General features: G+C 74.6%; 52 protein-coding genes, 1 other RNA gene, 1 pseudogene and 1 riboswitch (1 of these 55 only partly in view). Of the genes and pseudogenes, 24 read left to right on the forward strand and 30 right to left on the reverse strand.

What is annotated here, in order from left to right:
* Window positions 1-175 precede the first annotated feature (175 nt).
* The 6 genes from ACGFXC_RS32455 to ACGFXC_RS32480 all read right to left on the reverse strand — a co-directional run bounded on the left by ACGFXC_RS32455 (window position 176) and on the right by ACGFXC_RS32480 (window position 7462).
* On the reverse strand, window positions 176-1030 hold the full coding sequence (locus ACGFXC_RS32455; RefSeq protein WP_393718468.1) for an ECF transporter S component: 855 nt from the start codon (window positions 1028-1030) through the stop codon (window positions 176-178).
* On the reverse strand, window positions 1027-2955 hold the full coding sequence (locus ACGFXC_RS32460; RefSeq protein ID WP_393718469.1) for an ABC transporter ATP-binding protein: 1929 nt from the start codon (window positions 2953-2955) through the stop codon (window positions 1027-1029). The genes ACGFXC_RS32455 and ACGFXC_RS32460 overlap by 4 nt, the downstream gene beginning before the upstream one ends.
* A complete protein-coding gene (locus tag ACGFXC_RS32465; RefSeq protein WP_393718470.1) occupies window positions 2952-4142 on the reverse strand; it encodes an energy-coupling factor transporter transmembrane protein EcfT in 1191 nt (396 codons plus the stop codon). The genes ACGFXC_RS32460 and ACGFXC_RS32465 overlap by 4 nt, the downstream gene beginning before the upstream one ends.
* Window positions 4139-4828: an SCO2322 family protein gene (locus ACGFXC_RS32470; RefSeq protein WP_393718471.1), complete on the reverse strand. Its 690-nt coding sequence runs from the start codon at window positions 4826-4828 to the stop codon at window positions 4139-4141. The genes ACGFXC_RS32465 and ACGFXC_RS32470 overlap by 4 nt, the downstream gene beginning before the upstream one ends.
* Complete coding sequence (locus tag ACGFXC_RS32475; protein WP_393718472.1) at window positions 4825-6072, reverse strand: prenyltransferase/squalene oxidase repeat-containing protein; 1248 nt, start codon at window positions 6070-6072, stop codon at window positions 4825-4827. The genes ACGFXC_RS32470 and ACGFXC_RS32475 overlap by 4 nt, the downstream gene beginning before the upstream one ends.
* Before the next feature lie 131 nt (window positions 6073-6203).
* Window positions 6204-6283: riboswitch (cobalamin riboswitch) on the reverse strand.
* Window positions 6284-6397: 114 nt separating this feature from the next.
* The gene (locus ACGFXC_RS32480; RefSeq protein ID WP_393718473.1) at window positions 6398-7462 is read right to left on the reverse strand and encodes an MBL fold metallo-hydrolase; all 1065 of its coding nucleotides are present in this window, start codon (window positions 7460-7462) and stop codon (window positions 6398-6400) included.
* A gap of 198 nt (window positions 7463-7660) precedes the next feature.
* Here ACGFXC_RS32480 and ACGFXC_RS32485 point away from each other — a divergent pair, with 198 nt between their 5' ends.
* Entirely contained in the window at window positions 7661-9112 is a 1452-nt protein-coding gene (locus ACGFXC_RS32485) for an aldehyde dehydrogenase (protein WP_393718474.1), read from the forward strand.
* Window positions 9112-9345, forward strand: coding sequence for a ferredoxin (locus tag ACGFXC_RS32490; RefSeq protein ID WP_393718475.1), 234 nt, complete (start codon window positions 9112-9114; stop codon window positions 9343-9345). The genes ACGFXC_RS32485 and ACGFXC_RS32490 overlap by 1 nt, the downstream gene beginning before the upstream one ends.
* Before the next feature lie 64 nt (window positions 9346-9409).
* Here ACGFXC_RS32490 and ACGFXC_RS32495 read toward each other — a convergent pair whose 3' ends face one another.
* Window positions 9410-10057, reverse strand: coding sequence for a TetR family transcriptional regulator (locus ACGFXC_RS32495; protein ID WP_393718476.1), 648 nt, complete (start codon window positions 10055-10057; stop codon window positions 9410-9412).
* A gap of 227 nt (window positions 10058-10284) precedes the next feature.
* Here ACGFXC_RS32495 and ACGFXC_RS32500 point away from each other — a divergent pair, with 227 nt between their 5' ends.
* From ACGFXC_RS32500 to ACGFXC_RS32510, 3 genes are all read left to right on the forward strand, one after another.
* Entirely contained in the window at window positions 10285-11607 is a 1323-nt protein-coding gene (locus ACGFXC_RS32500) for a glycosyltransferase family 4 protein (RefSeq protein ID WP_393718477.1), read from the forward strand.
* Between the two features lie 91 nt (window positions 11608-11698).
* Window positions 11699-12433 (forward strand): class I SAM-dependent methyltransferase, encoded by a 735-nt coding sequence (locus ACGFXC_RS32505; RefSeq protein ID WP_267725400.1) that lies wholly within the window; start codon window positions 11699-11701, stop codon window positions 12431-12433.
* The gene (locus ACGFXC_RS32510; protein WP_393718478.1) at window positions 12430-13527 is read left to right on the forward strand and encodes a prenyltransferase; all 1098 of its coding nucleotides are present in this window, start codon (window positions 12430-12432) and stop codon (window positions 13525-13527) included. The genes ACGFXC_RS32505 and ACGFXC_RS32510 overlap by 4 nt, the downstream gene beginning before the upstream one ends.
* 76 nt (window positions 13528-13603) lie before the next feature.
* On the opposite strand, the gene ACGFXC_RS32515 is transcribed toward ACGFXC_RS32510, so the two are convergent.
* The gene (locus ACGFXC_RS32515) at window positions 13604-13918 is read right to left on the reverse strand and encodes a hypothetical protein (protein ID WP_393718479.1); all 315 of its coding nucleotides are present in this window, start codon (window positions 13916-13918) and stop codon (window positions 13604-13606) included.
* A gap of 112 nt (window positions 13919-14030) precedes the next feature.
* On the opposite strand from ACGFXC_RS32515, the gene ACGFXC_RS32520 reads away from it, so the two are divergent.
* Window positions 14031-14675 (forward strand): hypothetical protein, encoded by a 645-nt coding sequence (locus ACGFXC_RS32520; protein ID WP_393718480.1) that lies wholly within the window; start codon window positions 14031-14033, stop codon window positions 14673-14675.
* Window positions 14676-14758: 83 nt separating this feature from the next.
* A complete protein-coding gene (locus ACGFXC_RS32525; protein WP_393718481.1) occupies window positions 14759-15151 on the forward strand; it encodes a hypothetical protein in 393 nt (130 codons plus the stop codon).
* Here the strand turns inward: ACGFXC_RS32525 and ACGFXC_RS32530 are convergent.
* The 5 genes from ACGFXC_RS32530 to ACGFXC_RS32550 form a co-directional block, all read right to left on the reverse strand.
* Window positions 15148-16158 (reverse strand): LLM class F420-dependent oxidoreductase, encoded by a 1011-nt coding sequence (locus ACGFXC_RS32530; protein WP_393718482.1) that lies wholly within the window; start codon window positions 16156-16158, stop codon window positions 15148-15150. The genes ACGFXC_RS32525 and ACGFXC_RS32530 overlap by 4 nt on opposite strands.
* A 193-nt stretch (window positions 16159-16351) precedes the next feature.
* Entirely contained in the window at window positions 16352-17185 is an 834-nt protein-coding gene (locus tag ACGFXC_RS32535; RefSeq protein ID WP_393718483.1) for a hypothetical protein, read from the reverse strand.
* Window positions 17186-17329: 144 nt separating this feature from the next.
* A complete protein-coding gene (locus tag ACGFXC_RS32540; protein WP_393718484.1) occupies window positions 17330-18322 on the reverse strand; it encodes an N-acetylmuramoyl-L-alanine amidase in 993 nt (330 codons plus the stop codon).
* A 109-nt stretch (window positions 18323-18431) separates the two neighbouring features.
* Entirely contained in the window at window positions 18432-19073 is a 642-nt protein-coding gene (locus tag ACGFXC_RS32545) for a class I SAM-dependent methyltransferase (protein ID WP_393718485.1), read from the reverse strand.
* A 95-nt stretch (window positions 19074-19168) separates the two neighbouring features.
* Window positions 19169-19579 (reverse strand): ATP-binding protein, encoded by a 411-nt coding sequence (locus ACGFXC_RS32550; protein WP_393718486.1) that lies wholly within the window; start codon window positions 19577-19579, stop codon window positions 19169-19171.
* A 39-nt stretch (window positions 19580-19618) separates the two neighbouring features.
* Between ACGFXC_RS32550 and ACGFXC_RS32555 the strand changes: the two genes are divergently transcribed.
* From ACGFXC_RS32555 to ACGFXC_RS32565, 3 genes are read left to right on the forward strand one after another with little or no spacing between them, the layout of a single operon-like run.
* Window positions 19619-20509, forward strand: coding sequence for a Scr1 family TA system antitoxin-like transcriptional regulator (locus tag ACGFXC_RS32555; RefSeq protein ID WP_393718487.1), 891 nt, complete (start codon window positions 19619-19621; stop codon window positions 20507-20509).
* Window positions 20469-20657 carry a DUF397 domain-containing protein gene (locus ACGFXC_RS32560; protein WP_393718488.1) on the forward strand — a complete coding sequence of 63 codons (189 nt, stop codon included), beginning with the start codon at window positions 20469-20471 and terminating at the stop codon, window positions 20655-20657. The genes ACGFXC_RS32555 and ACGFXC_RS32560 overlap by 41 nt, the downstream gene beginning before the upstream one ends.
* Window positions 20658-20706: 49 nt before the next feature.
* Window positions 20707-21255, forward strand: coding sequence for a GNAT family N-acetyltransferase (locus ACGFXC_RS32565; RefSeq protein WP_393718489.1), 549 nt, complete (start codon window positions 20707-20709; stop codon window positions 21253-21255).
* A gap of 17 nt (window positions 21256-21272) precedes the next feature.
* Here the strand turns inward: ACGFXC_RS32565 and ACGFXC_RS32570 are convergent, their stop codons facing one another.
* Window positions 21273-21482 carry a hypothetical protein gene (locus ACGFXC_RS32570; RefSeq protein ID WP_393718490.1) on the reverse strand — a complete coding sequence of 70 codons (210 nt, stop codon included), beginning with the start codon at window positions 21480-21482 and terminating at the stop codon, window positions 21273-21275.
* A gap of 193 nt (window positions 21483-21675) precedes the next feature.
* Between ACGFXC_RS32570 and ACGFXC_RS32575 the strand changes: the two genes are divergently transcribed.
* From ACGFXC_RS32575 to ACGFXC_RS32585, 3 genes are all read left to right on the forward strand, one after another.
* Window positions 21676-23682, forward strand: a complete 2007-nt coding sequence (locus ACGFXC_RS32575) for a serine/threonine-protein kinase (RefSeq protein ID WP_393718491.1) — start codon at window positions 21676-21678, stop codon at window positions 23680-23682.
* A gap of 93 nt (window positions 23683-23775) precedes the next feature.
* Entirely contained in the window at window positions 23776-25908 is a 2133-nt protein-coding gene (locus ACGFXC_RS32580) for an acyl-CoA dehydrogenase (RefSeq protein ID WP_393718492.1), read from the forward strand.
* 14 nt (window positions 25909-25922) lie between these two features.
* Window positions 25923-27107 (forward strand): lipid-transfer protein, encoded by a 1185-nt coding sequence (locus ACGFXC_RS32585; RefSeq protein ID WP_393718493.1) that lies wholly within the window; start codon window positions 25923-25925, stop codon window positions 27105-27107.
* Window positions 27108-27158: 51 nt separating this feature from the next.
* Here ACGFXC_RS32585 and ACGFXC_RS32590 read toward each other — a convergent pair whose 3' ends face one another.
* A complete protein-coding gene (locus tag ACGFXC_RS32590; RefSeq protein ID WP_393718494.1) occupies window positions 27159-28217 on the reverse strand; it encodes an amidohydrolase family protein in 1059 nt (352 codons plus the stop codon).
* A 224-nt stretch (window positions 28218-28441) separates the two neighbouring features.
* Here ACGFXC_RS32590 and ACGFXC_RS32595 point away from each other — a divergent pair, with 224 nt between their 5' ends.
* Complete coding sequence (locus ACGFXC_RS32595; RefSeq protein WP_393718495.1) at window positions 28442-29755, forward strand: cytochrome P450; 1314 nt, start codon at window positions 28442-28444, stop codon at window positions 29753-29755.
* Between the two features lie 69 nt (window positions 29756-29824).
* On the opposite strand, the gene ACGFXC_RS32600 is transcribed toward ACGFXC_RS32595, so the two are convergent.
* Entirely contained in the window at window positions 29825-30184 is a 360-nt protein-coding gene (locus ACGFXC_RS32600) for a DNA-binding response regulator (RefSeq protein WP_393718560.1), read from the reverse strand.
* A gap of 267 nt (window positions 30185-30451) precedes the next feature.
* Between ACGFXC_RS32600 and ACGFXC_RS32605 the strand changes: the two genes are divergently transcribed.
* Genes ACGFXC_RS32605 through ACGFXC_RS32615 form a run of 3 tightly spaced genes read left to right on the forward strand, consistent with a single transcriptional unit; the run spans window position 30452 to window position 33410 of the window.
* The gene (locus ACGFXC_RS32605) at window positions 30452-31306 is read left to right on the forward strand and encodes a MaoC/PaaZ C-terminal domain-containing protein (protein WP_393718496.1); all 855 of its coding nucleotides are present in this window, start codon (window positions 30452-30454) and stop codon (window positions 31304-31306) included.
* 57 nt (window positions 31307-31363) lie between these two features.
* Window positions 31364-32440, forward strand: coding sequence for a Zn-dependent alcohol dehydrogenase (locus ACGFXC_RS32610; protein ID WP_393718497.1), 1077 nt, complete (start codon window positions 31364-31366; stop codon window positions 32438-32440).
* 28 nt (window positions 32441-32468) lie between these two features.
* Window positions 32469-33410 (forward strand): 3-oxoacyl-ACP reductase, encoded by a 942-nt coding sequence (locus tag ACGFXC_RS32615; protein WP_393718498.1) that lies wholly within the window; start codon window positions 32469-32471, stop codon window positions 33408-33410.
* A 71-nt stretch (window positions 33411-33481) separates the two neighbouring features.
* On the opposite strand, the gene ACGFXC_RS32620 is transcribed toward ACGFXC_RS32615, so the two are convergent.
* Both ACGFXC_RS32620 and ACGFXC_RS32625 read right to left on the reverse strand, forming a co-directional pair.
* Complete coding sequence (locus tag ACGFXC_RS32620) at window positions 33482-34123, reverse strand: HAD family hydrolase (RefSeq protein ID WP_393718499.1); 642 nt, start codon at window positions 34121-34123, stop codon at window positions 33482-33484.
* Window positions 34124-34153: 30 nt separating this feature from the next.
* Entirely contained in the window at window positions 34154-35290 is a 1137-nt protein-coding gene (locus ACGFXC_RS32625; RefSeq protein ID WP_393718500.1) for a hypothetical protein, read from the reverse strand.
* A 750-nt stretch (window positions 35291-36040) separates the two neighbouring features.
* Here ACGFXC_RS32625 and ACGFXC_RS32630 point away from each other — a divergent pair.
* Genes ACGFXC_RS32630 through ACGFXC_RS32640 form a run of 3 tightly spaced genes read left to right on the forward strand, consistent with a single transcriptional unit; the run spans window position 36041 to window position 38945 of the window.
* Entirely contained in the window at window positions 36041-36898 is an 858-nt protein-coding gene (locus ACGFXC_RS32630) for a Nif3-like dinuclear metal center hexameric protein (RefSeq protein ID WP_393718501.1), read from the forward strand.
* A complete protein-coding gene (locus ACGFXC_RS32635) occupies window positions 36895-37638 on the forward strand; it encodes a zinc ribbon domain-containing protein (RefSeq protein WP_393718561.1) in 744 nt (247 codons plus the stop codon). The genes ACGFXC_RS32630 and ACGFXC_RS32635 overlap by 4 nt, the downstream gene beginning before the upstream one ends.
* Window positions 37638-38945, forward strand: coding sequence for a bifunctional RNase H/acid phosphatase (locus tag ACGFXC_RS32640; RefSeq protein WP_393718502.1), 1308 nt, complete (start codon window positions 37638-37640; stop codon window positions 38943-38945). The genes ACGFXC_RS32635 and ACGFXC_RS32640 overlap by 1 nt, the downstream gene beginning before the upstream one ends.
* Before the next feature lie 75 nt (window positions 38946-39020).
* Here ACGFXC_RS32640 and rnpB read toward each other — a convergent pair.
* The 3 genes from rnpB to ACGFXC_RS32655 form a co-directional block, all read right to left on the reverse strand.
* Window positions 39021-39423: RNase P RNA component class A (rnpB, locus tag ACGFXC_RS32645), an RNA gene on the reverse strand.
* A 206-nt stretch (window positions 39424-39629) separates the two neighbouring features.
* Window positions 39630-40559, reverse strand: a complete 930-nt coding sequence (locus ACGFXC_RS32650) for a helix-turn-helix domain-containing protein (protein ID WP_393718503.1) — start codon at window positions 40557-40559, stop codon at window positions 39630-39632.
* Between the two features lie 74 nt (window positions 40560-40633).
* Window positions 40634-42079 carry an RNB domain-containing ribonuclease gene (locus tag ACGFXC_RS32655; protein ID WP_393718504.1) on the reverse strand — a complete coding sequence of 482 codons (1446 nt, stop codon included), beginning with the start codon at window positions 42077-42079 and terminating at the stop codon, window positions 40634-40636.
* Between the two features lie 102 nt (window positions 42080-42181).
* On the opposite strand from ACGFXC_RS32655, the gene yaaA reads away from it, so the two are divergent.
* Window positions 42182-42982: a peroxide stress protein YaaA gene (yaaA, locus tag ACGFXC_RS32660; protein WP_393718505.1), complete on the forward strand. Its 801-nt coding sequence runs from the start codon at window positions 42182-42184 to the stop codon at window positions 42980-42982.
* 60 nt (window positions 42983-43042) lie between these two features.
* Here yaaA and ACGFXC_RS32665 read toward each other — a convergent pair whose 3' ends face one another.
* Together ACGFXC_RS32665 and ACGFXC_RS32670 are read right to left on the reverse strand one after the other, a co-directional pair.
* Window positions 43043-43792 (reverse strand): bifunctional DNA primase/polymerase, encoded by a 750-nt coding sequence (locus ACGFXC_RS32665; protein ID WP_393718506.1) that lies wholly within the window; start codon window positions 43790-43792, stop codon window positions 43043-43045.
* Window positions 43793-43894: 102 nt separating this feature from the next.
* A complete protein-coding gene (locus ACGFXC_RS32670) occupies window positions 43895-44584 on the reverse strand; it encodes a TetR/AcrR family transcriptional regulator (RefSeq protein WP_393718507.1) in 690 nt (229 codons plus the stop codon).
* 98 nt (window positions 44585-44682) lie between these two features.
* Here ACGFXC_RS32670 and ddaH point away from each other — a divergent pair.
* Window positions 44683-45522, forward strand: a pseudogene (gene ddaH / locus ACGFXC_RS32675) (dimethylargininase); the annotation flags it as partial.
* A 19-nt stretch (window positions 45523-45541) separates the two neighbouring features.
* Here the strand turns inward: ddaH and ACGFXC_RS32680 are convergent.
* The gene (locus tag ACGFXC_RS32680) at window positions 45542-46546 is read right to left on the reverse strand and encodes a small ribosomal subunit Rsm22 family protein (protein ID WP_393718508.1); all 1005 of its coding nucleotides are present in this window, start codon (window positions 46544-46546) and stop codon (window positions 45542-45544) included.
* Window positions 46547-46641: 95 nt separating this feature from the next.
* The gene (locus tag ACGFXC_RS32685) at window positions 46642-47970 is read right to left on the reverse strand and encodes a Bcr/CflA family multidrug efflux MFS transporter (protein WP_393718509.1); all 1329 of its coding nucleotides are present in this window, start codon (window positions 47968-47970) and stop codon (window positions 46642-46644) included.
* Window positions 47971-48077: 107 nt separating this feature from the next.
* Here ACGFXC_RS32685 and ACGFXC_RS32690 point away from each other — a divergent pair, with 107 nt between their 5' ends.
* A complete protein-coding gene (locus tag ACGFXC_RS32690) occupies window positions 48078-48839 on the forward strand; it encodes an SDR family oxidoreductase (RefSeq protein ID WP_393718510.1) in 762 nt (253 codons plus the stop codon).
* A gap of 77 nt (window positions 48840-48916) precedes the next feature.
* Entirely contained in the window at window positions 48917-49789 is an 873-nt protein-coding gene (locus ACGFXC_RS32695) for a PhzF family phenazine biosynthesis protein (RefSeq protein ID WP_393718511.1), read from the forward strand.
* Window positions 49790-49890: 101 nt separating this feature from the next.
* Here the strand turns inward: ACGFXC_RS32695 and efeU are convergent, their stop codons facing one another.
* From efeU to ACGFXC_RS32720, 5 genes are all read right to left on the reverse strand, one after another.
* Complete coding sequence (gene efeU / locus ACGFXC_RS32700) at window positions 49891-50754, reverse strand: iron uptake transporter permease EfeU (protein ID WP_393718512.1); 864 nt, start codon at window positions 50752-50754, stop codon at window positions 49891-49893.
* Between the two features lie 22 nt (window positions 50755-50776).
* The gene (gene efeB / locus ACGFXC_RS32705; RefSeq protein ID WP_393718513.1) at window positions 50777-52057 is read right to left on the reverse strand and encodes an iron uptake transporter deferrochelatase/peroxidase subunit; all 1281 of its coding nucleotides are present in this window, start codon (window positions 52055-52057) and stop codon (window positions 50777-50779) included.
* A 28-nt stretch (window positions 52058-52085) separates the two neighbouring features.
* The gene (efeO, locus tag ACGFXC_RS32710) at window positions 52086-53225 is read right to left on the reverse strand and encodes an iron uptake system protein EfeO (protein ID WP_393718514.1); all 1140 of its coding nucleotides are present in this window, start codon (window positions 53223-53225) and stop codon (window positions 52086-52088) included.
* 167 nt (window positions 53226-53392) lie between these two features.
* Complete coding sequence (locus ACGFXC_RS32715) at window positions 53393-54346, reverse strand: heme ABC transporter ATP-binding protein (protein ID WP_393718515.1); 954 nt, start codon at window positions 54344-54346, stop codon at window positions 53393-53395.
* Window positions 54343-55416, reverse strand: partial view of a FecCD family ABC transporter permease gene (locus tag ACGFXC_RS32720; protein WP_393718516.1) — the 3' portion only. The gene runs 93 nt beyond the window's last position; 1074 of the gene's 1167 nt are visible here — the last part of the coding sequence; its start codon lies off the right edge, out of view; it ends in the stop codon at window positions 54343-54345. Before ACGFXC_RS32720 ends, ACGFXC_RS32715 begins: the two co-directional genes overlap by 4 nt.

The raw sequence follows: 55416 nt of genomic DNA on the forward strand, positions 1-55416 counted from the left end.
ACGGCCCGCCGCCCTGGCAACGAGCCCGGATACTAACCACCCTCGCAGCACCCCACCCACCACCCGGCCGCCGAGCCCGCCCCCGGCGGGCCGGATGACGGGTGAGCGGTCTACGGTCCCGGTTCGTATGTGACGTGGGTCCTGTGGGCCGCCTCACCGGGAACGCCCCCGGATCTCACCCGCAGTGAGCGGGCGAACGCTCCTCGGGGCTGCCGAAGGAGACGGGTGCCTCGAAGGCGGCCCGGCGCGTGGCCCGGCGCAGGGCCTTCAGCAGGGTGGAGCCCAGGGTGAGGGTCAGGGCCACGGTCAGCACCGCCCGCCCCAGGTCCCAGCCCAGCGAGGTGGCCAGGCAGTAAGCCACGAAGCGAGCGAGGTTCTGGGGCACCGGGTCCCCGGGATGGAAGGAAATGCCCTGGCCCATGCCCTGGAGGAGCACCCAGCCCTGAAGGTTCATGATCGTTCCGTACGCGAACGAGCCCAGGAACCCGTACGCGCCGAGCAGTGCCAGCTCGGCCCGGCCCCGGATCCGCTCCGGCCCGGGCAGCAGCCCGGCGCCCAGTGAGAACCAGCCCAGGGCCAGCATCTGGAACGGCATCCACGGCCCGACCCCGCCTGTGAGCAGGGCCGACGCGAACATGGTCACCGACCCGAGGACGAAGCCGAAGCCGGGACCGAGGACGCGGCCGCTCAGCACCATCAGGAAGAACATGGGCTCCAGCCCGGCCGTACCCGCCCCCAGGGGTCTGAGCGCGGCCCCCACGGCGGCGAGCACGCCCAGCATCGCCACCGCCTTGGCGTCCATGCCCTGGTCGGCGATGGTCGCGACGACGACGGCCACCAGCAGCGGGAGCAGCGCGGCGAAGAGCCAGGGGGCGTCGCGGGAGTGGGCGAGGCCGGACCCGGCGTCGGCGAGCAGGGGCCAGCCGAAGGCGGCGATGCCGATGAGGGTGACGAGGACCAGGGCCGCGGCGGCGCGGGGGCCGATGCGGACGGCGCGGACGGGGCGGGCGGCACGGTCGGGGCGGGTCATGGTGTGGGCGCCTCCGCCCGGGCGAGGGCGGCGGCCACCTGGGACACCGTGAGCCAGTGGCCCGGGGCCAGCACCTTGGCCACCTGCGGGGCGAAGGCGGGGGAGGAGACCACCACCTCGGCCGTCGGGCCGTCCGCGACGATCTCGCCGCCCGCCAGGATCACCACCCGGTGCGCCAGCTCGGCGGCCAGCTCCACGTCGTGGGTGGCGAGCACGATGGCGTGGCCGTCGGCGGCGAGGTCCCGCAGGATCCCGATCAGCCGGGCCTTGGCGGCGTAGTCCAGCCCGCGGGTGGGCTCGTCGAGGAGCAGCAGGGCGGGGCGGCCGGTCAGCACCAGGGCCAGCGCCAGGGTCAGCCGCTGGCCCTCGGACAGGTCCCGGGGGTGGGTGTCGTCGGGTACGCCGGGCAGCAGGGCCGAGACCAGTCCGTGGCAGGTGCCGGGGGCGGCGCCCGCGTCGGCGTCGGCCGCGGCGCACTCGGCGGCGACGGTGTCGGCGTAGAGGAGGTCGCGGGGTTCCTGGGGGACCAGGCCGACGCGGCGCACCATGTCCGCGGGCGGGGTGCGGTGGGGGGCGCGGCCGGCGACGGTCACCTCGCCGGTGGCGGGGGCGAGGGTGCCGACCAGGGTGGCGAGGAGGGTGGACTTGCCGGCGCCGTTGCGGCCCATGAGGGCGATGGTTTCGCCGGGGGACACGGTGAGGGTGATGCCGCGGAGGACTTCGGTACGGGCGCGGCGCACGCCGAGGTTCCGCACGGTGGCGGCCGGGGCGGGGGGCTCCGCCGGTGTGGCCGGGCCGGACCCGGACCCGGACCCGGACCCGGGGCCGGGGTCGGGGTCGGGGCGGCGGCCGCGCAGCCGCGCGAGCAGCCCGGGGCCGCTGCGCGGGGCACCACCCCCACCCCGCCCCTTTCCGAAACCGGGGCTCCGCCCCGGCCCCCGCGCCTCACCGGCGGCGCGCCCGCGCCCCGCGCCCGGCGGCTGCGCCGGGTCCTGCGCCGCGGCGGCGGGGTGGGTGGAGGCCGGCGCCGCGGCCGCCGGGTCCTGCGGAGCTGCGGCCGTCGGCGTGCCCGCGCCGACGGTCGGGGCCTGCGCCGCCCCCGGCGGGGTGGTGGTGAGGCGGGTGCGGAGGGGGGCGGCGAGCTGGCGGGCGTCGCGGATGGACAGGGGGAGGGGGGACCAGCCCGCGAGGCGGCCCAGGGCGACGACCGGGGGGTGGACGGGGGAGACGGCCATGATCTCCGCCGGGGTGCCGAGGACCGGGGGCGCGCCGGGCGAGGGCAGGAGCAGGACGCGGTCGGCGTACTGGACCACCCGTTCCAGGCGGTGTTCCGCCATCAGGACCGTCGTGCCCAGGTCGTGCACCAGCCGTTGCAGCACCGCGAGGACCTCCTCCGCCGCCGCCGGGTCCAGCGCGGACGTCGGCTCGTCCAGCACCAGGACCTTCGGGTGCGGGGTCAGCACCGAGCCGATCGCGACCCGCTGCTGCTGGCCCCCCGACAGCGTGGCGATCGGGCGGTCGCGCAGCTCGCCCAGGCCCAGCAGGTCCAAGGTCTCCTCCACCCGGCGCCGCATCACCGGGGGCGCCAGGCCGAGCGACTCCATCCCGTAGGCCAGCTCGTCCTCCACCACGTCCGTCACGAAGTGCGCGGGCGGATCCTGCCCCACCGTGCCGACCACGTCCGCCAGCTCCCGCGGCCGGTGCGTGCGGGTGTCGCGGCCCGCGACCGTCACCCGGCCCCGCAGCACCCCGCCCGTGAAGTGCGGGACCAGCCCGGACACGGCCCCGAGCAGGGTGGACTTGCCGACCCCGGACGGTCCGACGAGGAGCGTCAGCTCCCCCTCCGGGAGGGTGAAGTCGGCGTCCTGGAGGCAGGGCCGACCGGCGCCGGTGTACGTCACCGACACCTGCTCGAAGCGGATCACTGCGCGGACTCCTGGGTAGGTACGGGTGCCACGAAGGCGGGGAGCAGGCCGATCAGGACCGCCGCCGCGGGCCACAGCGGCAGCGTCGGCGCGATCAGCGGGACCACGCCCGGCAGCAGCGCCTCCGGATCCGCCGACGCCGCGCGGATCAGCAGGGCCGCGACCGCCGCCCCCGACCCGGCGACCAGCCACGCCCGCGCCCCCCACCGGTCGGGCCGGTAGCGGGTGCGGACGCTGCGCCGGCCGCCGAGGCGCAGCCCGGCCAGCGCCAGTACGAGGCCGATGCCGAGCACGGGCAGCCCGTACGCGGCGCCCTCGGCGGCGAGCAGGCCGTAGGTGCCCGCGCACATGCCGAGCAGTCCGCCCAGGGTGAGCACGTTGGTGGTGTGCCGGACGGCCGCCGGGACCCGCGCGGTGCGCCCGTACCCGCGGGCGTCCATCGAGGCGGCGACGGCCACCGACCGCTCCAGCGCCCCCTCCAGGACCGGCAGGCCGATCTGGAGGACGGCCTTCACCCCGCCGGTGGGCCGTCCGCGCAGCCGTCGCGCGGTGCGCAGCCGGGCCACGTCCGCGACCATGTTCGGCGCGAAGGTCATGGCGACGACGACGGCGACCCCGGCCTCGTACAGGGCGGCGGGCAGGGACTTCAGCAGCCGCGCCGGGTTCGCGAGGGCGTTCGCGGCGCCCACGCACACCAGCAGCGTCGCCAGCTTGGCCCCGTCGTAGAAGGCGAAGACGAGCTGTTCGGCGCTGACCCGGCCGCCGAGGCGGATGCCCTGCGCCCAGCCGGGGAGCGGCACCTCGGGCAGGGCGAACAGCACGTGCGCGCCGGGCACGGGCGAGCCGAGCAGCACGGAGAACAGCAGCCGCAGCCCGATGACGAAGAGGCCGAGGGTGAGGAAGGCGCGGTAGGAGCGGGCCCAGGGCGCGTCGGTGCGGCGGGCGGCGACCACGTACCCGGCGACGCCGACGATCAGTCCGAGCAGCAGCGGGTTGGTGGTCCGGGAGGCGGCGCTGGCGAGCCCGAGGGCCCACAGCCACCAGGCCCCCGCGTGCAGGGCGTTGCTGCGCCGGGCCTCGGGCGCCCGCCAGGTCCTGCCGTACGTCGTCCCGCGCGTCCCCCGACCGGCCCGGCCGGGGCCGCGCCGGGCCGGGGGTGCGTCCGCACCTGCCGCGCCGTGCGTCATCGCCGGCGGCGGCGGGACTGCCAGACGCCGGCCGCGCCGAGCACGGCCACCGCGGCGAGGCCCGCGACGAGGCCCGCCGAGGGCCCGGAGCCGCCGTCGCCGGAGGCCTGCCCGGCGGCCGTCCCGGACGCGGACGCCGACGGAGCGGGCTGCCCGGAGCCGGAGTCCTCGATCGGCTCGCCGCAGCCCGTCTTCGGGTAGCCGGAGATCCCGCACAGCAGGGCCGCGCCGTTGTAGCGCAGCGGCTTGGCCACCGAGGCCAGGGCTTCGGCGGCGGTGGCGTCGGGGGCGACCCGGGCGCAGGCGGTGCGCGGGGCTTCCTGCGGCGGGGTCTCGCCGGAGGGGGCGTCGCCGGGGACGCCGGAGTCGATGACGAGGGCCACGCGCTTCGTGCCGTCGGCCGGGGCGGTGCCCGCGCAGACGGCCTCGAAGTCGGCGGCCGTACGCGGCTTGGCCGCCTCGGCGGCGGCGTCCTTGCTCACCGAGAAGCGGAAGCCGAGGACCGCGCCGTCCGCGGGGCGGGACGTCGACGGGCCCTGGGTGGCGTACGCCCACTGCCCGCCGGCGCCGTCCCAGAACGACCAGTAGCGGTAGCCCGCCGCGAGGGCCGGGGAGGCGGCGAGCAGGGTCAGCAGGAGGCCCAGGAGCACGGCGGCGGCCGGTGCGTGCGGACGGCGGCGGATCACAGCTGGTTCTTCTTCCGGCGGCCGCTCATCAGGAAGCCGATGCCCAGGCCGGCGGCGGCGCCCGCGGCGACGATCCACCACACGTTCTGGCCGCCGGAGCCGCCGTCGTCCTTGCTCTCGACCTTCTCCGCCTCGGCGTTCGCCGCCTGCGGGGCGGGGCCGGTGGCGTTCAGGGCGCCGACCAGGTCGGTGGCGCCGAAGGCCTTGGGGTCGGTGCCGGTGGCGTGCGCGACGAGGACCAGGGTGCCCAGCGCCGCCGGGTTGCCCTTCGACCAGTCGGCGGAGTTCTTCTTCAGCCACTCCAGCGCGGCCGCGGCGGACTGCCGGTGTCCGGCCGCGACCAGGGCGAGCACGGCGTCGGCGGTGTTGCCGGTGTCGGCGGTGGGCTGGTCCGCGCCGGGGGTGACGGCCGCCAGGTGGCCGTCCTTCTTCAGGGCCTCGGCCAGGTAGCCGGCCGCGCCCTGGGCGGCGCCCGCGGGGTCGGCGGCGCCCGCCGGGCAGGGCAGCGCGGCGGCGGGGGCGTCGGCGCCGCCGGGGTCGACGACCGCACCCTTGCCGAGCGCGGCGAGGACGGCGGCGGCGGTGGCGTCGGCGTTGGCGGGGAGCTTGCCGTCGGCGGCCTGGTAGCCGAAGGCGCCCCGGTCGGCGGCCGGCTCCGTGGAGCAGCCCAGCTGGAAGGCCAGCAGGCCGTCGTACGCGGACTTGCCCGCCTTGGACCTGACCTCGGCGGGCTTCTCGCCGGCCACGGCGAGGGCGCTGATCACGATCGAGGTGGAGCTGCCCTCGCTGGGGGAGCCGGGGACGTACGCCCAGCCGCCGTCCTCGTTCTGGACGGACTTCAGCCAGTCCACGCCCTTCTTGACGGCGGCGTCCTTGCCGCCGAGCTCCTTGAGGGCCTGGACGGCGATGGCGGTGGCGTTGGTGTCGAACACGGTCGTCGCGTCGCAGGCCTTGCCGGTGTCCGCGCGGAAGGAGGCGAAGCCGCCGCTCGCGCACTGCTGGCCGGTGAGCCAGTCCACGGCCTGGACGGCGGACTTCTCGCCCGCGGTCCGCTGGGCGAGCAGCGCCACCGACTGGCGCCACACGCCGTCGTAGGTGGGGTCGGCCTTGCCGAAGAGGCCCGACGGGACGACGGGGGGCGCGGAGGGGGAGGGCGGCGCGGTGTCGGCGAGGGCTGCGGGGGCGGCGCCCGCGCAGAGCACGGCGGAGGCGGCGAGCGCGGCGGCGCTGCGGCGGACGTTCATGGGGGGCGGGTGCCTCTCGTGCTGGGGGAACGGGAGGCAGGCACGCGCAGGCACCGGGCTCCGGCTCCGTTTACCTCGACGGTGCCGGCCGCCGGAGGCTCCGGCGGCACGAGCCGCGCACCTTCGGTACGGGGCATTCCGGCTTGCCGTTCCGCGGGGTGCGGGCCGGCTCACGGTTGCGGGTCAGCGCCGGATTCGCACCGGCTTCCCCCCGTACGGAGGTGTGGACGACGGGCCCACTCTACCGGCCCGTAGCCCCCGGACCGGGGGGCGGCGGCCCCCGGCGCCCCTTACCGCCGCCGTCCCGCCGCGGCGCGCGGCCCCGTCACAGCGCCCGGTACGTCACCGGGTCCGTGCCCGGTACGGCTTCCGCCCGGCCCTGTTTCACCAGCCGCCGCAGGTGCGCCTCCGCTTCGGAGACGGCGATGTTGCGGGAGCCGTACGGGATCTGCGCCCAGGGCCGGTTCCACTCCATCCGCTCCGCGAGCGCCCAGGGGGTCAGCGGCTCGGCCAGCAGCCGCCACAGGCCGGTCAGCCGTTCCTCGTGGTGCTCCAGGAGCTCCCGGACCCGGGCGGGGGCGTCGGTGAAGGCGTGCTGGTGGGCCGGGAGCACCTCGGCGGGTTCCAGCCGGCCGATGCGTTCGAGGGAGTCGAGGTAGTCGCCGAGGGGGTCGGTGACGCGGGTGACCCCGTTCTCGTCGGGGGCCTCGTACAGGCCGATGTGCGGGGAGATGCCGGGCAGCAGGTGGTCGCCGGAGAAGAGGCGGCCGTTGCCGGGCAGCCGCGCCGGGTGCCGTTCCTCCAGGTGCAGGCAGACGTGGCCGGGGGTGTGGCCGGGGGTCCAGATCGCGCGGAGCCGGCGTCCGGCGAGGTCCAGCAGCTCGCCGGGGACGATCTCCCGGTCGGGGACGGCGGCCCGCAGCCCGGGCAGGGTCCGCAGCCGGCCGCTCTCGCGGGCCGCCCGCAGCGGGGCGAGGTGTTCTTCGGGGGCTCCGGCGGCGGCCAGCTTCTCGCCCATGTAGTCGTACCAGACCTCCGGCTCGGCGGAGCGGGTCCGCACGACGACCTCGGTGTCGGCGGCGTGCATGGCGATCCATGCCCCGGAGGCCTCCCGGACCTGCCCGGACAGGCCGTGGTGGTCGGGGTGGTGGTGGGTGATGACGACCCCGTGCACGTCGGCGACGGCGGTGCCGAGCGCGCCGAGCCCGGCGGCGAGGGCGTCCCAGGAGGCGGGGTCGTCCCAGCCGGTGTCGATCAGGACGGGGCCGCGGTCGGTGTCGAGGACGTGGACGAGGGTGTGCCCGAGCGGGTTGTCGGGGATGGGGACCTTGATGCCCCACACGCCGCCGCCGTGATCGGTGACCTGGGCCGTCTCGGGTGTGAGGGCCATGAGAACTCCCTGGAAAGAGAACCTGTTTCAGTAGTCGCCCAAGTCGACCATCTCCCCGGGTTTCTGGCTAGTCGTCGGATCTTCCCCGCCGCCGCGTGGATCTTCCCCGCGGTTCCGTCCTGGCCGTGGACTCCTAGAACTAGAACTGGTATCAGTTCTGGAACGCCAAGCAGCAGGTAGCGCCGGGAGGCATCAGCGATGACCGAGCTCGTGGAACACGGACAACTGTTCATCGGCGGCGAATGGACGGACCCGCTGGGCGCCGACACCATCAGCGTCGTCTCCCCCCACACCGAGCAGGTCATCGGCAGCGTCCCGCACGCCTCCCGGGCCGATGTGGACCGGGCCGTGGCCGTCGCGCGCAAGGCCTTCGACGAGGGCCCCTGGCCCCGGCTCTCCCTGGCGGAGCGGACCGCGATCGTCGGCCGGATCAAGGACGCCATCGCCGTCCGGCACGAGGAGATCGCCCGCTCCATCAGCTCCCAGAACGGCTCCCCGTACTCCTGGAGCATCCTCGCCCAGGCCCTCGGCGCGATGATGGTCTACGACTCCGCGATCAAGGTCGCCGCCGACTACCCCTACGAGGAACGCCGCCAGGGCGCCCTCGGCCCGATCCTCGTGCGCCGCGAGCCGGTCGGCGTCGTCGCCGCCGTCATCCCCTGGAACGTCCCGCAGTTCGTGGCCGCCGCGAAGCTCGCCCCGGCGCTGCTCAGCGGCTGCGCCGTGATCCTCAAGCCCTCGCCCGAGGCGCCCCTGGACTCCTTCATCCTGGCGGACATCGCCCGCGAGGCCGGGCTGCCGGAGGGCGTGCTGTCGGTGCTGCCCGCCGACCGGGAGGTCAGCGAGTACCTGGTGGGCCACCCCGGCGTCGACAAGGTCTCCTTCACCGGCTCCGTCGCCGCCGGGAAGCGGGTCATGGAGGTCGCCGCCCGCAACCTGACCCGGGTCACCCTCGAACTCGGCGGCAAGTCCGCCGCCGTGATCCTGCCCGACGCCGACCCGGTCGCCACCGTCGCCGGGATCGTGCCCGCCGCCTGGATGAACAACGGCCAGGCCTGCGTCGCGCAGACCCGCATCCTCGCCCCGCGCAGCCGCTACGAGGAGTACGCCGACGCCTTCGCGGCGGCCGCCGGGGCCCTGGTCGTCGGCGACCCGCTGGACCCGGCCACCCAGCTCGGGCCGCTCGTCGCGCAGCGCCAGCAGCAGCGCTCGCTCGACTACATCCGCATCGGCCAGGAGGAGGGCGCCAAGGTCCTCACCGGCGGCGGCCGCCCGGCCGGCCTGGAGCGCGGCTGGTACGTGGAGCCCACCCTCTTCGGAGACGTCGACAACGGGATGCGGATCGCCCGCGAGGAGATCTTCGGCCCGGTCGTCTGCCTGATCCCCTACGGGGACGAGGAGGAGGCGCTGCGGATCGCCAACGACTCGGAGTTCGGGCTCAGCGGCAGCGTCTGGACCGGGGACGTGGAACACGGCGTCGGCTTCGCGCGCCGGGTGCGCACCGGCACCTTCAACGTGAACACCTTCAGCCTGGACATGCTGGGCCCCTTCGGCGGCTACAAGAACAGCGGCCTGGGACGGGAGTTCGGGCCGGAGGGGCTGAGCGAGTACCTGGAGCACAAGATGATCCACCTGCCGGCGGGTGCGTGATGGGGGACCGCTGGCAGATCGAGGTGGACCGGGCGGTGTGCATCGGCTCGGGCATGTGCGTCAACCACGCCCCCGAGGCCTTCGCCCTGGACGCGGCCCGCCAGTCGCACCCCCGCACGGCGCAGACCGACGCCAACGAACCCGCCCTGGCGGCGGCCGAGGGCTGCCCGGTGGAAGCCATCATGATCACCCTGTCCCCGACGGGCGAACCGGTCTTTCCCCCCGAGGAGTAGCCCGTGGACCCGCCGCCGCGAAGGAGCGCCCCGCGGCGGCGGGCCGGGTCGCCGGACGGCGCTATCAGGCCTTTTCCGGGGCCGTCAGGTCGATGAGCCGGCAGACCGTCTCGATGTCGATTTTCACCTGTGCGATCGAGGCGCGGCCCGAGAGCCAGGTGATCAGCGCCGAGTGCCAGGTGTGCTCGATGACGCGGACCGCCGAGAGCTGCTCCGCCGTCGGCGGGGCCTCCAGCCCCATCGCGTCCAGGATGATGGCCGTGGTCAGGCGGGAGACCGTGTCGACCTCGGGGCTGACGCTGCGGTCGGCGAAGGTCAGGGCCCGCACCATGGCGTCGGCCAGGTGCGGTTCGCGCTGGAGCGCGCGGAAGGCGCGCATCAGGGTCTCCGCGACCCGCGCCGCCGGCTCCTCGCCCGCCGGGGGGCGCTTGCGCAGCGTCGTGTGCATGTGCTGGAGCTGGTCCTGCATGGTGGCCACCAGCAGGTGCACCTTGGAGGGGAAGTACCGGTACAGGGTGCCCAGCGCGACGCCGGCCGCCTCCGCGACCTCCCGCATCTGGACCGCGTCGAAGCCGCCCCGGCTCGCCAGCTGTGCGCTGGCGTGCAGGATCCGGCGCCGCCGGGCCTCCTGGCGCTCCGTCAGGGCAGGGGACGCCGGCGTGGCCGCCGGTGTGGCCGCCGGCTTCGCGACCGCCTTCGCTTCCGCTGTCATGTGTCCCGTTCCTGGCGTTCCGTGTCGTTGCGGGGGAGCTGATCCGGGCCGGCCGGCAGCCGGCGTCGCAGGCGTCCGAGCCGTGGCGCGAATCACCTGCTCCGCCTCTTACGGTGTGGTTTCCGGCCGGTAGATTCAATGGTCTTCAACGGATCAAGTCTGAAACTTGTTCTACATTATCCGAGCGGTTACGCTCCGGCGAAAGTGCAGGGAGAAGGGGGCCGAGAGTGACCGCAGAGGCCATGGTGACGAGCCCTTTCGCGGGTTCCGCCACCGACGGCGACCGCCCGTTGCGCATCGCACTCCTCACCTATAAGGGGAACCCGTTCTGCGGCGGTCAGGGCGTCTACGTCCGCCACCTCTCGCGCGAGCTCGTGAAGCTCGGCCACCGCGTCGAGGTCATCGGCGCGCAGCCCTATCCGGTCCTCGACACCGGCGCCGTGCTCACCGAGCTGGCGAGCCTGGACCTGTACCGCAGCCCGGACCCCTTCCGCACCCCGGGGCGCGACGAGTACCGGGACTGGATCGACGCCCTGGAAGTCGCCACCATGTGGACCGGCGGCTTCCCCGAGCCGCTGACCTTCTCGCTGCGCGCCCGCCGTCACCTGCGCGCGCGGACCGGTGAGTTCGACGTCATCCACGACAACCAGACCCTCGGCTACGGACTGCTGGGCGGACTCGGCGCACCCCTGGTGACGACGATCCACCACCCCATCACCGTCGACCGGGCGCTCGACCTCGCCGCCGCCAAGGACCGCAAGAAGCGCCTCTCGGTGCGGCGTTGGTACGGCTTCACGCGCATGCAGGGCCGGGTGGCCCGCCGGCTGCCCTCCGTCCTGACCGTGTCGGGCTCCTCCCGGCAGGAGATCGCCGAGCACCTGGGCGTGCGCGACGAGCGCATCCACGTCGTGCACATCGGCGCCGACACCGACCTGTGGTCGCCCGACGCCTCCGTCGCCGAGGTGCCCGGACGGATCGTCACCACCTCCAGCGCCGACGTCCCCCTCAAGGGCCTCGTCCACCTCGTCGAGGCGCTCGCCAAGCTCCGCACCGAGCGGCCCGACGCGCACGTCGTCGTCGTCGGCAAGCGCGCCGAGAGCGGGCCGGTCGCCCGGGCGATCGAGAAGTACGACCTCCGCGACGCCGTGCGCTTCGTCAAGGGGATCACCGACGCCGAGCTCGTCGACCTCGTGCGCAGCGCCGAGGTCGCCTGCGTGCCCTCCCTCTACGAAGGCTTCTCCCTCCCGGCCGCCGAGGCGATGGCCACCGGCACCCCGCTCGTGGCCACCACCGGCGGGGCCATCCCCGAGGTGGCCGGCCCCGACGGGGAGACCTGCCTGGCCGTACCGCCCGGCGACGCGGGGGCGCTGGCCGCCGCGCTGGGCCGGCTGCTCGGCGACGCCCCCCTGCGCGCCCGCCTCGGGGCTGCCGGACGCGAGCGGGTCCTGGCCCGGTTCACCTGGGCCAAGGCCGCCGAGGGCACCGTCCGGCACTACAGAGCCGCCATCGAGCAGGCCGGGGCCGCCAGCGGCCGCCGCGCCGCGCGGTGACCTGGCGGACCCAGCGCGCCTCCCCGCTCCCCGGGCTTGCCCGTCCCATGCGCAACACCCTTCACCCCCGCGACCGCGAAGGCAGGACCCCGTGCTGACCGTCGATTTCTCCCGGTTCCCGCTCGCCGCCGGCGACCGCGTACTCGACCTGGGCTGCGGCGCAGGCCGGCACGCCTTCGAGTGCTACCGGCGCGGCGCCCAGGTGGTCGCCGTCGACCGCAACGGCGAGGAGATCCGCGAGGTCGCCAAGTGGTTCGCCGCCATGAAGGAGGCCGGTGAGGCCCCCGCGGGCGCCACCGCCACCGCGATGGAGGGCGACGCCCTCGCCCTGCCCTTCCCCGACGACTCCTTCGACGTCGTCATCATCTCCGAGGTGATGGAGCACATCCCCGACGACAAGGGCGTCCTCGCCGAGATGGTCCGCGTCCTGAAGCCCGGTGGCCGCATCGCCATCACCGTGCCCCGCTACGGCCCGGAGAAGATCTGCTGGACGCTCTCCGACGCCTACCACGAGGTCGAGGGCGGGCACATCCGCATCTACAAGGCGGACGAACTCCTCGGCAAGATGGAGGCCGCGGGCCTCAAGCCGTACGGCACCCACCACGCGCACGGGCTGCACTCCCCGTACTGGTGGCTCAAGTGCGCCTTCGGCGTCGACAACGACCAGGCGCTGCCGGTGAAGGCGTACCACAAGCTGCTGGTCTGGGACATCATGAAGAAGCCGCTGGCGACCCGGCTCGCCGAGCAGGCCCTGAACCCGGTCATCGGCAAGAGCTTCGTGGCGTACGCGACGAAGCCGCACCTCCCCGTCGGCGCGGCCCAGTGACCTCCCCCGGGCGCACGGTGCCCGAGGTGCCCGGCCACCTCGTCCTCGACGGCGTCCTGACCGCCGGGGAGGCCGCTGCCACCGTCGCCGGGATCCTCGCCGCGCAGCGCGCCGACGGCGCCATACCCTGGTTCCGCGGCCACCACCTCGACCCGTGGGACCACACCGAGGCCGCGATGGCCCTGGACGCGGCGGGCGAGCACGAGGCCGCGGAACGCGCGTACGACTGGCTGGTCCGCCACCAGAACGACGACGGCTCCTGGTACGCCGCCTACGCGGACCGGCCCGGGGGCGTGGACACCGCCGCACCGCAGGACGCGGGCCGGGAGTCCAACTTCGTCGCCTACATAGCCGTCGGCGTCTGGCACCACTACCTCGCCACCGGCGACGACCCCTTCCTCGACCGGATGTGGCCCGCGGTCCACGCGGCCGTCGAGTTCGTCCTCGGCCTCCAGCAGCCGGGCGGCGAGATCGGCTGGAAGCGGGAGCCCGACGGCACCGCCGTCACCGACGCCCTGCTCACCGGCTCCTCCTCCATCCACCAGGCCCTGCGCTGCGCCCTGGCCATCGCCGACCACCGGGGGGACCCGCAGCCCGACTGGGAGCTGGCGACGGGCTCGCTCGCGCACGCCGTCCGCCACCACCCGGAGCGCTTCCTCGACAAGTCCCGCTACTCGATGGACTGGTACTACCCCGTCCTCGGCGGCGCCCTGTCCGGGCCGGAGGCGAAGAAGCGCGTCGAGGAGCGCTGGGAGGAGTTCGTCGTCCCGGACCTCGGGGTGCGCTGCGTCCTGCCGAACCCGTGGGTGACCGGCGGGGAGTCCTGCGAACTGGCCATCGCGCTCTGGGTGATGGGCGAATCGGACCGGGCGCTGGAGATCCTGCGCTCGATCGGGCACCTGCGCGCCGAGAACGGCATGTACTGGACGGGCTACGTCTTCCAGGACCGTGCGGTGTGGCCGGTCGAGCAGACGACCTGGACGGCCGGCTCCCTGCTGCTCGCGGTGGCGGCGCTGGGCGGGGACGAGGCCACGGGCGAGGTGTTCGGCGGACTCGCGCTGCCGCGCGGCCTGGAGCCGGACTGCTGCCGCTGAACCGCGGCCGGACCGCCGCCGGACGTCGTGCCGCCGGCCCCCGGACCGCGGTGCGCGGTCCGGGGGCCGGTCGGGTTCAGCGCCGGGCGAGGCGCCCGGCCACGGCGTGGCCGACGAGCAGGTAGACGACGGCGGCCAGGCCGTAGCCGATGACCACCTGCATCCAGTCGTGGTCGAAGGTGAACAGGTCGTACGACCAGCCGGCGAGCCAGTCGGCGGCGTCGTGCACGAAGGCGACCAGGGAGTTGCCCTGGTTGGCGTCCAGCAGCCACAGTGCGATCCACAGGACGATCAGGAAGGCGGCGACGTCCGCCACCAGGGCGATGGCCCTGGCCACCGGATTGCCGCCACCGGTGTGTGCGCGGGAGTGTGCTCGGGTGTAGGGGGACATGTCACGCGTGTTGCCGCGCCGGGCCCGGCCAAACCCGAACGGGTCCCCCAAGTGGCGCAGCTGCCGGGCCGGGGCGAGGCTGCGGAGGACACCTCAGTCCCCGGAGGCAACCGTGTCCCTACCCACGACCGTCCGATTCCGCCGCGCCCTGACGGCGGTGGCCCTGTCCACCGCGCTGCTGGCGGGCGCCACCGCCTGTGGTGGCGCGAGCGGCGACCAGGGCCGGCAGGAGGAGATCTCCTCGACCGCCGTGGCCGAGCTGGCCGCCCTCGCCGCCGCCGAACCGGTGGCGGCCGAGGCGGACGACCTGGCCGCCGCGACGCCCTCGCCCAGCACCGAGGCCGAGAAGCAGAAGTTCGCCAAGACCCGCTTCGTGGCCAACGCCGGTCTCGCGGCCGGCGCCACCTACCAGTGGATCATCAAGCCGTACCAGGCGGGCAAGTTCAAGAAGGGCGCCAAGGGCCGCACCTTCGCCCTCGTCAAGGCGGGCCTCGCGGGCGCCTTCGCGTACAACCGGCTGAAGGCCGCGTCCGTCAACGCCAAGGGCGATCCGCTGCTGTCCAAGGCGATGGGTCCGCTGACGGCGGGCATCGAGTCCCTCAAGGGCCTGGGGTCCAAGCTCCGCAAGGGCCAGGCGGGCGACGCCGACATCAGCTCCTTCCAGGACGTCATCAACGGCGTGAAGGAAGCGGGCAAGAGCGCGGGCGCCACGGTGACCGACAAGGTTCCGAGCGCCTCTCAGCTCAGCGGCGGCTGACCCCCTCCGCAGGGCTGCCCGGCACCCGTCCACCGGCTTCCCGGTGGGCGGGTTCCGGCCTTCCCGGCCTGTTTAATGGGTGGGTGATCGAGCTCCTGCTGTTCGTCCCCGTGGCCGCCGTCGCCGGCTGGCTCCTGCGCCGCGAGCACCGCCGGCGGCTGGCGGCCGGGCCCCCGGCGGGGATCCCGTCGATGGCCCGCCGCCCGGCCGGCGCCGGCCGCTGGCGCGTCGGGCGGGTGTACGGGGACGGGGACGCCCCCCGCTGGCAGCCGGCCCGGGGCGCGGCCGTCCCGCTGGCCGGGGCCCGGCCCGGCACCGTCCGGCCCCCCTCCGTACGGGAGGGCGTCTCCATCAACCCGGGCTCGCGCATCGTGACCTGCGCCGCCGCGGACGGCGGCCCGGACATCGAGGTCGCGGTGATGGCCCTGGACCTGCGCGAGTTCCTGGACGCCGTTCCCGCGGCCGCCCAGTCCTAGGAGTTCAGCTCCGCCAGGATGCGCAGGGTCTGCGGGTCGGGGGCGGTGACCAGGAGGTCCGTGACGGGCCCCTTGCGCCAGAGGTCCAGGCGCTCGGCGATCCGCTCGCGGGGGCCGACCAGGGAGATCTCGTCGGCGAACGCGTCCGGGACGGCGAGCACCGCCTCCTCCTTGCGTCCGGCCAGGAAGAGGTCCTGGATGCGCCGGGCCTCCTCCTCGTAGCCCATGCGCCCCATGAGGTCGGCGTGGAAGTTGCGGGCCGCGTGGCCCATGCCGCCGATGTAGAAGCCCAGCATCGCCTTGACGGGGAGCAGCCCCTCGGCGACGTCCTCGCAGACGTGGGCCCGGGCCATCGGGGCGATCATGAACCCCTCGGGGAGGTCGGCCAGCGAGGCGCGGTAGGCGTCGGTGCGGGTCGGCGACCAGTAGAGGGGGAGCCAGCCGTCCGCGATCCGGGTGGTCTGGGCGATGTTCTTCGGGCCCTCCGCACCGAGCAGGACGGGCAGGTCCGGGCGCAGGGGGTGGGTGATGGGCTTCAGGGGCTTGCCGAGGCCGGTGCCGTCCTCGCCGCGGTACGGGTGGCGGTGGAAGCGGCCGTCGAGGGCGACGGGGGCTTCGCGGCGCAGCACCTGCCGGATGACGTCGACGTACTCGCGGGTGGCGGTGAGCGGGCTCGCGGGGAAGGGGCGCCCGTACCAGCCCTCCACCACCTGGGGCCCGGACAGGCCGAGGCCGAGCATCATGCGGCCGCCGGAGAGGTGGTCCAGGGTGAGGGCGTGCATGGCGGTGGCGGTGGGGGTGCGGGCGGCCATCTGGGCGATGGCGGTGCCGAGCCGGATGCGCGAGGTGTGGGCGGCGATCCAGGTGAGCGGGGTGAAGGCGTCGGAACCCCAGGCCTCGGCGGTCCACACCGAGTCGTAGCCCAGGCGCTCGGCCTCGGTGGCGAGGTCGAGGTGGGCGGGGCTGGGCCCGCGGCCCCAGTAGCCGAGTGCGAGTCCGAGGCGCATGGGTTCCCCTCCGAGAGGCCGGCGCGACCGTCCCCGTATCTGACGGTCCGTCAGGTGACGTCAGGTGACTCTAGGGCACCCGCGCCGCGCCGGGAAGGGAGGCGGCGCCGGCATCCGGCCCCGCCCGGCGCCCGGACGGCGAAGGCCCCCCGCCGGGAGGGGCGGGGGGCCTTCGCGGGGTCCGGGCGGCGGGTCAGCCGCGCTGGATGCCCGAGGTGTCGTTCAGCACGCCGCGGCGGCCGTCCTGGGTCTGGGCGATCAGCGAGGACGGGCCGCGCTGGTCGACGGCCAGGTACCAGGTCCCGGGCGCGAGCTCCGCGATCGGGGTGGTGGAGCCGTCCTCGCCGAACAGCGGGCGGGCCACCGGCACCGCGAACCAGAACGGCGTGAAATCGGCGGCCGGCTGGGGCTGCTGCGGGGACTGCTGCGCCCCAGGCTCCTGGGATCCGCCCGCGGCCGGGCCGCCGCCGTACGGCGGGACCGGCTGCGGGGTGTTCCCGTACGGGCTCTGCTGCTGCTGCGGGCCGCCCGGGTAGCCGTACCCGGCGCCCGGCTGCTGCGGCTGGTGGCCGCCGTAGGGCGCGGGCGCCACCGGCCGGGGCTCCGGCACGAGCGGCCCGGCCAGCGCGGGGATCTTCGTACCGGCGACCGCGACCCCGGCCAGCGCCAGCGTGGCGAGGAAGGCGAGGATGCAGCCGGCGCCCAGGTCGAGCCGGCTCGGGGTGGTGATGAGCGACCACAGCGCGCTCCAGGCGGCCGCGACGGCCAGCACCGTGCCCCAGCCGGTCAGCGGCAGCCCGGCGAGCTTGCGGCCCTCGGGCTGGAACCGAGCGGCGATCAGCAGACCGGCGGCGATGAAGCCGGTCAGGAAGATGGAGGGCAGCGCCAGCCCGTAGGCGTCCGTCTCCCACGCGCTGGGCATGTCCAGGTTGGTGGCGGAGTAGAAGTCGAGGAACGAGGCGATGAACAGCAGCGCCGCTGCTCCGATCACCACGCCGTCGCCTCGAGTGAGGGAGCGGATGTTCACGTCTCTGGTGTCCTTCTCGGTCTCGGTCGTCTCGTGGCGCCGCGGTCGCGCGGAGGCGGACCGGGGCTGGAGCGGGGTGGCGGCACCATGGTACGGAGTTTCCCGAGGCCGAGAGGATCGGGGCGGCGGCCCGCCCCCGGGGGCCTAGCCCCCGAGGAATCCGACGATGCCGTCCGCGATGCCCTGCGCTGCCTTCTGGCGCCACTCCGCACTCATCAGCTGCGCCGCGTCCTTGCCGTCACGCATGTTGCCGCATTCGATGAAGACCTTGGGCCGAGTCGAGAGATTGAGTCCGCCCAGATCGTCGCGGACGACGAGTCCGGTGCCGGATCCGAGGTAGTTGGCGGGGGCCGAGCCGGTGGCGCGGGAGAAGTTGCTGCCGATGCGTTCGCCCAGCTGACGGGAGGGGCCGACGATCGCGGCCGTGTCGGCGCCGCCCGCCTTGACCCGGGCGGGGAGGATGACGTGGTACCCGCGGTTGCCCGCCGAGACGCCGTCCGCGTGGACGGAGACGACGGCGTCGGCGCGGGCCTCGTTGCCGATCCGGGCCCGCTCGTCGATGCAGGGGCCCCAGGGCCGGGCGGTGCCCGCCTCGTGGGTCAGCACGACCTTCACCCCGCGCTCCTCCAGGACCGCGCGCAGCCGGCGCGACACGTCCATGGTGAACTCGGCCTCCATGTAACCGGAGTTGGTGGTGGTGCCGGTGGTGTCGCACTCCTTGCGGTTGGTGCCGATGTCCACCTGGCGGTCGATCTCGTCGGTGTGCTTGAAGTTGCCCGTGTTGTGCCCGGGGTCGATCACCACGGTCTTTCCCGCGAGCGGACCCCTGGCGGGGGCGGCCGGCGCGGAGGTGGAGGCGGAGGCCTGCGGACTCACGCTCGCGGAGGGGGACGGGGACGCGCTGGACTTCGCGTCGCCCGCCGCCGTGTGCGAGGCGGGGAGGGGGGAGAGGGCGGCGGGCCGTTTGGCGTCCGTGCCGGTCCCCGTCACCACCTGGGTCAGGACCCAGCCCGCGAGGAGGGTCGGGGCCAGCACCGCGACCGCCACGGCCAGGGTGGAGCGGCGCGTGTACCAGGGCCGGTCGGGGTCGATGGAGTCGCGGGACTCGGGGGCCGGGGAGCTGTCGTCGTAGCGCACCCCGCGATGCTAGAACGCGCGACCGGGGCCCGTACGGACCCTGCTCCATCCGGGGGCGTGGTGCGATGACCGGTTTGTATGCCCGGACGGGTGCCCGCCGCCCCCGGGCTCAGACGCCGCTGCCGACGCGGCGCAGGACGCGCAGGGAGTCCGTCACGGACACCTCCTCGAAGGCCCCCGACTCCAGCGCCCGCAGGTAGATTCGGTACGGGGCCTGCCCGCCGTCGGCCGGGTCGGGGAACACGTCGTGGATCACCAGGGTCCCGCCCGGGGCCAGGTGCGGGGCCCAGCCCTCGTAGTCGCCGGTCGCGTGCTCGTCGGTGTGGCCCCCGTCGATGAAGACCAGCCCGAGCGGCCCGCCCCAGGCCGCCGCCACCTGCGGGGAGCGGCCCACCAGGGCGATGACGTGCTCTTCCAGCCCCGCCGCGTGCAGGGTCCGCCGGAACGTCGGCAGGGTGTCCATCAGCCCGACCTCCGGGTCCACCACCGTCGGGTCGTGGTACTCCCAGCCCGGCTGCTGCTCCTCGCTGCCCCGGTGGTGGTCCACGGTCAGCGCGGGCACCCCCGCCTCCCGGGCGGCGTCGGCCAGCAGGAGGGTGGAGCGCCCGCAGTACGTGCCGACCTCCAGCAGCGGCAGCCCGAGCGCCGCCGCCGCGACGGCCGCCTCGTACAGCGCGAGGCCCTCGCCCACGGGCATGAACCCCTTGGCGGCCTCGAAGGCGGCCAGGGTCTCCGGCTTGGGCGTGGCCATGTGGTTCCTCCTGCTGAGCTGCGGGTGAGTGCCGGGCCATGCTGCCCTACCGCCGGGTAGGGCGCCATGCCCGGGTCCGTCTCCGGAGGGCGCGGTCACCCGTCGCACTCGAACCACACCGTCTTGCCGACCGGCCGGCCCCGTACGCCCCAGCGGTCGGTGACGGCCTGCACCAGCAGCAGCCCCCGGCCGCCCTCGCACAGGGGGTCGCAGCCAGGGGCGAGGCGCGGGAGCACCGGGCAGCCGTCCGACACCTCCACCCGCAGCCCGTGGGGCTTGCGCTGGATCAGCACCGAGCAGGCCCGCCCGGGCACGTGCCGCACGACGTTGGCGACCAGCTCGGTCAGCGCCAGCTCCGCCGCGTCGGCCACGTCCGTGAGCCCCCAGCGGACGAGGAACCACCGCAGGATCCGCCGCATGTGCCCGGCCGAATGCTCACCGACGGTGAAGCCCATCCGGTAGGTGGCGCCGATTTCCGTGCTGGGGTGCCCAGTTGTGTGATTCATGCCATCAGGTTGGAGTCGCGTGCTTACGCTCGGCTACGGATGGAACGCAACATCGCACCCGTACGGTTGGGAGTACCGCCCGTGGCCAACATCCGTGAGCTCGACCCCAGCGCCTCGCCGCTGGACTACTACGGCTCCGAACTCCGCCGCTTTCGGGAGGTCGCGAATCTGACACAGGAGCAGTTGGGGAACATCGTGTTCTGCACGGGCTCCCTGATCGGGCAGATCGAGAACGGGAGGCGGGTTCCCGCGCGGGACTTCTCGGAACGGGTCGACGCGGCCCTGGGAACGGGCGGGGTGTTCTCGCGACTGGTGGGGCTGGTCCTGCGGAGCCAGCTTCCGGCGTGGTTCCAGGCGTACGCGGAGATGGAAGCGAAGGCGGCTTACGTCTCGACCTTCCAGGCTCAACTGATCTACGGGTTGGTCCAGACGGAAGAGTACGCGCGGGCCGTGCTCGGGGTCCGGGGTGAGGGAGGGGTCGAGGCGCAGGTGGCGGCCCGCATGGAGCGGCAGCGGATCCTCGATCGGGAGAATCCGCCACCGATGTGGGTGGTGATGGGTGAAGCCGTGCTGCATCAGGAGATCGGCGGCCGGGAAGTGATGCGGAAGCAACTCGCCCACTTGCTGTCCCTGCGGAAGCGGGAGTGGGTGCGGGTGCAGATCCTCCCCTTCGAGGCGGGTCCCCACCTCGGGCTGGACGGAACGTTCACCATCCTGCGTTTCGAGGAGGGCCCGGACATTGTCTATACCGAGGACTTCGTGCAGGGCCGTTTGACGGCCAATCCGCAGGAACTCCGGGAAGGGTGCCTCCGCTACGATCACTTGCAGGCCGCCGCGCTCTCCGTGGAGGACTCGGCGGCGAGGATCGCCCGCGTGATGGAGGAGCGTTATGGACAGCATCCAGCCCCTGGCGGGGGTGCGTTGGTGTAAGTCCTCGTACAGCGGAACCACCGGGGGCGAGTGCGTCGAGGTCGCCTCCCAGTCGCCTCTCGTCGCCGTGCGGGACTCCAAGAACCCCGGCGGGCCCGTGTTCACCGTGGGGCGGGACGCGTTCGCGGAGTTCGTGCGGGGACTCTGACCGGCCAATCCGGTTGCCGCCGACGGGGTCGGGTCGGTAGGAAGCTCGCATGCTTACTGGTGCCAAGGTCGGGCTCAGGGCCCGGCACGAGGACGACATCCCGGTGCTGCGGGCCGAGCTCTACAACGACGTGGTCAACGCCTCGCGCGCCGAGAGCGGGCCGTGGCGGCCCGTCCCGGCCGGGACGAAGGACCCCCGGCTCGTCGTCGACGAAGCGGACCAGCGGAGCGTCGGCTTCTCCGTGGTGGAGCTGACCGGCGGCACGTTGATCGGCTCCGCGACCCTGTGGGGCATCGACACCCACAGCCGGTCCGCGCACATCGGGCTGGGGCTGCTGCCGTCCGCGCGCGGCAAGGGCTACGGGACCGACGTGGTCGCGGTGCTCTGTCACTACGGCTTCGTCGTGCGCGGCCTGCACCGGATCCAGATCGAGACGCTCGCGGACAACCGGGCCATGCTGCGCGCGGCCGAACTCAACGGCTTCGTCCGCGAGGGCGTGCTGCGCTCTTCGGCCTGGGTGATGGGGGAGTTCCTGGACGAGGTGCTCCTCGGGCAGCTCGCCGAGGACTGGAAGCCGGGGGTGCGGGCGCAGGCGTGAGCGGAGGCGCGCGGGTCCTAGTCGCCGCCACCGCTGTTGCCGTTGCCGCCGCCGAGGATGCCGCCGCGGCGGCGGCGTTTGCGGGAGCGGCGCATGAGTTCGCCCGCGCCGAGGGTGACCGCGGCGACGGCGCGCACCCAGCGCGGTCCGCCCCGCTGGGCCCACACCACGCACACGCAGCCGCCCGCGGCGAGTGCCAGTGCGACGAGCAGCACCACCTTGATCATGTCCGCCACCTCCACGTTTCGTCCCCGTCCCGGGATTCTGTCAGGCCGGGGACGGCGCGGAATGCCGTCACGCCCCCGCACACCGCATGCCCTTGCCTTCATCCTGCAATCAACTGCCTTTATCCTGTGGCGGGTTCGACCGGCCGGACGGCCGTGTCGGGCGACCACAGGGGATCACCGGGGGGCGGTCGGGATGAGCAGTGCGTTAGGTGACGACGACAACGTCGACGGGGGGATCAAGCCGCTCGCGGCCGGGGACCCCAGCCGGATCGGGCCGTACCTGCTGCTCGGGCGGCTCGGTGCCGGGGGCATGGGGCGGGTCTACCTGGCGCGGTCCGGCAGTGGGCGCACGGTCGCGGTGAAGGTGGTGCACGAGGAGCACGTCTCGAACGCGCAGTTCCGCGAGCGCTTCCGCCGCGAGATCGACGCCGCCCGGCGGGTCGGCGAGCGGTACACGGCGCCCGTCCTGGAGGCGGACCCGGACGCCGAGCGGCCCTGGGTGGCGACGGGGTACGTCCCCGGGCTCTCGCTGGAGCAGATCGTGCGGCGGTACGGGCCCCTGCCCGTGGACGCCGTACACGCCCTCGCCGACGGGCTGCTGCGGGCGCTGGAGGACATCCACACGGCCGGGATCGTGCACCGCGACCTGAAGCCCTCGAACGTGATGCTGACCGTCGAGGGCACCCGGGTGATCGACTTCGGCATCTCGCGCGCCCTGGAGACCTCCGTCGAGTCGCTGCTCACCAGCACGGGCATGGTCGTCGGCTCGCCGGGGTTCATGTCGCCCGAGCAGGTCCGGGGGCAGCGCGCCGGGGCCAAGAGCGACGTGTTCACCCTCGGCTGCGTCCTGATGTACGCGGCCACGGGCGAGCTGCCGTTCGGCCACGGGGCCAGCAACCAGCACGCCGTGATGTTCCAGATCGTGGAGGGCGAACCGGATCTGGAGAAGGTCGGGGACGAGGCCCTGCGGGGGCTCATCCGGCGCTGCCTGACCAAGGACGTCGACGAGCGGCCCGGCGTCCAGGAGCTGCTGGCGGATCCCGGGCGGGTCCGTCCGGCGCGGCGCGGCGGGGCGTGGCTGCCGCCCAAGGTGGTGGCGCGCCTCGCCCGGCAGGCGGCGGCGCTGCTCGACGCGGAGGCGGCGCCCGGGGCGCAGGACGCGGTGCGGGACGCTGCGGAGGGCGGGTCCGGGCCGGCCGCCGCCGACCGGGCGACGCTGGACCTGCGCAAGGGGGCCGGGGCCCCCGGCGGGCCGGTGGCCGGGGGCGGCACCTCCGGGGGCGGGCGGCGGGAGCGGCGCCGCTGGAAGGTCGCGGTGCCGGTCGTCCTCGTGTGCGCGGTCGGCGGCGGCACGGTGGCGCTGATCCAGCCGTTCGGCGCCGGCGGGGACGCCGCGCAGGCCTCGCCCCCGGCGGCGAGCGGGCCCCTCACCCCCGGCGGTCCGAGCGCCGCCCCCTCCGGGACGGCCGGCGGCGCGCAGCCGCCGGGGGCGTCCGGACCGCCGCCGAGTCCCGCCGGTGCGGAGCAGCAGGGCCAGGCCGGCGGGGCGGCGCAGGCCGGGGGCGCGCAGGGCGGCGGTGCCCAGGGCGGCGCCGCGCAGGGCGGTGTCCAGGGCGGTGGCGTCCCGGGCGGCGCCGCGGCCGGTGGTGCGGCCGTGGGCGGTGGCGGGGCGCCCGGCGGGGGCTCCGGCAGTCCGGGCGGCGGCTCCGGCAGCCCCGGCGGGGCGGGCGGTACGGGCACGGGCCCGACCAAGGGCTCCGGCGCGGCGGCGGGCGGGGGCGCCGCCGGGGGCGCCCACGGCGGCGCCTCCGGCACGCCCTCGGGGGGTTCCGGCACGCCGACGGGCGGCGGTTCGACGGGTGGCGGGGACGCGGTGCCCGCGTACTTCGTGGGCGCCTGGAACTACACGGCCCCCTTCAACATCGACCAGCCGGTGACGGTGACCATCGCCCGCTCCGGGGCCGTGCGGCTGATCAGCGACTCCAACATGGGCCACTGCGAGAACACCGCCAAGGTGACCTCGGTGGGCTCCGGCGGATCCCGGATCGACGTCGGTGCGGCGACGGTGGACAAGGGCAAGTCCAACAGCATGTTCTGCGGGCCCCTGGACGCGTCGTTCTTCACGCGGAGCGACCCGTCGGGGCTCCAGCACAACGTGGGGCCCGCGCACGGCGACGGGTACTACTACGCCCGCTCCTGAGCCTCCCTCCCCCCGCCCCGTCCGGCGGGCCGGGCGAGAACACGTTCCATTCTGACCTTCCGTCAGAATGGAACGTGTTCTAGTCTGCCGCGCATGGGCATCGGAATCACGCAAGAGCAGCGGGAGTTGGCCGACGCCGTGCGCGGCTGGGTGGGGCGGGCCGTGCCGCCCGAGGAGGTGCGCAAGCTGCTCGACAGCCCGCCCCGGACCGGGGTGCGGCCCGCCTACTGGGACGGCCTCGCGGCGGCCGGACTGCTGGCGCCCCACCTGGAGGGCGGGACGCTGCTGGACCTGGCCGTCGTGGTGGAGGAGGCCGCCCGGGCGGCGCTGCCCGGGCCCTTCCTGCCGAGCGCGCTGGCCTCCGTACTCCTGGACCGGGCCGGGGCCGAACCCCTCGACGGCCGGATCGGGGCGGTCGCCCTGGGCCCCGGCAGCCTCACCGCCGTCGCCGTCGAAGGCGGCGGACACATGCTGGACGGGCTCGCGCCGCCCGTGCTCGGCGCCGGCGAGGCCGACCTCGTCCTGCTCGCCGCCGAAGCCGCGCACGGCACCCGCTGGTTCGCCGTGGACGCCGCCGCGCTGGACGTCCGTACCCACGAGGGCGCCGACCCGACCCGCCCCACCGCCGAGGTGCGCGCCCGGGGCGCCGTCGTGCCGGCCGGCCGGCTGCTGGAGCTGGACGCCGCGCTGGTGCGGGACCTGGCCTGCGTCCTGTTCGCCGCCGACGCCTGCGGCACCGCCGCCTGGGCCGTGCACACCGCCGCCGAGCACGCCAAGGTGCGCGAGCAGTTCGGGCGGCCCATCGGCCGCTTCCAGGGCGTCAAGCACCTGTGCGCCGACATGCTGGTCCGGCTGGAGGCGGCCCGGGCCCTCGCCTGGGACGCCGCGAACAGCGCCGGCGAGGAGCCGCGGGTCCGCTCCCTGGTCGCCGCGCTCGCCGCCGGTACCGCCCTCGACGCCGCCCACTCCTGCGCCAAGGACTGCATCCAGATCCTCGGCGGCATCGGCTTCACCTGGGAACACGACGCCCACATCCACCTGCGCCGGGCCCTCGTCGCCCGCCAGCTCCTCGGCCCCGGCGACGGGCACCGCATCCGCGCCGCGCGCCTCGCGGCGGACGGCGCCCGCCGCGAACTGCGCCTGGAGCTGCCGCCGAGCGCCGAGGCCCACCGGCCCGCCGCCCGCGCCGCGGCCCTGGACGCGCGGGGCCTCGACCCGGCGGCCGCCCGCCGGGTGCTGGCCCCGACCGGCTACGCGGCCCCGTACCTGCCCCGCCCCTACGGGCTCGGGGCCGGACCCGCCGAACAGCTGGTGGTGCAGCAGGAACTGAAGGAAGCCGGGGTCGTCCTCGCCGACCTCGGCATCGCCACCTGGGTCGTGCCCTCGCTGCTCGCCTACGGCAGCGACGCGCAGCGCGCGGCGTACGTCCTGCCGACGCTGCGCGGGGACACGACCTGGTGCCAGCTCTTCTCCGAGCCGGACGCGGGCTCCGACCTGGCCGCCCTGCGGACGCGGGCCGAACGGCTGCCGGACGGTTCGTGGCGGGTCAACGGGCAGAAGGTGTGGACGAGTTCCGCGCACACGGCCGACTTCGGGATCCTGCTCGCCCGCACCGACCCGGAGGCCCCCAAGCACAAGGGCCTCGGCTACTTCGTCGTCGACATGAAGAACACCCCGGGCATCGACGTCCGCCCCCTCAAGGAGATCACCGGCGAGGCCCTCTTCAACGAGGTCTACTTCGACGACGTCGTCCTGCCCGCCGACGCCCTCGTCGGGGCGGCCGACGGGGGCTGGAAGGTCGCCCGCAACACCCTCGGCAACGAACGCGTCCACATGGCCGACCAGATGACCTTCGACACCGGTCTCGAAGCGCTCATCGGCCGCTGCGCCGACCTCGACGGCTCCTACCGGGCCCGCATCGGCGCCCTGGCCGCCGAGGCCCACGCCCTGGCCTGCATCGGCCTGCGCACCACGCTCCAGCAGGTGTCCGGTCTGGAGCCGGGCGCGGGCGCCTCCGTACGCAAGCTCGTGCAGACCCCCCACCAGCAGCGGACCGCCGAGCTCGCGCTCGAACTGCTGGGCCCGGCGGGCGCGGTGCGGGAGGGGGCGGGGGAGCGGGCCGTCCACGGGATGCTCATGTCCCGCTGCCTGACCATCGCCGGGGGCACCACACAGGTCCAGCTCAACGTCGTCGCCGAGCGCATCCTCGGCCTCCCGCGGGACTGAAGGGGAATCCAGCCATGAAGGCCTACATCGTCGGCGTCGGCATGACGAAGTTCGAGAAGCCGCAATCGCGCGACTGGCAGTACTGGGACATGGTGCGGGAAGCGGGCACGGCGGCCCTGGCCGACGCGGGGGTGGACTACGGGCTGGTCGAGCAGGTGCCCGTCGGCTACTGCTTCCAGGCCTCCACCGCGGGCCAGCGGGCCGCGTACGAACTGGGGCTCACCGGCGTCCCCGTCTACAACGTCAACAACAACTGCGCCACCGGCTCCACAGCCCTGATGATGGCCCGCCAGTTCGTGGAGGGCGGGATCAACGACTGCGTCCTCGCGCTCGGCTTCGAGAAGATGAAGCGCGGCGCCCTGGGCGGCGGCGCCGACGGCGGCGACTTCCAGACCTCGCCGGTCGCCCGGCACTACGGGATCATGGCGGCCGCGCACGGCTTCGAGATGTCCCCGCCCACCGCGCAGATCTTCGGCAACGCCGCCCGCGAGCACATGGAGCGCTACGGGACCACCCCCGCCCAGCTGGCGGCGGTGGGCGCCAAGAACCACCGGCACTCCGCGGACAATCCGAACGCGCAGTTCCAGGACGTGTACACGGTGGAGGAGGTGCTCGCCGCCAAGACCATCCACGACCCGCTGACCAAGCTCCAGTGCTCGCCCACCTCGGACGGCGCGGCGGCCGCCCTCGTGGTCTCCGAACGCTTCGTCGTCCGTCACGGGCTGCACGACAAGGCCGTGGAGATCGCCGCCCAGGCCATGACCACCGACACCGGCGACAGCTTCGCCGGCTCCTGCATCGACGTCGTCGGCAAGCCGATGACGGCCGCCGCCGCCCGCCGGGTGTACGAGGCCTCCGGGCTCGGCATCGAGGACGTCGACGTCATCGAGCTGCACGACTGCTTCTCCGTCAACGAACTGCTGACCTACGAGGCGCTCGGCATGTGCGCCGACGGGGCCTCCGGCGCGCTCGTCGAGAGCGGCGCCACCACCTACGGCGGGCGCTGGGTGGTCAACCCCTCGGGCGGGCTCATCTCCAAGGGCCACCCCCTCGGCGCCACGGGCCTGGCCCAGGCCGCCGAACTGGTCTGGCAGCTGCGCGGCGAGGCCGGAGCCCGCCAGGTCCCCGGCGCCGGGGTCGGCCTCGCGCACAACATCGGACTCGGCGGCGCGGCGGTGGTCACCCTGCTGCGCCGCTGACGGCGGCGCCCCGGGACCCGGCCCGCGGCGGGGCCCCGGGGCGGGCGCGGCTCAGACGGGCGCCAGGCGCGGCATCAGGCGCAGCGCGTTCTCCCGGTTCACGGCCCGGCGCAGCTGCGGCGTGAAGGCCGGGTCGGCGGCCAGGGCGGGCACGGCGACGTCCGTGACCATCGGGGCGGGACAGGCCGGCCAGTCGCTGCCGAAGAGGATCCGGTCCGGGGCCGCCACCGCCAGCAGGGTGCCCGCCGGGGAGAGCGGGCCGGCGGTGTCGTAGTAGAAGCGCCGCAGGTGGTCCCGTACGGCCGCGGGCTCCAGCGGCGGGTCGAAGGCGTGCGCGAAGGCCTCCAGCCGGGTCGCGATGTGCGGGAGGAAGCCGCCGCCGTGCGGCAGGATCACCGAGAGGCGGGGGAAGCGGTCCAGCGTCCGGTTGCGGATCATGTTCGCGGCGGCCCGGGTGGTGTCGAGGAGGAAGTCGCACAGGAAGTTCGGCAGCCCCGGCACGGTCGCCGCGCCCGGCCCGACGCCGGGCGGGCCGCCGGGGAGGTTGTGCGGATGCGTGTCGACGACCGCCGACCGCTCGTCCAGCTCGGCGAAGACCCCGTCGTAGGACGGGTCGCCGAGGTAGACGCCCCCGTAGTTCGCCGTCAGGTTCACCCCGACCGCGCCCAGCTCGTCCAGGCCCCGGCGCAGCGTCCACGAGGACACCTCCGGGTCGTCCAGGAACAGCGGGGCGTGGAAGAAGAACCGCCCCGGATGCGCCTCGCACACCTCCGCGGCCGCCGCCATCGTCACCGTGACCGCCTCGCGCAGCTGCGCGGAGCTCGTGTAGCGGGCGGGCAGCATCGGCTTGAGCACGGCGGTGGCGATCCCGGCCCGGTCCATCAGGTCGAGGGCCTCGTGTGCGTCCCAGCGCGACCACGGCGGCAGCGCCTTCGGGTGCACGAGGCCCTGCTCCCCGGCCCACGCGCGCCAGGCCGGGGCACAGAAGTGGTGGTGGACGTCGATCACCGCACCGCTGCCGTCGTCGTCCCCGGCCACCGCGCCCGGCAGCCCCGCCCCGGGCCGTGCCGCCGCGCCGGCGGCGATTCCGCTCGTACCGTATTCCGGCATGTGCGCCTTCCCTTCCGTCGAATGCGTGGGGTTCGTCGAATGCGTCGGGTTCGTCGGGCCGAGGGCCGGATCACGCACACCCTAGGGCGGGCCCGGACCGCATCCCGGCGGACGGCGCCCGGCGCGTTGCGCGGACTCCGAACGGCTCAATGAGGTTTTGTCGCGCACGCCGTCCGGGAAAGGAGCGAGACGTCGATTCCGGAATGGACGAAAGGTCTGGGCGCGTGACGACTGAACCGACTGCGGCGGTCAATGACGGCATCGCGCTGGACGAAGCGGTGAAAGCGGCGACCCTCAGCACGCCGGAATACCGGCAGTGCCCCCACCCCTATTACAAGGTCCTGCGCGAGCAGGCCCCGATCGCCCGCCTCACCCCCCGGCACGGCGTCGACACGTACCTGATCACCCGGTACGAGGACGCCCACGCGGCGCTCGCCGACCCGCGCATCGGCAAGGACATGCACGAGGGCATCGACCTCTACCACGCGCTGTTCGGGGACGCGTGCGAGACGCTCGACGACAACCTGCTCTTCGCGGACCCGCCCCGGCACACCCGGCTGCGCCACATCGCGAAGACGGCCTTCACCCCGCGCCACGTCAAGGACCTGCGCCCGCACATCGAGGAGCTCGCGAACGAGCTGCTGGACCGGTGCCCGGCCGACGAGCCCGTCGACCTGATGCAGGCCTTCGCGCTGCCGCTGCCCGTCATGGTCATCTGCGAGCTGCTCGGCATCGTCGGCGAGGAGCGCACCGAGGTCCTGAAGTGGTTCTCCGTCGTGACGCGCTCGCGCTTCAGCAAGGACATGAAGGACGACCTGGTCCGGGCGGAACACTGGCTGCGGGACTACTTCACCGGCCACATCCGGCGGACCCGCGAGAATCCCACGGACGACTTCCTGACCATGCTGGTGCAGACGCACCACGAGGAAGAGCCGCTGACCGACCACGAACTCGTCTCGATGATGTGGGTGCTGCTCTTCGCCGGGCACAAGACGACGACCCTCCAGATCGGCAATTCCGTCTTCAACCTGCTCACGCACCCCGAACAGTTCAGGGCGCTGAAGGAGAACCGCGAACTCCTGCCGCAGGCCATCGAAGAACTCCTGCGGTACGAGGGCAGCGTGGAAACCTCCACCTTCCGCTATGCGCTGGAGGACGTGGAAATCGGCGGGACGGTCATTCCGCAGGGCGCGATCGTGCAGATCGCCCTGACCGCCGCGAACCGCGACCCGGAGAAGTTCGCCGACCCCGACACCCTGGACATCACGCGCGAACACCTCCAGCGCACCCACGTCGGCTTCGGCTTCGGCCCGCACTTCTGCCTGGGCGCCCCGCTGGCCCGGCTGGAGCTGGAGATCTGCCTCACCGCGCTGATCGACCGCTTCCCCGACATGGTGCTGGCGATGCCCGAGTCGGAGGAGGGGGACTGGCTGAAGGGGCCCTTCCCGGCCTTCCGGGGGCTGGAGAAGCTGCCGGTGGCCCTGGACCCCTCGCGGACGGTGGACGACTGGACGGATCCGGCGGCGCCGACCGCCTAGCGGGAGCCGGCCCGTGCGCCCAGCCCCCCGCCGGCCGTCCGGCGGGGGGCTTTCGCGGCCCGCGCCGCGCTACGGGCCCGCGAGGGCCGGATCCACCACCGTCTCGCCCGTCGACGCCCGCCGCAGGCAGTCCGCGAGCTCCCCGACCGGGCCGTCCCGCAGGACCAGCCCCGCCGCGCCCGCCGCCAGCGCCGCCTCCCGCAGCCCCGGCCGGGCCGACCCCGCGACCACCAGCACCCGGCACTCCGGTTCGTCCGCCAGTACGGCCCGCACCGAGGCGAGCTCCTCCACCAGCGCCACCGTCGGCCGGTCCGCCGCCGAGGCCACCACCTCGATGTCCGGCTGGAGGCGCAGGAGGATCGCGAGGGCCCGGTCCGGCGGGTCCAGCAGGACGCGCAGGGAACGGGCGGGCCGGTGCGTCACGGGCATTTCGTCCACCGGCGCAGCGTAACGTCCGCCCCCGCCCGCCCGGGGCAACACGCCATCCGGCGAGCGCATCTGACGTTAAGTCAGGAGTCTTCCCAAGTGATCGGGCGTACGTTATACATGCCTTCGACCGGCTCGCTAGAACGCGTTCTAGAACCGGTTCCGCGTACGACCTCGGTGCGGCTGACGGTGCGGACGGCCGCACCGAGGTCTTCCAACGCCGCGGTGCTCGCGCAGGCCGCGGCGCCCCGAGACAGGGAGCAGCTCCCCATGCCGATCGATGCCGCCAAGGCCCTCGCCGCCGAACCCCGCCGGGGGGAGATCGGCTGGGACCACAAGGACGTCCAGCTCTACCACCTCGGTCTCGGTGCCGGGCTGCCCGCCACCGACCCCGACGAGCTGCGCTACACCCTGGAGTCCAAGCTCCACGTGCTGCCCAGCTTCGCCACCGTCGCCGGCGCGGGCATGGCCATGCTGGGCGGCCTCGCCGCACCCGGCATCGAGGTCAACCTCGCCCACGTGCTGCACGGCGGCCACAGCGTCGAACTGCACCGCCCGATCCCCGTCAAGGGGCGGGCCACCTCCACCTCCCGGGTCGTCGCCGTCCACGACAAGGGCAAGGCCGCCGTCATCGTGCTGCGCTCCGAGGTCGCCGACGCCGACGGGCCGCTGTGGACCAGCGACGCGCAGCTCTTCGTCCGCGGGGAGGGCGGCTTCGGCGGGGAGCGCGGCCCCTCTGTGCGCACCGAGCTGCCCGAGCGGACCCCCGACCGCGTCGAGGAGCGGGCCATCCGCGAGGAACAGGCCCTGCTCTACCGGCTCTCGGGGGACTGGAACCCGCTGCACGCCGACCCGGAGTTCGCCAAGCTCGCCGGCTTCGACCGGCCGATCCTGCACGGCCTGTGCTCGTACGGGATGACGCTCAAGGCCGTCGTCGACACCGTGCTCGGCGGCGACGTCTCCCGGGTCCGCACCTACCGCACGCGCTTCGCCGGGATCGTCTTCCCCGGCGAGACGCTCCGCATCCGGATGTGGCGGGAGCCCGGCCGCGTCGTCGCCGCGGTCACCGCCGTCGAACGGGACGACGCGCCGGTCCTCGCCGACACCGTCGTCGAACACGCGTAGTACAGCTCGCGAAGGACAGCTCGCGAAGGACAGTCCGCCCACCGAAGGAGCCGCACCGTGCGCGCAGCACTGCAGAGCGAGATAGGCCAGGACAAGCTGGAGGTCGTCGACGACATGGAAGCCGTGGGCCTGGGCCCCGGCAAGGTCAGGATCCGCATCAAGGCCACCGGCCTGTGCCACTCCGACCTGTCCGCGATGAGCGGCGTACTGCCCCAGCCCGCGCCCTTCGTCCCGGGCCACGAGGGCTCCGGGGTGATCGCCGACGTCGGCGACGGCGTCACCCACCTCAAGCAGGGCGACCGGGTCCTGGTCTGCTGGCTGCCCCCCTGCGGGCACTGCGCGGCCTGCAGGCGCGGCCAGGGCCACCTCTGTCTGGAGAGCCTCGTCAACGCGGGCACCCCCAACTTCCGGCGCGCGGGCGGGGACGTCTTCGGCTTCGCCGCCACCGGCACCTTCGCCGAGGAACTCGTCGTCGACGCCAAGTGCGCCGTCCCGATCCCCGACGACGTGCCCTTCGACATCGCCGCCCTGATCGGCTGCGGAGTCACCACCGGTCTCGGCGCGGCGATCAACACGGCGAAGGTGGAGGCCGGGTCCTCGGTCGCCGTCATCGGCTGCGGGGGCGTCGGCATCTCCGTCATCCAGGGCGCCAAGCTCCAGGGCGCCGCGCAGATCATCGCCGTCGACCCCGTCGAGTCCCGCCGCGAGGCGGCGTTGCGCTTCGGCGCGACGGAGGCGGTGGCTCCCGACGCCTTCGACGACGCCAAGAACCGGATCACCTCCGGGGAGGGCTTCGACTACGTCTTCGAGGTCGTCGGCAAGTCCGCCACCGCGCAGAGCGCCTACAAGATGACCCGGCGCGGCGGCAACGTCGTCATCGTCGGCGCGGGCGCCCTCGACGACACCTTCCAGATCGACATGTTCTCGCTCTTCTTCGACGAGAAGAAGATCCTGCCGTCGATGTACGGGGGCGGGGACGTGCTCCGCTCCTACGAGCGCACCATCGCCCTGTGGCGGGCCGGCCGGGTCGACCTGGCCGGACTGATCACCCACCGCGTGAAGCTCGCCGAGATCAACGACGCCCTCGACCAGATGCGCACCGGCGTCGCGCTGCGCACCTGCATAGAGATCTGACCCGACCGCTCTGAGAGGAAACCGGTAGATGTCACTGCCACTTGAGGGGCTCAGCGCCATCGTCACCGGCGCCGGCCGCGGGCTCGGCCGGGCCGAGGCGCTGGAACTGGCCCGGCTCGGCGCGAGCGTCGTCGTCAACGACTTCGGGCAGAGCGGCCGCGACGGATCGGGGGAGGCCTCGGCCGCCCCGGCGGAGGAGGTCGCCGCCGAGATCCGCGCGGCGGGCGGGCAGGCGGTGGCGCACCTCGGTGACGTGGCCGACTTCGAGCAGGCACGGGAGCTGGTCGCGCTCGCGGTCTCCCGCTTCGGCAAGCTGGACGTGCTCGTCAACAACGCGGGCATCCTGCGGGACCGGATGGTCTTCTCGATGTCGGAGGAGGAGTGGGACTCGGTGATCCGGGTCCACCTCAAGGGCCACTTCAACACCACCCACTTCGCCTCCGCGCACTGGCGGGAGCGCTCCAAGGCGGCGGGCGGCCCGGTCTACGGCCGGATCGTCAACACCTCCTCCGAGGCCTTCCTCGGCGGTTCGGCGGGCCAGCCCAACTACGCGGCCGCCAAGGGCGGCATCGTGGGCCTGACCACCTCCACCGCCCTGGCCCTGGCCAAGTACGGGGTCACCGCGAACGCCATCTGCCCGCGCGCCCGGACCCGGATGACCGAGGACGTCTTCGCGGGCTTCCAGGTGCCGGAGGAGGGCCGCCTCGACGCCCTCGCCCCCGAGCACGTCGCCCCGCTCGTCGGCTACCTGGCCTCGCCCGCCTCGGCGCGGGCCAACGGCCAGCTGTTCGTCGTCCACGGCGGGATCGTGGTCGTGATGGAACGCCCGAAGGTGGCCGCCAAGTTCGACACGGCCAAGGAGGTCTTCTCCTACGAGGAGCTGGACGCGCTCCTCACCCCGCACTACGACGCCCGGCCCCCGCAGGAGACCTTCGCGGCGGCCGAGGTCCTGGGCCTCAAGCACGACTAGCCCGGGCCGGGCGGGCGGGGACGGGGCAGGCGGCCCGGGGCGGGGACCCCCGGGCCGCCGGCCCCGTCGGCCTAGACGGGGAATCCGAGGGCCTCGCGCAGGTCGTCGGGGCCGCCGTAGTGCACGCCCGTCATCCCCAGGGCCCGCGCCGCCTCGACGTTCTCCCGCTGGTCGTCCACGAACAGGCAGCGGCCGGGCTCCGCGCCCGCCCGCCCCACGGCGATCTCGTAGATCTCCCGGTCCGGCTTGGCCACGCCCACCAGGGCGCTGCTGACGACGTGGTCGGCGAGATCGGTGAGTCCCATCTCCTCCAGGTCCGCCTCCAGGTCCAGGGTGGCGTTGGTGACCAGCACCAGGGTCATCCCGGACGCCCGCGCGGCCCGCAGCACCGAGACCACCTCGGCGTCGGCCGCGAACGGGGTCCCGGCCAGCGCGCCCGCCAGCTCCCGCGCCCGTTCCCCGGACACCGGGGTGGTGCTGCTCAGCGCGTCGGCCACCTCCCGCGCCCACTGGTCGGGGGTGATGCGGCCGAGCATCAGGGGGCCGTCCAGCGCGGGGGCGAAGGCCACCTCGGCCGTGGTCCCCTCACGGATCCCGGCGGCGCGTTCGAGGGCGCCGACGCGGGAGGAGTCGTAGAAGCGGATGACGTTGTCCAGGTCGCACAGGACCGCGTCGAAGGGCCGGGTCGCGCCGGGGGCGGGGGAGGTGATCACCCGGCCTGCCTATCACCCCCCGCTCAGGGATCAGCCCAGCGGGGCTTGTTGCAGCGGCACCGGGCGCAGGGACGGCTCCGCCGGGAGGCGCCGATCCGGACCGGCGGGATCCGCGGCGGCGGGGTCGGGGCCGGTGGGGTCGGGGCCGGTGGCCGGCCGGGTGGGCGCCTGCGGGGGCGGGGCGGCCGGCTGCGTCAGCCCGACCAGCCCGCACGGCACCTCCGCGGTGGCGTACGGGAGGTGCAGGCGGCCCTCCGCGCTCCACAGGCCGGTCCCGAGCCAGCCCACCGGCGTGCCGAGCCGGAAGGCGTACCGGTCGCTGGGGCGCCACAGCGCCAGGCCGCTCTCGCCGACCCGCAGCGCCACCCCGCAGGTCTCCGGCATCAGCGCCTGGCCGGGCTGCACCGCGAAGGGGTGCGCGTCCTCGATGCGCAGGCACTCCGGGAAGCGGACCGGGCGGGCACTGCCCAGCACCCCCCAGCCGAGCCGGGGTTCGCCGGGGGCGTCGGAGCGGATCAGCAGCAGTCCGCTGTCGGGGGCGGCGAGCAGCAGCCGGTCGTCGCTGTCCTCGGCGATCTGGAGCAGCGGGCTGACCTCCCCGCCCCGCGCCAGGTCCACGGCGACGGCCTTGGTGCGGCCGTCCAGCTCGCGGTCCAGGGACAGCAGCCGGCCGACCCGGTCCAGCCACACGCCACCGGAGCAATGCCCCGCCAGGGTGGCCGCCCGGCGCGGACCGCCGGGGATCCCGGCCACCTGCCACAGGGTGCTCCGCCCGGGGCCCACGGCCAGGGCGAAGGCCCCGTGCCCGTCGGGGGAGGGCGGCAGCAGGCGCACCCGTACGCCCTCCTCGGCGGCGACCGAGCCGAGCGGGAGCTCCCCGGTGCGCGGCCCGCCGGCGGCGCCCGAGGGGTAGAGCAGGGCGAAGGCGTGCCGGTCGGCGACCCGGCGGTGGATCAGCACCCGCCCGTCGGCCAGCGGCAGCACCTCGCTGTCGGCCTCCTCGGGCTGCCCGAGCGGCAACGGCACCGCGTACGGCTCGGGTCCCCCCAGCGTCCACCGCTCCGGGTACCGCGCCTGCCCCTCCCCGGCCAGCCGCGCGGCGTACGCCCCGTCGGCGGAGATCGTGAAGCGGGCGGTCGTCGTGATCTCGATGGCGCAGACAGTCATCCGGGCCGTCACCTCCGGATGAGGAAGCTAGTTTTCTGATCCCCCCGCGGCCCGCACGACTCGGCACGCTTCACACGTACGGGTGGCGGCGCCGCGATTCGCCGGTGGCGGGGGAGGCGGTTGTGCTGCGGCATATGGGGGCGTATCGGGTATCCGCCCCCGTGGCCGGCCACGCGCGGCGCCGCTGCGGGGGCTCCGCCCCCGAACCCCCGCGCCTCAAACGCCGGCGGGGCTGGATTTCGGCCCCGGGTCCGCAGCCCGCACGGGACGGCTGAGCCGAAGGGGCGCGCCGGGGGAACAGGGCCCTCGCGCGGGGTCTCAGCCCCCGAGCCTTGGGTGCCGCTCCCTTGGCCGGGCTGGATTTCGGCCCGGGTCCGCAGCCCGCACGGGACGGCTGAGCCGAAGGGGCGTGCCGGGGGAACAGGGCCCTCGCGCGGGGGTCTCAGCACCCGAGCCCTGGGTCCCGCTCCCTTGGCCGGGCTGGGTGCCGGCCCCGGGTCCGCAGCCCGCACGGGACGGCTGAGCCGAAGGGGCGCGCCGGGGGAACAGGGCCCTCGCGCGCAGGACCGCGAGGAACGAGCGGTCTGAGCACGTGGGCCGTGTGAGCCCGGCATCAGCGCCCCGGAGGCGAAGCCGTCCGCGTAAGGGGGGTGAGGAACGAGCGGTCTGAGCACGTGGGCCGTGTGAGCCCGGCATCAGCGCCCCGGAGGCGAAGCCGTCCCTATATGGGGGTGCAGGTAGCCTTGGGCTGTGCCCCGTCTCTCTGAAGTCATCGCCGCGCTGGACGCTCTGTGGCCCCCCTCGCGGGCCGAGGAGTGGGACGCCGTCGGCACCGTCTGCGGCGACCCCGACGCCGAGGTCTCCCGGGTGCTGTTCGCCGTGGACCCGGTGCAGGAGATCGTCGACGAGGCCGTGAAGCTGGGCGCCGACCTGCTCGTCACCCACCACCCCCTCTACCTGCGCGGCACCACCACCGTCGAGGCCGGGACCTTCAAGGGCCGTGCCGTGCACACGCTGATCAAGAACGACATCGCGCTGCACGTCGCCCACACCAACGCCGACACCGCCGACCCCGGCGTCTCCGACGCCCTCGCCGGCGCCCTGGACCTGCGCGTCACCGGCCCGCTGGTGCCCGACCCCACCGACCCGGCGGGCCGTCGCGGCCTCGGCCGGATCTGCGAGCTGGACCGGCCCGAGACCGTGCGCGAGTTCGCCGCCCGGGCCGCCGCCTGGCTCCCGGCGACCGCCCAGGGCATCCGGGTCGCGGGCGACCCGGACGCGCTGGTGCGCACCGTCGCCGTCAGCGGCGGCTCCGGCGACAGCCTCTTCGCGCAGGTCCGCGCGGCGGGCGTGGACGCCTACCTCACCGCCGACCTGCGCCACCACCCGGTGTCCGAGGCCCGCGAGCAGAACCCGCTCGCCCTCGTCGACGCCGCCCACTGGGCCACCGAGTGGCCCTGGTGCGAGCAGGCCGCCGCGCAGCTCGACGCGATCTCCGAGCGCCACGGCTGGGGTCTGCGGACCCACGTCTCGCGCACGGTCACCGACCCCTGGACGGCGCACGCGCCGTCCGTCACCTCCCCCTCTATCTCTGGAGCCCCCAACTGAACGCCGAGCCCGCCGACCAGATCCGACTTCTCGACGTCCAGGCCCTGGACGTCCGGCTGTCTCAGCTCGCCCACAAGCGCAAGTCGCTCCCCGAGCACACCGAGGTCGACTCCCTGACCAAGGACCTCAGCCAGCAGCGCGACCTCCTCGTCGCCGCGCAGACGCAGGCCAGCGACGCCGCCCGCGAGCAGACCAAGGCGGAGCAGGACGTCGACCAGGTCCGCCAGCGTGCGGCCCGTGACCAGCAGCGCCTGGACACCGGGGTCGGCATCTCGGCGCGGGACCTGGCGAACCTGCAGAGCGAGGTCGTCTCCCTCGCCAAGCGCCAGGGCGACCTGGAGGACGTGGTCCTGGAGGTCATGGAGCGCCTGGAGGCCGCGCAGGAGCGCGTCACGGAGCTGACCGGGCGGGTCGCCGCGCTGGAGGCCAAGCTCGTCGACGCCACCGCGCGCCGCGACGCCGCCACCGGCGAGATCGACGCCGAGGTCGCGAAGATCGGCAAGGACCGCGAGGTCATCGTCGGCTCCATGCCGGCCGACCTGATGGCCCTGTACGAGAAGATCCGCGTCAAGCAGGGCGGGGTCGGCGCCGCGCGCCTGTACCAGCGCCGCTGCGAGGGCTGCCGGCTGGAGCTCGACATGGCCGAGGTCAACGAGATCAAGTCCGCGGCCCGCGACCAGGTCGTCCGGCACGAGAACTGCGGCCGCATCCTGGTCCGTGCGGCGGACTCGGGCATCTGATGCCGCGTTTCGTCGTGGAGGCGGACGGCGGATCCCGGGGCAACCCGGGCCCCGCCGGCTACGGCGCGGTCGTCCTCGACCCGGCGACGGGGGAGACCCTGGCCGAAAGCGCCGAGTTCATCGGCGTCGCGACGAACAACGTCGCCGAGTACAAGGGCCTCATCGCGGGCCTGGAAGCGGCCCGCGCCCTGGCCCCTGACGCGGTGGTGCTGGTCCGCATGGACTCCAAGCTCGTCGTGGAGCAGATGTCGGGCCGCTGGAAGATCAAGCACCCGGACATGAAGCCGCTCGCGGCGGAGGCGGCCAAGGTGCTGCCGCGCGCGCAGGTGACCTACGAGTGGATCCCGCGCGAGCGCAACAAGCACGCCGACCGGCTCGCCAACGAGGCGATGGACGCGGGCAAGCGCGGCGAGCGGTGGGAGCCCTCGCGGTCCACGGCCGTCTTCGCGCCGTCCGGGCCGCCCGGCGACGCGGCGAAGGGTGCGGCGGCGGTCCGCGCGGCCCTGGCCTCCGCCTCCCCGGCCGCACCCGGGTCCGCCGTGGCCGCCGACACGCTGTTCGACGCCTCCACCGACTCCGCCGCCGCCGTGGACGCGGCCGCCGCCCGGTCCGTCGCCGACGGCGGGGCAGGCTCCGCGGCGCCTGCCGCTCCCGCCACGGGCAGCGGCTGGGGCCCCGACATGGGGGCGCCCGCCACCCTCGTGCTGCTGCGGCACGGGGAGACCGCACTCACCCCGCAGAAGCGCTTCTCCGGCAGTGGCGGCACCGACCCGGAGCTGTCCCCGGCCGGCCGCCGCCAGGCCGACGCCGTCGCCGGTGCGCTGGCCGCGCGGGGCACCGTACAGGCCGTCGTCAGCTCCCCGCTGCGCCGCTGCCGCGAGACCGCCCAGGCCGTCGCCGACCGTCTCGGGCTGCCCGTGGCGATCGAGGAGGGTCTGCGCGAGACGGACTTCGGGGCCTGGGAGGGCCTGACCTTCGCCGAGGTGCGCGAGCGCTTTCCGGACGACCTCCAGGCCTGGCTGGACTCCCCGCGGGCGGCCCCCACCGGCGGCGGCGAGAGCTTCAGCGCCGTCGCCCGCCGGGTCAGCGCGGCCCGCGACCGGCTGCTGGCCGCCCACGCGGGCCGCACCGTCCTGCTGGTCACGCACGTGACCCCGGTCAAGACGCTGGTCCGCCTCGCCCTGGGCGCGCCGCCCGAGGCCCTGTTCAAGATGGAGCTGTCCGCGGCCTCCCTGTCGGCGGTGGCCTACTACGCCGACGGCAACGCCTCGCTCCGGCTCCTCAACGACACCTCGCACCTGCGCTGAGAGCCGGCCCGGTACGGACGCGCGAAGGCCCCCGCAGCCCATCGGGCGGCGGGGGCCTTTCGTCGTGCGGAACGGCAGACGAGCCGGCCTGTACGCCGGGTTCTGTCGCCCGGAGACCTCGCGGTCGCCGGGGAGACGGCCATCCATCTAGGGCCGGCGTTGCCGCCGGCCTCGTGCGGTCTACCCGCGGACATCGGGCGGGCAGCCCTCGATCGTCCGCGCAGACCCGTCCGGGGACGGATCCTCTTGACCTTGCTCCGGGTGGGGTTTACCTAGCCGCCTGAGTCACCTCAGGCGCTGGTGGTCTCTTACACCACCGTTTCACCCTTACCGGGGACCGAAGTCCCCGGCGGTCTGTTTTCTGTGGCACTGTCCCGCGGGTCACCCCGGGTGGCCGTTAGCCACCACCCTGCCCTGTGGAGCCCGGACGTTCCTCGGCGGGATCCGGGGACCCCGACGCGGCCGCCCGGCCGACTCGTCTGTCGTGGTGACCATGCTACCTGCACTGTGTAAGCGCTCTTCCCGGCGCGGGCACGGCCCGGCGGCGCCGCGCCGGGCGCGGTACGGCAACCCGCACCCCCGTGGCGGGCTGCCGCACTGCGTGGGGACTCTCCGGGGGGAGGAGGAGCCGTACGCCGAGTGTGACAAGCCGGGCCCGGCCCCGTCTTGCAGAAAACGGCGGCCTCAGCCGGGCCGGTCCGGTTGCGGGGGGAGCAGGACGCTGGTGATCCGGCCCGGCATCCGGTCCAGGGCCGAGCCCGGCGGCAGGCCGCCGCGCAGGGCCGCGAACCGGGCGGGCGGCAGGCCGGTCATGGCCTTCACGTCCCGGCCGAAGTGCGCCTGGTCGTGGTAGCCGCGGGCGGCGGCCACCTCGGCGGGCGCCGTCCCGGCCGCGAGGGCGCGCAGCGCGTGCTGGAGCCGGAACACCCGGGCGACCGCCTTGGGCGGCAGCCCGACCTCCTCCCGGAAGCGGGCGCGCAGGTGGCGGGGGCTCCAGCCGGTGTCGGCGGTGGCGCGCGCCAGCGCGCCGGGGCCGGTGTCCGCCCACAGCAGGGCCAGCGCGCCGCGCACGCCCGGGGTGATGGCCGGGCCGCCGTCCAGGCGGGCGGCGAGGACGGAGTCGAGGAGGTTGAAGCGCGCCTCCCAGCCGTCCAGGGCCCGCAGCCGCTCGGGCAGCTCCCGCCCGACGGGCCCGAGCACGTCGGCGAGGTCCACCAGGCCCTCCTCGAAGTGCGCCATCGGCACCCCGAAGAGCCGGTAGGCGCCGAGCGGGCTCATGTTCACCTCCAGCCCGTGCACCGCGCCCGCGTGCACGCCGATCGCCGGGACCGTGCGCGGCCCGGCGACGAGGGCGCGGGAGACGGGTGCGGGGCGCAGCCGGGCGGCGGCGAGCTCGCCGGTGCGGCTCACCCACAGGCCCTCGCCGAAGGCGAAGACGAGGGTGACGTGGCCGGTGGGCAGCTCCAGGCGGCGGCGGGGGGCGGGGAAGCGGGTGTGGAAGCCGGTGTAGCCGACGACGTACGGGCGCAGCACGGCGGCGGGGCGGCGCCGGGCCCCGGTGGCCCCGTCCGGTGCGGCGGACACCGGCCGTGCGGTCGTGCCGGCGTGAGCCATCCGCACCGCCTCCCCGGGGGTCGCTGCGCAGATGATGACAGGCGCCGGGCCCGGTGACCAGGGATCGGACGGGCTCAGGCCGGAGCGAAGAGGATCGTGGAGGTGCCGGGATCGGCGTGGGTGAGGCGGACCCGTACGCGGTCGCCGAGCGGCAGGTCCCGGGCGGGGGATTCGATGCGGCCGACGACCGCCGGGTCCTCCAGGTGGACGGTGCCCACCGACGGATCGTGCTCCTTGACGTCGACGACCGTCGCTTCGAAGACCTCCCCGACGCGGCCCTGGAGCAGGGCCGCCTCCACCAGGTCCACGCACTCCCGTTCCACGGTGTTCGCCAGCCGGGTGCCCTCCGCCATCTCGCGCGGCAGCGCCTCCAGCGCGGAGGTCACCCAGGCGGGCGGCGGGACCTCGGCGACGGCGGCCACGCACAGCTCGCCGGTGTACCGGTCGACGAGGCGGCGCAGCGGCGCCGTGCAGTGCGCGTACGGGGCCGCGACCGCGGCGTGCAGGGCCGGGTCCGGGGTGTGGCCGCCGGTGAAGACCGTGTAGCCGGCGCCGCGCAGCAGGGACGTGCACTCCTGGAGGAAGGCGGCGTGGGCGGGCAGGCGGGGGTCGAGGGAGCGCACGAGCCGCGCGTACGGGACGTGGTGCGGCCAGTCGATGCGCAGGGCGGCGGCCGTGCGCCGCAGCCGGCCGACCGCGCCGTCGGGGGCGGCGGGCAGGGTGCGCAGGACGCCGGTGCCGGAGGCGATCATCAGGTCGGCGGCGGCCATGCCGGTCATCAGGGAGATCTGGGCGTTCCAGCCGTCGGCGGGCAGCGGGGCCCGGTAGACGAGGGCGTACGAGCCGTCCCGGCGCTCGACGACCTCCTGTTCGGGGACGTTCAGGGAGATCCCGCCGCGCTCGGTCTCCAGCGCCTCGCGCAGGGTCCCGATCTCCTTGAGCAGGGCCAGGGCCGGTTCGGCGGTGGCGGAGTCGATGGCCCGCTGGACGCCCGCGTAGTCGAGCTTCGCCCGGCTGCGGACCAGCGCCCGGCGGACCTCGGCGGCTTCGACGCGGCCGTCGACGTCCAGGTCGAGGCGCCACAGCAGGGCGGGCCGGGTCCGGTCGGGCAGCAGGCTGGCGGCGTCCTCGGACAGGACGGGCGGGTGCAGGGGGACGCGCTCGTCGGGGAAGTAGAGGGTGGTGACCCGGCGGTGGGCCTCGGTGTCGAGGGCGCCGCCGGGGGTGACGAAGGCGGCGACGTCGGCGATGGCGTAGTGCACGCGGTAGCCGCCGCCCGGCCGCTTCGCCAGGTGCATGGCCTGGTCGAGGTCGACGGAGCCCGGCGGATCGATCGTGAACAGCGGGACGTCGGTGGCGTCGAGCTCCGGGAGGCGGGGGGCGGCGGCGGCCCGCGCGGCCTCGGCGAGCACCCCGGGCGGGAACGCCTCGGGCACGCCGAGCCGGGCGCGCAGGACGCGCAGCGCGGCCCGCAGGTCGCCGCCGTCCGCGCCGGTCATGTGCAGGAGGCGGCGTGGCATGGGTCGAGCGTATGACCGGCGGGCCGTGGCGGCACGGCGAGCCGTCTACCCTGGCTCGGGGGCCGCACCCCCTGCGCCGCGTCCTGTCGAAGGAGAACCACCGTGCTCGTGCTGCTGCCGCCCTCCGAGGGAAAGGCCGCCGGCGGCTCCGGCGCACCGCTGGAGCCCGGGTCCCTGTCGTTGCCGGGGCTGGCCGGGGCGCGGGCCGCCGTACTGGAGGAGCTCGTCGAGCTGTGCTCCGGGGACGAGCTGAAGGCGCGCGAGGTGCTGGGGCTGAGCGACGGGCTGCGCGGCGAGGTCGCCAAGAACGCGGCCCTGCGCGACGCGGTGGCCCGCCCGGCGGGGGAGGTCTACACCGGGGTGCTCTACGACGCCCTCGGGCTGGCGGGGCTGCCCGCTCCGGCGCGGGCCCTGGCCGAGCGGTCGCTGCTGGTGTTCTCGGGGCTGTGGGGCGCGGTGCGGATCACGGACCGGATCCCGTCGTACCGCTGCTCGATGGGGGTCAAGCTGCCCGGGCTCGGCGCGCTGGGCGCGTACTGGCGCACCCCGATGGCCTCGGTGATGCCGCAGGCGGCGGGGGACGGGCTGGTGCTGGACCTGCGGTCCTCGGCGTACGCCTCCGCGTGGAAGCCGAAGGGGGAGCTCGCGGGCCGGACGGCGACCGTACGGGTGCTGCACGCGCAGGTCGTCGACGGCGTCGAGAAGCGGTCGGTGGTCAGCCACTTCAACAAGGCCACCAAGGGCCGGCTGGTACGTGACCTGCTGCTGGCCGGCGCGGTTCCCGGCTCTCCGGCGGAACTGCTGACGGCCCTGCGCGACCTCGGCTACACGGTGGAGTCCGAGGCCCCGGCGAAGCCGTCGAAGGCCTGGTCCCTGGACGTGGTGGTCAGCCAGATCCACTGACGGCGCTCCCCGGGCGCCGCCCGCGCTCCCGCCCGGCGGGGACGCGGGGCGGCGGCCGGGTCAGCGGCCGAGCGGCCAGGCGACGGCCGCCGGGGTGCGGGCGGCGGTGCCGGCGTAGGCCGCGCAGGCGTCCGTGAGGGTTTCCAGCAGGGTCAGCGGGTCCGGCAGCGGGTGGCTGACGTCCCGCAGCCAGCTCACCGCGAAGTCGCCGGGCAGGGCCGCCGGCGGGAGCAGTACGTAGCTGCCGCGGCAGTGCCAGCGCAGTCCGGGGTGCTCGTCCATCGTCTCGGGGTGGCAGTCCAGTTCACAGGGCCACCACTCGTCCTCGTCCTCGGGCGTGCCCCGGGTCGCGGTGAAGAACAGCATCCGCGCCTGGTCGTCGGTGCCGCCCGACTCGGCGACCGGTCCGACCTCGATCCCGGCGTCCAGCAGCCGCTCCAGCGCGCTGCGGCCGGCGTCCAGCGGGACGTCCAGGACGTCGTGGACCATGCCGGTGGCGGTGATGAAGTTGGCCTGGGGCTGGTCGCGGGTCCAGCGCTCGATCTGCGCGCGGTCGGTGGTCGACTGGGTCTGCCAGGCGAAGGAGACCGGGTGGCGCGCGGGGGTGGGACAGCCGATGCGGTCGCACGAGCACCGGTAGCCGACGGGGTGCGCGGCGGGGGCGAGGGGGAGTCCGGCGGCGGCCACGGCCAGCAGGAGCTCTTCCCGCGCCGCGGCGGGGTCTTCGGGAGCGGGTTTCGGACGGCGGCGCAGCCACTGGGAGATCCTGCTCTGCTCGCCGCGTTTGACGCGGCCGGATTCAGACCCCATCGATCCCCTCACCTCGAACCGTTGCCCCGGAAGACCTTCACATGGTCCCACCATCTCGGGTCCCGGATGACCGCACCCCCCGAACGGGGTGCCCGCCTCACCCTAGGATCCGGCCATATGTTCCCGGCCGCCGGGTCGGGCCCCGGCGGGCGTCCGCCCGCCGGTGACGTATCCCACCCCGTGCAGCACCGCGTCCACCAGGGCGTCCGCGTGCGCGTGCGCGAGCGGCCCGGTGCGCATCAGCCACCGGTACGTCAGCGGGCCCACCAGCATCTCCACCACCAGGCGCAGATCGGTGTCCGCCGGGAGCCGGCCGGCGTCCCGCGCACTGCGCAACCGGGTTTCGTAGAGGCCGAGCTGCGGTTCGAGGAGCCGTTCGGTGAAGCGGGCGCCCAGCTCGGGATCGGTGGCCCCGGCGGCGGCGAGCGCCCGCGCGGGGGCCGCGTACCGCTCGTCGGCGAACTCGTCCACCGTGGCCCGCAGGACCGTCTTGAGGTCGGCCGCCAGGTCCCCGGTGTCGGGGAAGGCCCACGCGCCGCCCTCCGCCGCCTCCCCGGCCAGCGCCAGCGAGGCGTCCAGCAGGACGGCCGCCTTCGAGGGCCACCAGCGGTAGATGGTCTGCTTGCCGACGCCCGCGCGGGCGGCGATGGCCTCGATGGTCAGCTTGTTGTAGCCGACCTCGCCCACCAGGGCGAGCGCGGCGTCGAGGATGGCGCGCCGCGAACGGTCGCTGCGGCGGGTGGCGTCGGGGGCCTTGGCCTGGGAGGACGCGGTGTCGAGGGGCTTTCTCATGGGGCCCAACGTACCAATGCGAGACGTCTCGTCTTCCGGTGATCCACTGAACCACCCGGTCAGTTCACTGCGCGGTTCCCGTCGAGGAGGGACGATTCTCTCCACAGACGACTCGTGAGGAGCCTTCTTTGCGCAGAGACGCCACACCCCGGCGCTACCTGATGTGCCCACCGGCACACTTCAAGGTCACCTACTCCATCAACCCGTGGATGGATCCCACGAAACCGGTGGACCTGCCCCTCGCCCAAGCCCAGTGGGAAGACCTGAGGGACCGCTACCGCTCCCTCGGCCACACCGTCGAGACGCTCGAACCGCACCCGGACCTGCCCGACATGGTCTACGCCGCCAACGGCGCCCTCGTCGTGGACGGCCGGGTCCTCGGAGCCCGGTTCGCCTACCCGGAACGCACCGCCGAGGCGGAGATCCACCTCGACTGGTTCCGGGACCACGGCTTCACCGACATCCACGAGCCGTCCCACGTCAACGAGGGCGAGGGCGACTTCGCCGTCACCGCCACCTACATCCTGGCCGGCCGGGGCTTCCGCTCCAGCCCGCTCTCCCACGACGAGGCGCAGGAGTTCTTCGGCCGCCCCGTCATCGGTCTCGACCTGGTGGACCCGCGCTACTACCACCTGGACACGGCGCTGAGCGTGCTCGACGGCGACGAGATCATGTACCACCCGCCGGCCTTCTCGCCGGGCAGCCAGGCCGTCCTGCGCAGGCTCTTCCCGGACGCCCTGCTCGTGGACTCCCGCGACGCGGCGGCCTTCGGCCTGAACTCGGTCTCCGACGGGCGGCACGTGCTGCTCCCGCAGGCCGCGACCGGGCTGCTGGAGCCGCTGCGCGAGCGCGGCTTCGAACCGGTGCCGATGGACCTGGGCGAACTGCTCAAGGGCGGCGGCAGCGTGAAGTGCTGCACCCAGGAGCTGCGGCCCTAGCGGCGCCCGGCCCGTCGTCCTACGGGGCCTCCGCGGGCGGCCACTGGCGACCCCAGTCCGCATCGCGGGCGGCCTTGTAGAGGTCGCCGTGGCGCTTGGTGACGATGGCCCGCGTCAGGCCCTCGTCCCGCGGACCGCACAGCTCCAGCTGGACGAGCCCCTTCCGGATCTGCGGCCTGCGCGTGATCCGGGAGGGGACCGGCGTCACCGGGAAGCGGGTGGCGGCGACGTAGCTGAACTTCTCGTCCTCGTACGGGAGCGAGCCGCCCTTGACCTGCCGGTGCAGGGAGGAGCGGCTGACCCGCGCCGAGAAGTGGCACCAGTCCTGGCCGGGCTCGATCGGGCAGGTCCCGTCGTGCGGGCAGGGCGCGGCCACGTTCAGTCCGGCCTCGATCAGCTGGTCGCGGGCCTCGCGGATGCGCAGGTAGCCCTCCGGGGTGCCCGGCTCGATCAGCACGACGGCCCGCCCGGCGCGGGCCGACTCGGCGACGACCGCCCGGCGGGCCTGCGGCGTCAGCTCGCCGAGCACGTACGAGACCGTCACCAGGTCCGCGTCGGGCAGGGCGATCCCGGCGCCGATGACGGCCCGGCGCCACTCGGCCCCGCGCAGCGCCTCCGAGGCCGCCCGGCCCGCCAGCTCGCGGCCGAGGGCCAGCGCCGGCTCCGCCCAGTCCAGTACGGCCGTGGTGCGGGGACCGTCCCAGGTCGCGTCGACGGCCCAGGTCGCCGCGCCCGTACCGCCGCCGACGTCCACGTGCGAGCCCGGGACCCAGTCCGGCGCGGCTCCGGCGAGCCCGTCGAGGGCGGAGCGGACGGCCTCGAAGGTGGCCGGCATCCGGTAGGCCGCGTACGCCGCCACGTCGGAGCGGTCGCGCAGGACGGGGGCGTCGGTGGGGATGGTGCCCCGGTAGTTGGCGATCAGCCGCTCGACGGCGGCCGTGGCCTGCTTCGGCGGGAGCCCGTCGAGCAGCCCGGCGAGGGCGCTGCGGAGGGTCTCGGCGGTGGTGGGGGCGGTGGCGTTCACCAGCGAAGTTTACGGCGGCCCGGCCCGGAGCCGGACCGGCCCCGGGGGCGGACCGGCCCCGGGGGCGGACCGGCCCCGGGGCCGGTCCGCGCCGGTCACTCGGGCTGCGGCTCCCGGGGGCGCCAGGGGCGGCACATGCCGAGGAAGCAGCCCACCGCGAGCAGGGAGCAGCTCAGCTGGACCAGGGCCATCGGCACCGCCGTGTGCTCGCCCGCGATCCCGACCAGCGGCGAGGCCACCGCACCGACCAGGAAGGAGGAGGTGCCCAGCAGCGCGGACGCCGAGCCGGCGGCGTGCGGGGTGCGCATCAGGGCCTGCGCGTTGGTGTTCGGCAGGACCAGGCCCATCGCCGACATCAGGACGAACAGCCCGGCGGCGACGGGGACCAGCCCGGCCTCGCCGAACACCCCGGAGGACATCAGCAGCAGGGCGACGGACGCCGCCGTGATGACGGCGAGACCGGCCGCGAGGGCCCGGTCCAGGCTGACCCGGCCGACGAGCAGCTTGCCGTTGACCTGGCCGACGATGATCAGCCCGACGGAATTGAGGCCGAACAGCAGGCTGAAGGCCTGCGGGGAGGCGCCGTAGATCTCCTGCACCACGAACGGCGAGGCGGATATGTAGGAGAACAGCACGGCGAAGGAGAAGCCGCCCGCCAGCGTGTACCCGGCGAAGACCCGGTCGCCCAGCAGCCCCCGCATCGTCCGCAGGGCGGAACCCACCCCGCCGGTGTGCCGGCGTTCGGGCGGCAGCGTCTCCCCGAGACCGCGCCACACCACCAGGGTGAGCGCGAGGCCGACGGCCGTCAGCACGACGAAGACCCCCCGCCAGTCCGCGAAGCGCAGCACCTGGCCGCCGATGAGCGGGGCGATGATCGGGGCGACCCCGGATATGAGCATCAGGGTGGAGAAGAAGCGGGCCATCTCGACCCCGTCGTACAGGTCGCGCACGACGGCCCGCGCGATGACGATCGCGGCCGCCCCGGCCAGGCCCTGGAGCAGCCGGAAGGCGATCAGCAGCTCGGCGGTCGGGGCCAGGGCGCAGATGGCGGTGGCGAGGACGTAGACGACCATGCCCGTGAGCAGCGGCCGGCGGCGCCCCCACTTGTCGCTCATCGGGCCGATCACGAGCTGGCCCAGGGCCATGCCGGCGAGGCAGGCGGTGAGGGTGAGCTGGATGGTCGCGGCCGGGCTGCGCAGGGCGTTCGTCACCTCCGGCAAGGCCGGCAGGTACATGTCCATGGACAGCGGGGGGAGGGCGGTGAGGCCGCCCAGGATGAAGGTGACGAGCAGGCCGGTGCGGCGCGCGGCCGTCAGGGGGACGGCCGGAGCGGGAGCGGGGGAGGAGTGGCGGGAAGGGGAAGGGGAGGGGGAATCGGGCCCGGGGCCCTGCGAGGGGGCCGTGGAGGGGCCTCTCTCCGACATCGGTTCTCCAGTCTTTTCATCTGCTTTACGCACCCCTGACCGACCCATGCTCTCAGCTGTCGGAACGTCCGTGGACGGATGTGCGCCGTGACGTAGCCTGCGGCCCCATGAACGCTCCGCTGAAGAAGATCGCTGTTGTGACGGGAGCCGGCTCCGGGATCGGCCGCTCCGTGGCCCTCGCCCTCGCCGGGGCCGGCTGGTCGGTGGCCGTGGCCGGACGCCGGACCGGGCCCCTGGAGGAGACCGCCGCGGCCGCCGGGGAGGGCGCGGACGTGCTGCCCGTACGGGCGGACGTGAGCGACGCCGACGAGGTGGCCGCACTCTTCGCCGCCGTCCGCGAGCGCTACGGGCGGCTCGACCTGCTCTTCAACAACGCCGGCACCTTCGGCCCGGCCGGCGTCGCGCTGGAGGACATCACCCCCGAGGCCTGGCGGCAGGTCGTCGACGTCAACCTGACCGGGTCCTTCCTCTGCGCGCAGGCCGCCTTCCGGACGATGAAGGCCCAGGACCCGCAGGGCGGCCGGATCATCAACAACGGCTCCATCTCGGCCCACGTGCCCCGGCCGAACTCCATCGCCTACACGGCGACCAAGCACGCCATGACGGGCCTGACGAAGTCCCTGTCGCTCGACGGGCGCCCGTACCGGATCGCCTGCGGCCAGATCGACATCGGCAACGCGGCCACCGAGATGACCGCGCGCATGCAGACCGGGATCCTCCAGGCCAACGGGCAGCTGGCGGTGGAGCCCGTCATGGACGCCGCCGACGTCGCGCGCACGGTCCTGCACATGGCGGAGCTGCCGCTGGAGGCCAACGTCCAGTTCGCGACGGTGATGGCCACGTCGATGCCGTACATCGGGCGGGGCTGAGGGCGGGGCCGAGACCCCGGGCCGCCGGGCGGCCGGCCTGCGGGAATGCCGCCGGGGGCACCCCGGTTGTCCCGGGCATGACTACTGACGCCGGTCCGGCCGTACTGCGCTACACCGCCTTCTCCCGCGAACCCGAGGGCGGCAACCCCGCCGGGGTCGTCCTCGACGCGAGCGTCCTGGACGACCCCGCGATGCTCGCCGTCGCGGCGGAGCTCGGCTACAGCGAGACGGCCTTCCTGACCGCCCCGCCCGCGGACCTGGGCGGGGTGCCCGGGCGGGCCTTCACCCTGCGGTTCTTCAGCCCCAAGGCGGAGGTCACCTTCTGCGGGCACGCCACCGTCGCCGCCTCCGTGGCGCTGGCCGAGCGGATCGGCCCCGGCGAGCTCCTCTTCGCGACCCCGGCCGGTCCCGTACCGGTCACGGTGGCCGAGGACGGGGGCGTCCTGCGCGCCACCCTGACCAGCGTCGCCCCGCACACCGAGGAGATCTCCGGACCCGACCTCGCCGAGGCCCTGGACGCGCTGCGCTGGCCCGCCGCCGACCTGGACCCCGCCCTCCCGGCCCGGATCGCCTACGCCGGAGCCCGCCACCTGGTGATCGGCGCCGGCAGCCGGGAGCGGCTCGCCGGCCTCGACTACGACTTCGGCCGGCTGGAGGCCGTGATGCGGCGTCTGGACCTCACCACCCTCCAGCTCGTGTGGCGGGCCGGGCCGGAGCTCTTCCACGTGCGCAACCCCTTCCCCGTCGGCGGCGTCGTGGAGGACGCCGCCACCGGAGCGGCCGCCGCCGCCTTCGGGGCGTACGCGCGGGAGCTCGGGCTGGTCCCCGAGGAGGCCGTCCTCACCCTCCACCAGGGCCAGGACATGGGCCGCCCCGGCGTCCTGACGGTGGTGCTGCGCGCGGGCGACCCCCGGGTCCGGGTCGCGGGCACGGCCGTCCGCATCCCCTGACCGCGCGGCGCGGGTGAGGTCCGGGCCCCCGGCGAACGCGCGACGCCCGGCCGCGTCCCCCTCACGGGGCGTGCGGCCGGGCGTCGGCGGTGTGCGGGGCGTCAGCCGCGCGGCGGGGCCGCCGCGGACTGCTTCGGGGCGTTCGGGGTGGCGGACCCGCGGCCGAAGCCGGCCGGGGCCAGGAACAGCGCCAGCACCACGACCAGGTACAGGGACCACACCACCAGCTGGTACACGGTGGGGTCGGGCTGGAAGTTGAGCACGCCCTTGAGCAGGACCCCGTACCAGCTGTCCGGCGGGAGCGCGGAGCTGATGTCGAAGGCCTTGTCCTGGAGGCCGCCGAGGAAGCCGGCCTCCTGGAGGTCGTGCACTCCGTACGCGAGGACGCCCGCGGCCACGACCACCAGCATGCCGCCGGTCCACCGGAAGAACTTCGCCAGGTTGATCTTCAGGGCGCCCCGGTAGAAGAGCCAGCCCAGCACGATCGCCGTAGCGATGCCCAGCAGCACCCCGATCAGCGGTGCCGAGGAGCCCTCGCCGCTGGCCCGGACCGAGGCCCATACGAACAGCGCCGTCTCCAGCCCCTCGCGGCCCACCGCCAGGAAGGCGGTGGCCACCAGCGCGCCGGTGCCCATCGCCAGGGCCGCGTCGAGCTTGCCCTCCAGCTCGCCCTTCAGGTGCCGGGCGGTCTTCTTCATCCAGAAGACCATCCAGGTCACCAGGCCGACGGAGATGATCGACAGGCTGCCGCCCAGCAGTTCCTGCGCCTCGAAGGTCAGCTCCTGCGTCCCGAAGGTGAGCAGGGCGCCGAAGGCCAGCGACAGGGTGCAGGCGATGCCGATGCCGAGCCAGACCGGGCGCAGCGCGGCCCGGTGGTCCGTCTTCACCAGGTACGCGATGAGGATGCAGACGACGAGGCTGGCCTCCAGGCCCTCGCGCAGGCCGATCAGATAGTTGCCGAACACGGCGTTTCCTCTCCGGCGGGGACTACGCGAACAGCGTCCGGCCCCACCAGTCGTCCTTGTCGCGGACGCCCGGCGGGACGGCGAAGACGGCCGAACCCACGTGCTGGATGTATTCGTTGAGCGCGTCGTTCTTGGCGAGCTGCCGCTGGACCGGCACGAAGCCCTTGCGGACGTCCCGCTGGTAGGCGAGGAAGAACAGCCCCGCGTCGAGACGGCCGAGGCCGTCGGTACCGTCGGTGAAGGAGTAGCCGCGGCGCAGGATCGTCGCGCCGTCGTTGGAGTCCGGGTGCGCCAGGCGGACGTGCGCGTCGGGCTTCATCGCCTTCAGGAAGGGCTCGTCGCGCTCCTTGGACTTGCCGACGGCGGCGCCCTCGCCCTTGTCGCGGCCGAAGACGTCCTCCTGCTCCTGGAGGGAGGTGCGGTCCCAGGTCTCGATGTGCATCCGGATGCGGCGGGCGACCAGGTACGAGCCGCCGGCCAGCCAGTCGCCGCCGTCGTCCGCGCCGACCCACACGTGCCGGTCCAGGGCCGCGGTGTCGGTGCCCGAGACGTTCCGGGTGCCGTCCTTGAAGCCCATCATGTTGCGCGGGGTCTGCGCGTCCGGGGTGGTGGACGAGGTCTTGCCGAAGCCGAGCTGCGACCAGCGCACGGCGACCTTGCCGAAGCCGATGCGGGCCAGCTGGCGGATGGCGTGCACCGCGACCTGCGGGTCGTCGGCGCAGGCCTGGACGCACAGGTCGCCGCCGGAGCGGGCCGGGTCCAGGTTGTCGCCGGGGAAGGGCTCCAGGTCCACCAGGGCCTCGGGGCGCCTGCCCTCCAGGCCGAAGCGGTCCTTGGCGAAGAGGCCCGGGCCGAAGCCGACGGTCAGGGTGAGCCGGGAGGCCTTCAGGCCGAGCGCCTCGCCGGTGTCGTCCGGCGGGGCCTCGGGGAGGCCGCCGAAGCCGCCCTCGCCGACCGGCCGGCCGGCCGTCATCCGGCGGGCGGCCTCGGTCCAGTCCTTGAGGAGCCGGACCAGCTCGGCGCGGTCCTTCGTCTTCACGTCGAACGCGGCGAAGTGCAGCCGGTCCTGGACGGCGCTGGCGATGCCGGCCTGGTGCTCCCCGTGGAAGGGGACGGCCGCCCCGGCGGAGCCCGCCGGGGCGATGCCCGATTCGCCGTTGAGGGCGGCGACCGCGCCGCCCGCGGCGGCGGCGCCGAGCGCGAGACCGGCTCCGCCCCAGCCCAGCACGGAGCGCCGCGAGGGTGCGGTCCGGCCGCCCCCGGTGGCGTCGCCCCCGGGATCCCGCTGCGTCTGCTCGGTCATCGTCGCTCCCGCCTCTCCTGGCCCGTGACTACTTGGCGACCGCGGCGGCGAGCTTCGACAGCGGCTCGGCCAGGGCGTTCACGCTGTCGGAGAACTGCTTGCGGTCGGCCTCGCCGACCTTGTCATACGCGATGAAGTCGGTGGCGCCCGGGGCGCTGCGGTACTTCTCCAGCAGGGTGTCGAGCGCGGCGAACTGCTTGTCGAGCTCCGTCACCAGGGCCGCGTCGTTCTTCGCGGCGACCGGCTTGAGCAGCTCGTACGCCTTCTGGGCGCCCTCGACGTTGGCCTTGAAGTCGTCCAGGTCGGTGTGGGAGTAGCGGTCCTCCTCACCCGTGATCTTGCCGGTGGCGACCTCGTCGAGGAGCTCCTTGGCGCCGTTGGCCATCGAGGTGGGGGTGATCTCCGCGGTGCCGACGCGCTTCTGCCAGTCGGCGAGGTCGGTGTCCAGCTGGGTGGCGAGGGTCTTCTCCTCGTCACCGATCTTGTTGTCGGCCCACAGGGCCTTCTCCAGGCGGTGCCAGCCGGTCCACTTCTGGCCGGGCTCCAGACCGTCCTCGCGGGTGTCGGTCTTCGGGTCGATGTCACCGAAGGACTCGGCGACCGGCTCGGTGCGCTCCCAGCCGGTGCGGGACGGCGCGAAGGCCTTCTTGGCGGCCTCGACGTCACCGGCGCGGACGGCGTCGGTGAAGGTCTTCACCTTCGGGAGGGTCTCGTCGGCCTGCTCCTGCGCGTACTTGCGGTACGCGGCGACCGCGGCGTCCAGCGCCGGATCGCGCTTCTCGTCGCCGCCCTTGCCGGTGGCCTTGACCTTGGTGCGGATGCCGTCGCCCTTCATGCCGGGCTTGCAGGCGAAGGCGTAGTCGCCCGCCTTGATCTCGGCGGTGATGGTGGCCTTGGTGCCGGGGCCGATGTTCTCGCGCTCGGCGACGATGCGGTCGTCCGGGAAGAGCACGTAGAGCTCGGTGACCTTGGAGCCCTTGTTCTCGACCTCGATGGAGACCTTGCCGGCCGGGAACTCGGTCTTGGAGAGCTCGCAGGCGCTGTCCGTCGCGTTCACGTGGATCGCGCCGTCCCCGCCCTGGTCGCTCTTCTCCGCGCAGCCGGTGACGGCGGTGAGGGCGGCGACCGCGGCGACCGCGGTGAGGAGGGTGAGACGGGCGGGGCGCATGGGGGCTCCTGCGAGGGTGGAGGCTGAGTGGAGGCACGGTAGTGAGGCGGACCTAACTTAACCGAGGCTTACCTGACCGATACCCACTCGTCCAGTGATTCAGCTCTCACCTTCCGGGCCCGGACACGAGGCCGTCACGACCCCTCCATGACGGCCTCAAGCAAGGGTCAAGCCCGGGTCAAGTCCCCGTCCGCGCTCCGTGCGCCGGGACGCTCCGAGCCCTGTTCCCCCATGGCCCGTTCCCGTACGGGGACCACCAGCGGGGCCCCGGTCCGCGGGTGCGGGAGCACCTCGACGGGCTGCCGGTAGACCCCGCTGAGCAGCGCGTCCTCGAACACCTCGGACGGGGGCCCGCACACCGCGATCCGGCCGTCGTGCAGGACCGCCGCCCGGTCGGCGTAGGCCGCCGCCAGGCCGAGGTCGTGCAGCACCACGACCACCGCGTCCCCGGCCGCGGCCCGCTCCCGGCAGATCCGCAGCACCAGCTCCTGGTGGCGCAGGTCCAGGGCCGCCGTGGGCTCGTCGAGCAGCAGCAGGGGGGTCCGCTGGGCCAGTACGCGGGCCAGCGCGACCCGGGCCCGCTCGCCGCCGGAGAGCGCGGAGAAGGGCCGTTCGGCGAACCGGGTGACCTCGGTGGCCGCCATCGCGGTGGCCACGGCCTCCTCGTCGGCGCCGGCCAGCGGGGTGCCCGCCCAGGGTGCGCGGCCCATCCGGACCACGTCCGCCACCGGGAAGGGGAAGGCCAGCGCGGCCGCCTGGGGCAGCACGGAGCGGCGCAGGGCCAGCTCGGGGGCCGGCCAGTCGCCGACCGGACGCCCGTCGATCCGTACGCTCCCGGCGTCGGCGGGCAGATCGGCGGCCAGCGCCGCGAGCAGGGTGGACTTGCCCGCGCCGTTCGGGCCCACCAGGGCGAGCACCTCGCCCGCGTACGCGCTCAGCGAGGCCCCGGCGAGCACCTCCCGTTCCCCCAGGCGCACGCGCAGGTCCACGGCCTCGGCGTAGGCGGTGCCGGGGGCGGGGCGGGCGGGGACCGTCCGCCCGTTGCGGCCGAAGCGGCCGAAGAAGCGGCCCGGGGGGCCGGCCGGGTCCGGGGCGCTCGGGCCGTTCGGTGCGCTGGTCACGCCCAGCCTCCTTGCTTGCGGCGGGTGCGGCGCAACAGCCAGAAGAAGAACGGGCTGCCGATCAGGGCGGTGAGGACGCCGAGGGGGAGTTCGGCGGGCGCGGCGACGGTCCGGGCGGCCAGGTCGCCGCCGGCCAGGACCACGGCCCCGGCCAGCGCGCTGCCGGGCACCAGGAAGCGGTGCCCGGGGCCGTTCGCCATGCGCAGCAGGTGCGGGACGAGCAGGCCCACGAAGGTGATGACCCCGGCCACGGCGACGGCGGCCGCCGTCAGCAGCGCCACCACCAGGATCAGGGCCAGCCGCAGCCGTTCGACGTCGATCCCCAGGTGGCGGGCGGGGCGTTCGCCGAGGGCCAGGAGGTCCAGGCGGCGGGCGTAGAAGGGGGCGACGAGCAGTCCGGCCAGCGCGCAGGGCAGGACGGCGAGCACCTTGGGCCAGGTGGCCTGGGCGAGGGAGCCGAGCTGCCAGAAGGTGATCTGGTTGACCTGGCCGCTGTCCGCGAAGAAGACGAACAGGCCGATCAGGGCGCCCGCGAAGGCATTGACGGCGATGCCGGTGAGGATCAGGGTGACGACTTCGGTCCGGCCGCCGTTGCGGGACAGCAGGTAGACCGCTCCGACGGTGACCAGCCCCGCGACGAAGGCGCAGGCGGTGATGGTCCAGTTGCCGAAGAAACTGAGGCCCAGTCCGATGGCGGCGACCGCGCCGACGGCGGCGCCCGCCGAGATGCCGATCACGCCGGGTTCGGCGAGCGGGTTGCCGAACACGCCCTGCATCAGCGCACCGGCGCAGCCGAGGCTGGACCCGACGAGCAGCGCGAGCACGACGCGCGGCAGCCGTACGTTCCACAGCACGCTCTCCCCGACCCGGTCGAGGGGGGCGCCGCCGAGGCCCAGCCGGTGCTGGACGGAGGCGAGCACGTCGCCGGTGGGGATGCGGTACGCGCCGACGCCCGCCGAGACCACGGCGAGCACCAGCAGGGCGGCCACCAGCAGGAGGGTGAGCCACGGCGCCGTGCGCCGGCGCGCCCGCACCGGCTCCCCGGGAGCCTCCGGCACGGGCGCAGCGGC

The sequence above is a fragment of the Streptomyces sp. NPDC048507 genome (assembly GCF_043199995.1).
Taxonomy (GTDB): Bacteria; Actinomycetota; Actinomycetes; order Streptomycetales; family Streptomycetaceae; genus Streptomyces.

Bases quoted from the DNA above. Each gene is read 5' to 3' on its own strand.
- ACGFXC_RS32455 (WP_393718468.1), bottom strand. From the start codon at position 1,030: ATGACCCGCCCCGACCGTGCCGCCCGCCCCGTCCGCGCCGTCCGCATC.
- ACGFXC_RS32465 (WP_393718470.1), bottom strand. From the start codon at position 4,142: ATGACGCACGGCGCGGCAGGTGCGGACGCACCCCCGGCCCGGCGCGGC.
- ACGFXC_RS32475 (WP_393718472.1), bottom strand. From the start codon at position 6,072: ATGAACGTCCGCCGCAGCGCCGCCGCGCTCGCCGCCTCCGCCGTGCTC.
- ACGFXC_RS32480 (WP_393718473.1), bottom strand. From the start codon at position 7,462: ATGGCCCTCACACCCGAGACGGCCCAGGTCACCGATCACGGCGGCGGC.
- ACGFXC_RS32485 (WP_393718474.1), top strand. From the start codon at position 7,661: ATGACCGAGCTCGTGGAACACGGACAACTGTTCATCGGCGGCGAATGG.
- ACGFXC_RS32490 (WP_393718475.1), top strand. From the start codon at position 9,112: ATGGGGGACCGCTGGCAGATCGAGGTGGACCGGGCGGTGTGCATCGGC.
- ACGFXC_RS32495 (WP_393718476.1), bottom strand. From the start codon at position 10,057: ATGACAGCGGAAGCGAAGGCGGTCGCGAAGCCGGCGGCCACACCGGCG.
- ACGFXC_RS32515 (WP_393718479.1), bottom strand. From the start codon at position 13,918: ATGTCCCCCTACACCCGAGCACACTCCCGCGCACACACCGGTGGCGGC.
- ACGFXC_RS32530 (WP_393718482.1), bottom strand. From the start codon at position 16,158: ATGCGCCTCGGACTCGCACTCGGCTACTGGGGCCGCGGGCCCAGCCCC.
- ACGFXC_RS32545 (WP_393718485.1), bottom strand. From the start codon at position 19,073: ATGGCCACGCCCAAGCCGGAGACCCTGGCCGCCTTCGAGGCCGCCAAG.
- ACGFXC_RS32550 (WP_393718486.1), bottom strand. From the start codon at position 19,579: ATGAATCACACAACTGGGCACCCCAGCACGGAAATCGGCGCCACCTAC.
- ACGFXC_RS32555 (WP_393718487.1), top strand. From the start codon at position 19,619: ATGGAACGCAACATCGCACCCGTACGGTTGGGAGTACCGCCCGTGGCC.
- ACGFXC_RS32560 (WP_393718488.1), top strand. From the start codon at position 20,469: ATGGACAGCATCCAGCCCCTGGCGGGGGTGCGTTGGTGTAAGTCCTCG.
- ACGFXC_RS32565 (WP_393718489.1), top strand. From the start codon at position 20,707: ATGCTTACTGGTGCCAAGGTCGGGCTCAGGGCCCGGCACGAGGACGAC.
- ACGFXC_RS32570 (WP_393718490.1), bottom strand. From the start codon at position 21,482: ATGATCAAGGTGGTGCTGCTCGTCGCACTGGCACTCGCCGCGGGCGGC.
- ACGFXC_RS32575 (WP_393718491.1), top strand. From the start codon at position 21,676: ATGAGCAGTGCGTTAGGTGACGACGACAACGTCGACGGGGGGATCAAG.
- ACGFXC_RS32580 (WP_393718492.1), top strand. From the start codon at position 23,776: ATGGGCATCGGAATCACGCAAGAGCAGCGGGAGTTGGCCGACGCCGTG.
- ACGFXC_RS32585 (WP_393718493.1), top strand. From the start codon at position 25,923: ATGAAGGCCTACATCGTCGGCGTCGGCATGACGAAGTTCGAGAAGCCG.
- ACGFXC_RS32590 (WP_393718494.1), bottom strand. From the start codon at position 28,217: ATGCCGGAATACGGTACGAGCGGAATCGCCGCCGGCGCGGCGGCACGG.
- ACGFXC_RS32600 (WP_393718560.1), bottom strand. From the start codon at position 30,184: ATGCCCGTGACGCACCGGCCCGCCCGTTCCCTGCGCGTCCTGCTGGAC.
- ACGFXC_RS32605 (WP_393718496.1), top strand. From the start codon at position 30,452: ATGCCGATCGATGCCGCCAAGGCCCTCGCCGCCGAACCCCGCCGGGGG.
- ACGFXC_RS32615 (WP_393718498.1), top strand. From the start codon at position 32,469: ATGTCACTGCCACTTGAGGGGCTCAGCGCCATCGTCACCGGCGCCGGC.
- ACGFXC_RS32625 (WP_393718500.1), bottom strand. From the start codon at position 35,290: ATGACTGTCTGCGCCATCGAGATCACGACGACCGCCCGCTTCACGATC.
- ACGFXC_RS32640 (WP_393718502.1), top strand. From the start codon at position 37,638: ATGCCGCGTTTCGTCGTGGAGGCGGACGGCGGATCCCGGGGCAACCCG.
- ACGFXC_RS32650 (WP_393718503.1), bottom strand. From the start codon at position 40,559: ATGGCTCACGCCGGCACGACCGCACGGCCGGTGTCCGCCGCACCGGAC.
- ACGFXC_RS32655 (WP_393718504.1), bottom strand. From the start codon at position 42,079: ATGCCACGCCGCCTCCTGCACATGACCGGCGCGGACGGCGGCGACCTG.
- ACGFXC_RS32665 (WP_393718506.1), bottom strand. From the start codon at position 43,792: ATGGGGTCTGAATCCGGCCGCGTCAAACGCGGCGAGCAGAGCAGGATC.
- ACGFXC_RS32670 (WP_393718507.1), bottom strand. From the start codon at position 44,584: ATGAGAAAGCCCCTCGACACCGCGTCCTCCCAGGCCAAGGCCCCCGAC.
- ACGFXC_RS32685 (WP_393718509.1), bottom strand. From the start codon at position 47,970: ATGTCGGAGAGAGGCCCCTCCACGGCCCCCTCGCAGGGCCCCGGGCCC.
- ACGFXC_RS32690 (WP_393718510.1), top strand. From the start codon at position 48,078: ATGAACGCTCCGCTGAAGAAGATCGCTGTTGTGACGGGAGCCGGCTCC.
- ACGFXC_RS32695 (WP_393718511.1), top strand. From the start codon at position 48,917: ATGACTACTGACGCCGGTCCGGCCGTACTGCGCTACACCGCCTTCTCC.
- efeB (WP_393718513.1), bottom strand. From the start codon at position 52,057: ATGACCGAGCAGACGCAGCGGGATCCCGGGGGCGACGCCACCGGGGGC.
- efeO (WP_393718514.1), bottom strand. From the start codon at position 53,225: ATGCGCCCCGCCCGTCTCACCCTCCTCACCGCGGTCGCCGCGGTCGCC.